This window comes from Tateyamaria sp. 7Alg 36 (assembly GCF_059882455.1).
The window spans coordinates 113328-170998 of record NZ_CM187613.1 but is presented as its reverse complement, the minus strand read 5'-3'; the positions used below and the strand labels follow the sequence as shown (position 1 = coordinate 170998).

Annotated in this window: 56 protein-coding genes (2 of these 56 cut by a window edge); 36 read left to right on the top strand and 20 right to left on the bottom strand. The window is 61.5% G+C overall.

The genetic code is table 11. The features are described 5' to 3' along the window. The 6 genes from AC6GQJ_RS00820 to AC6GQJ_RS00795 all read right to left on the bottom strand — a co-directional run. Positions 1–92, bottom strand: the beginning of a protein-coding gene (locus AC6GQJ_RS00820) for a holin-associated N-acetylmuramidase (protein WP_500770822.1). 520 nt of this gene lie to the left of the window's left edge; 92 of the gene's 612 nt are visible here — the first part of the coding sequence; it begins with the start codon at positions 90–92; its stop codon lies beyond the left edge, outside the window. 76 nt (positions 93–168) lie between these two features. Then, on the bottom strand, positions 169–612 hold the full coding sequence (ccmE, locus tag AC6GQJ_RS00815) for a cytochrome c maturation protein CcmE (RefSeq protein WP_500770820.1): 444 nt from the start codon (positions 610–612) through the stop codon (positions 169–171). 14 nt (positions 613–626) lie between these two features. Beyond that, positions 627–1655: an N-acetyl-gamma-glutamyl-phosphate reductase gene (argC, locus tag AC6GQJ_RS00810; RefSeq protein ID WP_500770818.1), complete on the bottom strand. Its 1029-nt coding sequence runs from the start codon at positions 1653–1655 to the stop codon at positions 627–629. 30 nt (positions 1656–1685) lie between these two features. Next, positions 1686–2495, bottom strand: coding sequence for a glutamate racemase (locus tag AC6GQJ_RS00805; protein ID WP_500770816.1), 810 nt, complete (start codon positions 2493–2495; stop codon positions 1686–1688). Positions 2496–2528: 33 nt separating this feature from the next. Continuing rightward, complete coding sequence (locus AC6GQJ_RS00800; RefSeq protein WP_500770814.1) at positions 2529–3419, bottom strand: lysophospholipid acyltransferase family protein; 891 nt, start codon at positions 3417–3419, stop codon at positions 2529–2531. A gap of 92 nt (positions 3420–3511) precedes the next feature. Beyond that, positions 3512–6913 (bottom strand): indolepyruvate ferredoxin oxidoreductase family protein, encoded by a 3402-nt coding sequence (locus tag AC6GQJ_RS00795; RefSeq protein ID WP_500770812.1) that lies wholly within the window; start codon positions 6911–6913, stop codon positions 3512–3514. Positions 6914–7085: 172 nt separating this feature from the next. Between AC6GQJ_RS00795 and AC6GQJ_RS00790 the strand changes: the two genes are divergently transcribed. The 4 genes from AC6GQJ_RS00790 (at position 7086) to purL (ending at position 13501) form a co-directional block, all read left to right on the top strand. Continuing rightward, positions 7086–8003, top strand: a complete 918-nt coding sequence (locus tag AC6GQJ_RS00790) for a LysR family transcriptional regulator (protein WP_500773982.1) — start codon at positions 7086–7088, stop codon at positions 8001–8003. A 275-nt stretch (positions 8004–8278) separates the two neighbouring features. After that, positions 8279–10570 carry an Orn/Lys/Arg family decarboxylase gene (locus tag AC6GQJ_RS00785; RefSeq protein ID WP_500770810.1) on the top strand — a complete coding sequence of 764 codons (2292 nt, stop codon included), beginning with the start codon at positions 8279–8281 and terminating at the stop codon, positions 10568–10570. 176 nt (positions 10571–10746) lie between these two features. Next, complete coding sequence (locus AC6GQJ_RS00780) at positions 10747–11154, top strand: hypothetical protein (RefSeq protein ID WP_500770808.1); 408 nt, start codon at positions 10747–10749, stop codon at positions 11152–11154. Between the two features lie 187 nt (positions 11155–11341). Then, positions 11342–13501, top strand: a complete 2160-nt coding sequence (gene purL / locus AC6GQJ_RS00775; RefSeq protein WP_500770806.1) for a phosphoribosylformylglycinamidine synthase subunit PurL — start codon at positions 11342–11344, stop codon at positions 13499–13501. Positions 13502–13625: 124 nt separating this feature from the next. On the opposite strand, the gene AC6GQJ_RS00770 is transcribed toward purL, so the two are convergent. Together AC6GQJ_RS00770 and AC6GQJ_RS00765 are read right to left on the bottom strand one after the other, a co-directional pair. Then, positions 13626–14876 (bottom strand): vWA domain-containing protein, encoded by a 1251-nt coding sequence (locus AC6GQJ_RS00770; protein WP_500770804.1) that lies wholly within the window; start codon positions 14874–14876, stop codon positions 13626–13628. A 59-nt stretch (positions 14877–14935) separates the two neighbouring features. Then, positions 14936–15844, bottom strand: a complete 909-nt coding sequence (locus AC6GQJ_RS00765) for an AAA family ATPase (RefSeq protein ID WP_500770802.1) — start codon at positions 15842–15844, stop codon at positions 14936–14938. A gap of 213 nt (positions 15845–16057) precedes the next feature. Between AC6GQJ_RS00765 and AC6GQJ_RS00760 the strand changes: the two genes are divergently transcribed. The 25 genes from AC6GQJ_RS00760 to AC6GQJ_RS00640 all read left to right on the top strand — a co-directional run bounded on the left by AC6GQJ_RS00760 (position 16058) and on the right by AC6GQJ_RS00640 (position 40954). Then, positions 16058–17086, top strand: coding sequence for a glycosyltransferase family 2 protein (locus AC6GQJ_RS00760; RefSeq protein WP_500770800.1), 1029 nt, complete (start codon positions 16058–16060; stop codon positions 17084–17086). Further along, a complete protein-coding gene (locus AC6GQJ_RS00755) occupies positions 17083–17709 on the top strand; it encodes a sulfotransferase (protein WP_500770798.1) in 627 nt (208 codons plus the stop codon). The genes AC6GQJ_RS00760 and AC6GQJ_RS00755 overlap by 4 nt, the downstream gene beginning before the upstream one ends. Then, complete coding sequence (locus AC6GQJ_RS00750) at positions 17709–20084, top strand: glycosyltransferase family 2 protein (protein ID WP_500770796.1); 2376 nt, start codon at positions 17709–17711, stop codon at positions 20082–20084. Before AC6GQJ_RS00755 ends, AC6GQJ_RS00750 begins: the two co-directional genes overlap by 1 nt. A 1-nt stretch (position 20085) precedes the next feature. Further along, positions 20086–20790 (top strand): FkbM family methyltransferase, encoded by a 705-nt coding sequence (locus AC6GQJ_RS00745; RefSeq protein WP_500770794.1) that lies wholly within the window; start codon positions 20086–20088, stop codon positions 20788–20790. Continuing rightward, entirely contained in the window at positions 20787–21833 is a 1047-nt protein-coding gene (locus AC6GQJ_RS00740; RefSeq protein ID WP_500770792.1) for a glycosyltransferase family 2 protein, read from the top strand. The genes AC6GQJ_RS00745 and AC6GQJ_RS00740 overlap by 4 nt, the downstream gene beginning before the upstream one ends. An 88-nt stretch (positions 21834–21921) precedes the next feature. Then, positions 21922–22899 carry a phosphoadenosine phosphosulfate reductase gene (locus AC6GQJ_RS00735; RefSeq protein ID WP_500770790.1) on the top strand — a complete coding sequence of 326 codons (978 nt, stop codon included), beginning with the start codon at positions 21922–21924 and terminating at the stop codon, positions 22897–22899. A gap of 33 nt (positions 22900–22932) precedes the next feature. After that, positions 22933–23964, top strand: a complete 1032-nt coding sequence (gene pyrC, locus AC6GQJ_RS00730) for a dihydroorotase (RefSeq protein WP_500770788.1) — start codon at positions 22933–22935, stop codon at positions 23962–23964. Positions 23965–24040: 76 nt separating this feature from the next. Next, the gene (locus AC6GQJ_RS00725; protein ID WP_500770786.1) at positions 24041–24715 is read left to right on the top strand and encodes an orotate phosphoribosyltransferase; all 675 of its coding nucleotides are present in this window, start codon (positions 24041–24043) and stop codon (positions 24713–24715) included. 282 nt (positions 24716–24997) lie between these two features. Continuing rightward, on the top strand, positions 24998–26494 hold the full coding sequence (locus AC6GQJ_RS00720) for a replicative DNA helicase (RefSeq protein WP_500770784.1): 1497 nt from the start codon (positions 24998–25000) through the stop codon (positions 26492–26494). 195 nt (positions 26495–26689) lie between these two features. Next, positions 26690–27724 carry an alanine racemase gene (gene alr / locus AC6GQJ_RS00715; protein WP_500770782.1) on the top strand — a complete coding sequence of 345 codons (1035 nt, stop codon included), beginning with the start codon at positions 26690–26692 and terminating at the stop codon, positions 27722–27724. After that, complete coding sequence (locus AC6GQJ_RS00710; protein ID WP_500770780.1) at positions 27721–28494, top strand: MlaE family ABC transporter permease; 774 nt, start codon at positions 27721–27723, stop codon at positions 28492–28494. The genes alr and AC6GQJ_RS00710 overlap by 4 nt, the downstream gene beginning before the upstream one ends. 73 nt (positions 28495–28567) lie before the next feature. Further along, the gene (locus AC6GQJ_RS00705; RefSeq protein ID WP_500770778.1) at positions 28568–29314 is read left to right on the top strand and encodes an ABC transporter ATP-binding protein; all 747 of its coding nucleotides are present in this window, start codon (positions 28568–28570) and stop codon (positions 29312–29314) included. A 65-nt stretch (positions 29315–29379) separates the two neighbouring features. Beyond that, positions 29380–29823: a paraquat-inducible protein A gene (locus tag AC6GQJ_RS00700; protein ID WP_500770776.1), complete on the top strand. Its 444-nt coding sequence runs from the start codon at positions 29380–29382 to the stop codon at positions 29821–29823. Between the two features lie 136 nt (positions 29824–29959). Further along, positions 29960–30730, top strand: coding sequence for a DNA repair protein (locus tag AC6GQJ_RS00695; RefSeq protein ID WP_500770774.1), 771 nt, complete (start codon positions 29960–29962; stop codon positions 30728–30730). A 38-nt stretch (positions 30731–30768) separates the two neighbouring features. Beyond that, the gene (gene radA, locus AC6GQJ_RS00690) at positions 30769–32136 is read left to right on the top strand and encodes a DNA repair protein RadA (RefSeq protein WP_500770772.1); all 1368 of its coding nucleotides are present in this window, start codon (positions 30769–30771) and stop codon (positions 32134–32136) included. A 30-nt stretch (positions 32137–32166) separates the two neighbouring features. After that, a complete protein-coding gene (locus AC6GQJ_RS00685; RefSeq protein ID WP_500770770.1) occupies positions 32167–32721 on the top strand; it encodes a CvpA family protein in 555 nt (184 codons plus the stop codon). Positions 32722–32887: 166 nt separating this feature from the next. Beyond that, complete coding sequence (gene purF, locus AC6GQJ_RS00680; RefSeq protein ID WP_500770768.1) at positions 32888–34384, top strand: amidophosphoribosyltransferase; 1497 nt, start codon at positions 32888–32890, stop codon at positions 34382–34384. Positions 34385–34441: 57 nt separating this feature from the next. Then, positions 34442–34870, top strand: a complete 429-nt coding sequence (locus AC6GQJ_RS00675; protein WP_500770766.1) for a hypothetical protein — start codon at positions 34442–34444, stop codon at positions 34868–34870. Between the two features lie 51 nt (positions 34871–34921). Then, positions 34922–35887, top strand: coding sequence for a mechanosensitive ion channel family protein (locus tag AC6GQJ_RS00670; RefSeq protein WP_500770764.1), 966 nt, complete (start codon positions 34922–34924; stop codon positions 35885–35887). A 122-nt stretch (positions 35888–36009) separates the two neighbouring features. After that, positions 36010–36258: a pilus assembly protein PilP gene (locus tag AC6GQJ_RS00665; RefSeq protein WP_500770762.1), complete on the top strand. Its 249-nt coding sequence runs from the start codon at positions 36010–36012 to the stop codon at positions 36256–36258. 52 nt (positions 36259–36310) lie between these two features. Further along, entirely contained in the window at positions 36311–36952 is a 642-nt protein-coding gene (locus tag AC6GQJ_RS00660; RefSeq protein ID WP_500770760.1) for an SDR family NAD(P)-dependent oxidoreductase, read from the top strand. Positions 36953–37059: 107 nt separating this feature from the next. Then, a complete protein-coding gene (gene surE, locus AC6GQJ_RS00655; RefSeq protein WP_500770758.1) occupies positions 37060–37842 on the top strand; it encodes a 5'/3'-nucleotidase SurE in 783 nt (260 codons plus the stop codon). After that, the gene (locus tag AC6GQJ_RS00650) at positions 37839–38498 is read left to right on the top strand and encodes a protein-L-isoaspartate(D-aspartate) O-methyltransferase (RefSeq protein WP_500770756.1); all 660 of its coding nucleotides are present in this window, start codon (positions 37839–37841) and stop codon (positions 38496–38498) included. The genes surE and AC6GQJ_RS00650 overlap by 4 nt, the downstream gene beginning before the upstream one ends. Before the next feature lie 99 nt (positions 38499–38597). Beyond that, positions 38598–39770 (top strand): peptidoglycan DD-metalloendopeptidase family protein, encoded by a 1173-nt coding sequence (locus tag AC6GQJ_RS00645; RefSeq protein ID WP_500770754.1) that lies wholly within the window; start codon positions 38598–38600, stop codon positions 39768–39770. Positions 39771–39928: 158 nt separating this feature from the next. Next, complete coding sequence (locus AC6GQJ_RS00640) at positions 39929–40954, top strand: Hint domain-containing protein (protein WP_500770751.1); 1026 nt, start codon at positions 39929–39931, stop codon at positions 40952–40954. A gap of 28 nt (positions 40955–40982) precedes the next feature. Here AC6GQJ_RS00640 and AC6GQJ_RS00635 read toward each other — a convergent pair whose 3' ends face one another. From AC6GQJ_RS00635 to AC6GQJ_RS00620, 4 genes are read right to left on the bottom strand one after another with little or no spacing between them, the layout of a single operon-like run. Continuing rightward, positions 40983–41831 (bottom strand): ATP-binding protein, encoded by an 849-nt coding sequence (locus tag AC6GQJ_RS00635; RefSeq protein ID WP_500770749.1) that lies wholly within the window; start codon positions 41829–41831, stop codon positions 40983–40985. Between the two features lie 9 nt (positions 41832–41840). Continuing rightward, entirely contained in the window at positions 41841–42767 is a 927-nt protein-coding gene (gene tatC, locus AC6GQJ_RS00630; protein WP_500770747.1) for a twin-arginine translocase subunit TatC, read from the bottom strand. Beyond that, the gene (tatB, locus tag AC6GQJ_RS00625; protein ID WP_500770745.1) at positions 42760–43233 is read right to left on the bottom strand and encodes a Sec-independent protein translocase protein TatB; all 474 of its coding nucleotides are present in this window, start codon (positions 43231–43233) and stop codon (positions 42760–42762) included. The genes tatC and tatB overlap by 8 nt, the downstream gene beginning before the upstream one ends. 3 nt (positions 43234–43236) lie before the next feature. Next, positions 43237–43506: a twin-arginine translocase TatA/TatE family subunit gene (locus AC6GQJ_RS00620; protein WP_500770742.1), complete on the bottom strand. Its 270-nt coding sequence runs from the start codon at positions 43504–43506 to the stop codon at positions 43237–43239. Positions 43507–43696: 190 nt separating this feature from the next. On the opposite strand from AC6GQJ_RS00620, the gene AC6GQJ_RS00615 reads away from it, so the two are divergent. Beyond that, positions 43697–44368: a helix-turn-helix transcriptional regulator gene (locus AC6GQJ_RS00615; protein ID WP_500770740.1), complete on the top strand. Its 672-nt coding sequence runs from the start codon at positions 43697–43699 to the stop codon at positions 44366–44368. A 54-nt stretch (positions 44369–44422) separates the two neighbouring features. Here AC6GQJ_RS00615 and AC6GQJ_RS00610 read toward each other — a convergent pair whose 3' ends face one another. The 5 genes from AC6GQJ_RS00610 to AC6GQJ_RS00590 all read right to left on the bottom strand — a co-directional run bounded on the left by AC6GQJ_RS00610 (position 44423) and on the right by AC6GQJ_RS00590 (position 49701). Further along, entirely contained in the window at positions 44423–45169 is a 747-nt protein-coding gene (locus AC6GQJ_RS00610; protein ID WP_500770738.1) for a Lin0512 family protein, read from the bottom strand. Then, positions 45166–46260 carry an ABC transporter ATP-binding protein gene (locus tag AC6GQJ_RS00605; protein ID WP_500770736.1) on the bottom strand — a complete coding sequence of 365 codons (1095 nt, stop codon included), beginning with the start codon at positions 46258–46260 and terminating at the stop codon, positions 45166–45168. Before AC6GQJ_RS00605 ends, AC6GQJ_RS00610 begins: the two co-directional genes overlap by 4 nt. Before the next feature lie 39 nt (positions 46261–46299). Further along, positions 46300–47655: an SLC5/6 family protein gene (locus AC6GQJ_RS00600; protein WP_500770734.1), complete on the bottom strand. Its 1356-nt coding sequence runs from the start codon at positions 47653–47655 to the stop codon at positions 46300–46302. A gap of 142 nt (positions 47656–47797) precedes the next feature. Next, complete coding sequence (locus AC6GQJ_RS00595; protein WP_500770732.1) at positions 47798–48922, bottom strand: YhaZ family DNA alkylation repair protein; 1125 nt, start codon at positions 48920–48922, stop codon at positions 47798–47800. Beyond that, complete coding sequence (locus tag AC6GQJ_RS00590; RefSeq protein WP_500770730.1) at positions 48922–49701, bottom strand: SDR family oxidoreductase; 780 nt, start codon at positions 49699–49701, stop codon at positions 48922–48924. The genes AC6GQJ_RS00595 and AC6GQJ_RS00590 overlap by 1 nt, the downstream gene beginning before the upstream one ends. 135 nt (positions 49702–49836) lie before the next feature. Between AC6GQJ_RS00590 and AC6GQJ_RS00585 the strand changes: the two genes are divergently transcribed. Continuing rightward, positions 49837–50853, top strand: a complete 1017-nt coding sequence (locus tag AC6GQJ_RS00585) for a Hint domain-containing protein (protein WP_500770728.1) — start codon at positions 49837–49839, stop codon at positions 50851–50853. Between the two features lie 38 nt (positions 50854–50891). Here the strand turns inward: AC6GQJ_RS00585 and AC6GQJ_RS00580 are convergent, their stop codons facing one another. Next, a complete protein-coding gene (locus tag AC6GQJ_RS00580) occupies positions 50892–51257 on the bottom strand; it encodes a SnoaL-like domain-containing protein (RefSeq protein ID WP_500770726.1) in 366 nt (121 codons plus the stop codon). 139 nt (positions 51258–51396) lie between these two features. On the opposite strand from AC6GQJ_RS00580, the gene AC6GQJ_RS00575 reads away from it, so the two are divergent. From AC6GQJ_RS00575 to AC6GQJ_RS00555, 5 genes are all read left to right on the top strand, one after another. Beyond that, positions 51397–53007: a peptide chain release factor 3 gene (locus AC6GQJ_RS00575; RefSeq protein WP_500770724.1), complete on the top strand. Its 1611-nt coding sequence runs from the start codon at positions 51397–51399 to the stop codon at positions 53005–53007. Between the two features lie 4 nt (positions 53008–53011). Beyond that, the gene (locus AC6GQJ_RS00570) at positions 53012–53755 is read left to right on the top strand and encodes a glycosyltransferase family 2 protein (RefSeq protein WP_500770722.1); all 744 of its coding nucleotides are present in this window, start codon (positions 53012–53014) and stop codon (positions 53753–53755) included. Next, positions 53721–53963 carry a hypothetical protein gene (locus AC6GQJ_RS00565; protein ID WP_500770720.1) on the top strand — a complete coding sequence of 81 codons (243 nt, stop codon included), beginning with the start codon at positions 53721–53723 and terminating at the stop codon, positions 53961–53963. Before AC6GQJ_RS00570 ends, AC6GQJ_RS00565 begins: the two co-directional genes overlap by 35 nt. A gap of 3 nt (positions 53964–53966) precedes the next feature. Continuing rightward, positions 53967–54911: a glycosyltransferase family 2 protein gene (locus tag AC6GQJ_RS00560; protein WP_500770718.1), complete on the top strand. Its 945-nt coding sequence runs from the start codon at positions 53967–53969 to the stop codon at positions 54909–54911. Between the two features lie 162 nt (positions 54912–55073). Then, positions 55074–56567, top strand: coding sequence for a DEAD/DEAH box helicase (locus AC6GQJ_RS00555; protein ID WP_500770716.1), 1494 nt, complete (start codon positions 55074–55076; stop codon positions 56565–56567). A gap of 22 nt (positions 56568–56589) precedes the next feature. Here AC6GQJ_RS00555 and AC6GQJ_RS00550 read toward each other — a convergent pair whose 3' ends face one another. Then, positions 56590–57015, bottom strand: a complete 426-nt coding sequence (locus tag AC6GQJ_RS00550) for an OsmC family protein (RefSeq protein WP_500770714.1) — start codon at positions 57013–57015, stop codon at positions 56590–56592. A 63-nt stretch (positions 57016–57078) separates the two neighbouring features. Next, positions 57079–57671: the end of a ribonuclease J gene (locus tag AC6GQJ_RS00545; protein ID WP_500770712.1), read on the bottom strand. It continues 1078 nt past the right edge of the window; only the last 593 of its 1671 coding nucleotides appear in the window; its start codon lies off the right edge, out of view — the gene reads right to left on this strand; it ends in the stop codon at positions 57079–57081.

Sequence of the window (57671 nt, the reverse complement as noted above, 5' to 3'; positions counted from 1 at the left end):
AAATTGGTCGCGCCCCCCGGATCGTCGGGGTCGTTCACGTAGCCGCCCTCGCGGTCCACTATCTCTTTCGCAATCTGTCTGACGGTTTGCATCATGCCCCCAAGGTTGAACTTGCTTGGGCGGAATCGTGATGCAAATGCGGTTAACGCCAGTTAACCTAAGCGCGCGCTAGCCGTTGGGGTCCTGATAAACGCCCTGATCCTTCAGCGCGTCCACCACTTCCTTGGGCATGTATGTCTCGTCATGTTTGGCAAGGATTTCAGAGGCTTCAAAGACGCCGTTCACATAACGCCCCGTGCCGACCATGCCTTGGTTTTCCTCAAACAGGTCCGGCAGCACGCCGGTAAAGACGACCGGCACGCTCGCCCCGCCATCCGTCACTTCAAAGCGGATCGATTCGCCCTGTCCCCGCACAAGCGACCCTTCGGCAACCAAGCCCCCGATGCGAAACGTCTCGCTGGGGCTTGGCGGGTCTGCCATCACCTGACTGGGCGCGCGGAAAAAGTTGATCCCGTCGCGCATCGCATAGCCGATCAGCACCGTCGACACGGTCAGCGCCACGGCTGCCATGGCGACGATCTGGATACGGCGTTGCTTTTTCAGGCTTTTCATCGCGGGTCAGAACCTCAGGGAAACAGCGGGGCCATCATCAGCCCCTCGGTCTCTGGTATACCTAACATCAGGTTGGCGTTTTGCAACGCTTGGCCCGATGACCCTTTGGTGAGGTTATCAAGTGCCGCAACCACCACCGCACGGCCCGGCAAACGGTCCGCCGCCACACCTATATGGCAGAAGTTCGATCCGCGAATGTGCCGCGTGCTGGGTGCCTCGCCGAAGGGCAGCACTTCGATAAACGGCTCGTTTTCGTAGGCAGCGGCCAGCGTATCGTGCACCGCCTGCGCATCGCCGCGCACATAGGCCGTGCCAAGGATGCCGCGGTTCGCCGGTATCAGATGTGGCTGGAACTGGATGCGCACGTCGCGCCCCGCCACTTTTGAAAACTCCTGATCGAACTCGCCCAGATGCCGGTGCGTCCCGCCAAGCGCATAGGCGTGATAACCCTCGCTCAACTCCGCATGCAGCAGGTTTTCTTTCAGCGCGCGCCCTGCCCCCGACACGGCCGCCTTCAGGTCCAGTACGATCTCGTCCAGATCAATGACACCGGCGGCGATCAACGGGCGCAGCGCAAACTGCCCCGTGGCCGCGTTGCAGCCCGTGCCGGCCACCAGCCGCGCATGCGCGATCTCATCACGATAGAACTCGGTCAGGCCATAGACCGCTTCGCCCTGCATCTCGACCGCGCTGTGGGCGTTGCCGTACCATTTCGCGTATTCTTCGGGGTCGCGCAGCCGGAAATCGGCGCTCAGGTCCACGATCTTCAGCGACTTGGGAAGGCCGCTGATAACCTCTTGGCTGGTCTTGTGCGGCAGCGCGCAAAAGCACAGGTCGATCCCGTCCCACGAGATGTCGTCAAACGGCACCATTTCGGGCAGGTCCAGATGGCGCAGATGCGGATACACCTCCGACACCTTCTGCCCCGCCTTCGAAAAGGCCCCCAAGGCACTGATTTCAATCTCGGAATGTCCGGCGATCAGCCGGATAAGTTCGGCACCCGTATAGCCGGAGGCGCCCAGAATTGCGATGTTATAGGTCATGTCGGTCTTTCAAGAAAACGGAGTTACAGATCAGGCAGCGTCAAACGTGATCTGTCGTCGCAAGAATTGCGTGGCGCGCTGGCTGACGCGCACAGGATCGCCCGTGGTCAGATAGGCGGCATTGCCAGTACCCATCTTGTCGGGGTGACGTTCCAGATAATCGGCCAGACTTTCGCCCACCAGCTCCGCCTGCGAATAGACGGAAACATCCGCGCCAAGCGCATCCTGAAACACGTCCTGCATCAACGGATAGTGGGTACAGCCCAGAATGGCCGCCTGCGGTTTGGGCATCTTGCGCTTCAACGCATCGACATGGCTGCGCACCAATGCATCGGCAAGGATCATATCACCCTCTTCGATCGCATCGACGACACCGCCACAGGCCTGCGCCTCGACATCCACTCCGATGGCGCGGAATGCCAGTTCACGCTGGAACGCACGGCTCGCTACAGTGGCGGGCGTGGCAAACAGGGCCACATGCTGCACCGCCACCTGACGCGGAGGAGAGTTGTCGCCCCACTGCCGTTCGGTCAGCGCCTCGATCATCGGCACAAAGACACCCAATACACGTTTGTCCGCAGGCACCCACGATTCCTGCATCCGGCGCAGCGCTGCGGCAGAGGCCGTGTTGCACGCCAGAATGACCAGATCGCAGCCCGCATCGAACAAACGCTGCACCGCTGCACAGGTCAGTTCAAAAATGTCATCTGCCGTGCGCACACCGTAAGGCGCATGGGCGCTGTCTGCGAGATAGACAAACTCCACCTCCGGCAAACGCTTTTGCACGGCGGACATCACAGTCAGCCCACCCAGTCCGGAATCAAAAATACCTATCGCCATGATGCGGGCCTCCGGCCCCAGTTATCACACCGCTCAGGCTGCTGGCCCGCGATGCTTGTTCTCGAATTCATAGCCCAGATCGAAAGACTTCACCGGACCTGGAGCAAGCTCATAGGTGCTTTTTCGGAGGAATTCCATCATGGCTTTGGACTCCTTGGCCAGCGGGTCGAGTCGTGCGCGGTCTATCGGCTCTCCGATCACAACTTTTACAGGCGTATCAACACGTTCGCGGAACTCGCGGATCAGCAAGCCCATGCGCAGCGTCGAATGCATATGGCTGGCAATCTGGAACAAGCGGCTGGTGTGCCCCTCGAAATAGACCGGCACGACCGTCGCGTTGGACTTGGCCACCATGCGCGCTGTGAACCCGCGCCAACCCGGATCCATGGGTTTGGAGAACGGCTTGACCGCCGTGCTGACCGTTCCACCCGGAAAGATGCCAATCGCCCCGCCCCCGGCCAGATAGTTCAGCGCCGTCTTGCGGGTTTCGATATTCAGCTGCACCGCTTCCTTGGTTTCATCAAAGGAAATGGGCAGGATGATCTTGTTCAGGTCTTCGGCCTTGCGGAAAATCCGGTGCGCCAGAATGCGGAAATCCCCGCGCGCCTGCGCAAGGATATGGCCCATCATCATCCCGTCCAAAATCCCATAGGGGTGGTTCGCGATCAGGATCAGCGGCCCGTCCTTGGGGATGTTGGACAGTGACCCGCCGATCACATCCAGCGTCAGGCCATAGCGTTCCACCATGACCTGCCAGAAGTCCCGCCCCGCGGCGACTTCGTTCTCGTACCCCGCCGCCCGCTTGATCAGCCGCAACCGTCCGGTGGAATTCTCCATCAACCGGATCAAGGCACGCCCGCCCTTCGTCTCTGCCGAATGGGCATAGGAGATTTCGCGGGCAATCTGGCGTTCGCTTCTGGTCATCTCGACTCGCGGTCCGGTTGGGCCAATTTGGGGCCTAGCTTTACTGCCGGTTGCGCCTTGTGCCAAGGATTTAAGACGTCTGCATGACAGCCCTATTCGGCGGCTTGCGCACTGTGGCTACCGCCCGACTGGATCACCGCCAGCAACTCCTCGCGCCGTTTGGCGGCCTTGGCTTCGGCGGCTTCTTTCACCGGACCATAGCCGCGAATGTCCAGCGGCAGTGCCGCCAGCGCCGTGATCGCCGCGCGCGTGTCATCACTCAGCAACGGCAGCACTTTCGCCATGTCGCGTTCGTACTGTTTGATCAACGCACGCTCCATGCGGCGCTCCTCCGTCCGTCCGAACGGATCAAGCGGCGTACCCCGCAACCCTTTTAGCCGCGCCAGAACCTTGAAGGCGCGCAACATGCCCTGCCCGTATTCCTTTTTCACGGGCCGCCCGTCTGCGCCGGTCTTGGACAGCAAAGGCGGTGCAAGGTGGAAGGTCATCGAAAAATCGCCGTCAAACTGGGCGCGCGCCTTGGCCTCGGTCTCAAGATGCAGGCGGGCCACCTCGTACTCGTCCTTGTAGGACAATAGCTTGTGATAGCCTTTTGCGACGGCCTCTTTCACCTCTGTATCGGTGATCTTGTCCAGCATCGTGCGATAGCGCTTGGCCAGCCGCTTGTTCTGGTAAGCAGTCAGATGGTCGGCGCGATAGGCGATCTTGTCGTCCAACGTCTTGGGCAGCGAAATCACCTTGGGTTCGATGATCCGCGCCGCTTCCTCGCTGTGCAGCACCGCCCAGCGCCCGATGTCAAAAGCGCGCTTGTTCTTGTCGACCGCCGCGCCGTTCAGATCAATCGCCTGCATGATCGCATCAAAGCTAAGCGGGACCAGCCCGCGCTGCCACGCCGCGCCAAAGATCATCATGTTGGAAAAGATAGAGTCGCCCAGCGTTGCCCGCGCCAGTTCCGATGCGTCGAACAGGTCCACACGCCCCTGCATACGCGCCTCAAGCGCGAGGGCCAGACGGTCGGTCGGCAGCGCAAATTCGGTGTTGCGGGTAAAATCACCCGTGATGATCTCGTGGCTATTCACCACCGCGCCCGTCCGCCCCGAGGCGGTCAGCCCCAGCGTCTTGGCCCCAGCGCTCACAACCAGATCGCCCCCGATCAGGGCGTCCGCCTCTCCGGTGGCGACGCGGATCGCGTTGATGTCTGCGGGATCGTTGGCCAGACGGCAGTGGATATGCACCGCGCCGCCCTTCTGGGCCAGTCCGGCCATCTCCATCATCCCAGCGCCCTTGCCGTCGATATGGGCTGCCTGCGCCATAACCGCGCCAATGGTGACAACACCTGTACCGCCGACGCCGGTGATAACCACGTTCCACGTGCCGCGAATGGCGGGCAGCAAGGGTTTGGGCAGGTCAGGCAGGTCCAGCGTGGTGGTCGCCTGTTTCTTCACCTGAGCGCCATTGAGCGTGACGAAGGAAGGACAGAACCCTTTGACGCAGGAAAAGTCCTTGTTGCAGCTTGATTGGTCAATCGCCCGCTTGCGCCCCAACTCCGTCTCTTTCGGGACGATGGACACACAGTTCGATTGCACCCCGCAGTCACCGCAGCCTTCGCAGACATCCGTATTGATGAACACGCGCTTGTCGATGTCGGGGAACGTGCCCCGCTTGCGACGACGACGTTTTTCCGCCGCGCAGGTCTGGATGTACACAATGATGCTAACGCCTTCGGTCTTTGCAAACTGCTCTTGCACGGTTTGCAAATTGGCGCGTTCGTGCACGGGAACCCCCGCTGGGAAGCGCGCGACATCGACGTCTTCCTTATCATCATAGACCACCGCAATATTCTCGCAGCCCATGGCGCGCACTTCGTTCACGATGCGATAGGGATCAAGACCGCCTTCGTTGTCCTGCCCCCCCGTCATCGCGACAGCGTCATTATAGAGGATCTTGTAGGTGATATTGGTGCCCGCCGCCAAAGCGGCACGAATGGCCTGCACACCCGAGTGGTTATAGGTGCCGTCCCCAAGGTTCTGGAACACATGCGGGCGCTTGGAAAACGGCGCTTCGCCGATCCAGTTCGCGCCTTCGGCCCCCATATGGGTAAAGCCCGAGGTTTCGCGGTCCATCCATTGCACCATGAAGTGACAGCCGATGCCCGCATAGGCGCGACTGCCCTCCGGCACCTTGGTGGAAGAGTTGTGCGGACAGCCCGAACAGAAATAGGGCAGCCGCGCGGCAATCTCCTCGGCATTGTCAGAGCGGCGCGCCTCGTCCAAAACCAGAATACCTGCCTTGATACCGTCGGTCTCGCGCCCCTCTTCCATTAGGACGTTGCCCAGCTTCTCTGCAATCTCGATCGGGTCGAGCGCCCATGTGGCAGGAAAGAACACCGCCCCGTCGCGGGTGCCACCATAGACACGTGGCGCATTGGGCGTGCCATAGAGTGCCTCTTTGATCTGCACCTCAAGCAACTTGCGCTTTTCCTCGACCACCACGACCAGATCCAGCCCTTCAGCCCAGTCGTTGAACCCCTTCATATCCAGCGGCCATGTCTGACCCACTTTATATGTCGTGATCCCCAGCCGCTCGGCCTCGGCCGCGTCGATGTTCAGCAGGGACATGGCGTGCACCAGATCAAGCCAGTTCTTGCCCGCCGCGACAAAGCCGATCTTGGCCCCGCGCTTGCCCCACATCCGCTTGTCCATCTTGTTGACGTTGGCAAACAGCTCTGCGGCGACCCGCTTGTGATCAATCAGACGAACCTCTTGCGCGATACGTTCGTCAATCAGGCGGATGTTCAGCCCACCTTCGGGCATCGGGTAGTCGGGCGTGACAAAGGACATGCGGTGCGGATCACCGTCCACCACGCTTGTTGCCTCGACCGTGTCCTTCATCGTCTTAAGGCCGACCCACACACCGGCAAAACGGCTAAGCGCGATACCATAAAGACCGTAGTCGAGGATTTCCTGCACACCGGCGGGCGACACCACGGGCATATAGGCATCGACCATCGCAAATTCGGACTGGTGCAGCACGGTCGAGGATTCGCCGGTATGGTCATCCCCCATTGCCATCAGCACACCGCCATGGCGCGACGATCCGGCCATATTGGCATGACGCATCACGTCACCGGAACGGTCCACCCCTGGCCCTTTGCCGTACCACAGGCCGAACACACCGTCATATTTCCCCTCACCGCGAACCTCGGCCTGCTGCGCGCCCCACAGGGCGGTGGCGGCCAGATCCTCGTTCAGTCCGGGTTGGAAGGTGATGTCAGACGCGGTCAATGTCTTGAGCGCACGCGTCATCTGCATATCGACCGCGCCCAAGGGCGACCCACGATACCCCGTCACCAGACCCGCCGTGTTCAGCCCCGCCGCTACATCGCGCGCCTTCTGCATCAGCATCAGCCGCACCAGCGCCTGCGTCCCGTTCAGCAAAACAGGGCTTTTTTCCAGATCATAACGGTCGTTCAGAGAAATCTTCTGCGTGCTCATGTGACAGCCTCCCCAGCAATCAGTAGTTTCGCATAAATTTACCGCGACGATAGGTCACAAAGGCTGACCTGTATACAACATTTTTTACATCTTTAACGTTCAAGGGTTTCCCAAGCTGTGAAAGCGCGGCAAATCGCGTAAAGTAAGGGTGACGCAAATGGGTATGGTACGGATGGACTGGGACAAGCTGCGAATTTTTCACGCCGTTGCCGATGCTGGCAGCCTAACACATGCGGGTGACAAACTGAACCTCAGCCAGTCTGCGGTATCGCGCCAGATACGCGGGCTTGAGGAATCGCTGAACGCCACGCTGTTCCACCGCCATGCACGCGGCCTGATCCTGACGGAACAGGGCGAACTGCTGTTTGACGCCACCAGCGCGATGAACAAACGGCTCGACACGGCCAGTGCGCGCATCCGCGACAGTGACGAAGAAGTCTATGGCGATCTGCGCGTGACCACCACGATTGGTTTCGGTACGCTCTGGCTCGCCCCGCGTCTGGTGAAGCTTTATGAACGCTACCCCGATCTGCGGGTCGATCTGATGCTCGAAGAACGCGTGCTCGACTTGCCCATGCGCGAGGCCGACGTAGCGATCCGCATGAAGGAACCAAGCCAAGCCGACCTGATCCGCAAACGTCTGATGACGGTGAAGATGCAGATGTTCGCCACCCAAGCCTATCTGGACAAGAACGGCACGCCGGAATCGCTGGATGATCTGCTGTACCACCGCCTGATCTGCCAAAGCGTCACCGCCACACAAGTGGGGGCCAGTTCATCGCTGGTCCAGCAACTGCTGACCTATGATGTCCGCAGCCTTCTGACCGTGAACAACTATTTCGGGGTGCTTCAGGCCGTGCTTCAGGATCTCGGCCTTGGGATTCTGCCCGACTATGTCAGCGTCGAGGATCCGCGCCTTGTGCAGGTGCTGCCGGACGTTGAGTCGGTCGATATTCCCGTTTTCCTCGCCTATCCCGAGGAGTTGCGGCAATCAAAACGCATCGCTGCCTTCCGTGATTTCGTTCAGGAAGAGATCATCGCATACCGTAAAGTATTGAGGGACAAGGATAATGCCGAAGCTATGCGCTAATTGCATATCAGCTTTGACATCGACCGTTCACAAACTGCCTTGATTGCGGGCAACCACGTCCCTATTTCGCCTCTTGAAGATGCACGGCGCATATGTGCCTGTCTTCACCTCCCTGTTGGACTTGGCCGAGCTTTATGCTCGGCCTTTTTTTTGCGCCCCCGAAAATATGCCCAATAGCGCAGCTCAAGCAGCGTCTGCTTGACAGGGCACGGACCTCTCTAAACAACTCGGTTGGCGCAAATAACAGACGCGCCCGACCAGCAAAGGCGAACAGCATGCAATTCAGGTTTCCGGTCATCATCATTGACGAGGATTTTCGCTCCGACAACTCGTCCGGCCTAGGCATCCGCGCCTTGGCCGAAGCGATCGAGGCCGAAGGCTTCGAGGTGGTCGGCGTCACGGGCTATAGCGACCTGTCCCAGTTCGCCCAGCAACAATCCCGCGCCAGCGCCTTTGTCCTGTCCATTGATGACGAGGAATTCACCCCCGGCGACGATCTGGATCAGGCGGTACTCGACCTGCGCAACTTTATCGAAGAGGTTCGCTGGAAGAACGAGGATGTGCCGATCTACATCTATGGCGAGACGAAGACCTCGCGCCACCTGCCCAACGACATCCTGCGCGAGTTGCACGGCTTTATCCATATGTTCGAGGATACGCCGGAATTCGTCGCCCGCCACATCCTGCGCGAGGCGAAGTCCTACCTCGAAAGCATCCAGCCGCCGTTCTTCAAGGCGCTGCTCGACTATGCAGAGGACGGATCCTATTCGTGGCACTGTCCGGGCCATTCGGGCGGCGTTGCCTTTCTGAAATCCCCTATCGGGCAGATGTATCACCAGTTCTATGGCGAAAACATGCTGCGCGCCGATGTGTGCAACTCGGTCGAGGAACTGGGCCAACTGCTGGACCACAACGGAGCCATCGGCGCGTCCGAGCGGAACGCCGCCCGCATCTTCAATGCCGATCACTGCTTTTTCGTGACCAACGGCACCTCGACCAGCAACAAGATGGTCTGGCACCATGCCGTCGCCCCCGGTGATGTGGTGGTGGTCGACCGGAACTGTCACAAGTCTATCCTGCACTCGATCATCATGATCGGCGCGATTCCCGTCTTCCTGAAACCGACGCGCAACCATTGGGGCATCATCGGCCCGATCCAGCAGTCAGAGTTCGAGCCCGAAACGATCCGCGCCAAGATCCGCGCCAACCCACTGCTGGCCCATATTGATGCGGACACGGTCAAACCCCGCGTTATCACGCTGACCCAATCCACCTATGACGGCGTCCTCTATAACACCGAAACGATCAAAGAGATGCTGGACGGTTACGTGGACAACCTTCATTTCGACGAGGCGTGGCTGCCCCATGCGGCCTTCCACCCATTCTATGGCGGTTATCATTCGATGGGGCGCAACCGTGCGCGTCCCAAACACAGCATTACCTACGCAACGCAGTCCATCCACAAACTGCTCGCCGGTATTTCGCAGGCAAGCCACGTTCTGGTGCAGGACAGCCAGTCCGAGAAGCTGGACCGCCACCTGTTCAACGAGGCGTACCTCATGCACACCTCGACCAGCCCGCAATATTCGATCATCGCCTCCTGCGATGTGGCGGCGGCGATGATGGAACCTCCGGGCGGTACGGCACTGGTCGAGGAAAGCATTGCCGAAGCCCTCGATTTCCGCCGCGCCATGCGCAAGGTGGACGAAGAATACGGCCCCGATGAATGGTGGTTCCAGGTTTGGGGGCCGGACGACCTTGGCACCGAAGGCGCGTTTGACGCCAAACCTTGGGTGCTGCGCCGCACCGACGCGGATGGCGTGCAGCAGGCCGATGGCGAAGACAGCTGGCACGGTTTTGGCGACATGTCCCCCGGTTTCAATATGCTGGACCCGATCAAGGCGACCGTGATTACCCCCGGTCTGAACCTTGACGGACGGTTCGAGGAAAACGGCATTCCCGCGTCCATCGTCACCAAATATCTGGCCGAACATGGCGTGGTGGTCGAGAAGACCGGCCTTTACAGTTTCTTCATCATGTTCACGATCGGCATCACCAAGGGACGGTGGAACACGCTGCTCTCTGCGCTTCAGCAGTTTAAGGATGACTACGCCAAGAACGTGCCGCTCTGGCGCTCCATGCCGGAATTCTGCGCCAAGCAGCGCCGGTACGAGGCGATGGGCCTGCGCGATCTGTGCCAACACGTACACACGCTTTATGCCAAATACGACGTGGCGATTCTGTCGACTGATATGTACCTGTCCGACCTGACACCGGCGATGAAGCCATCGGACGCCTATGCCCATATCGCACGGCGCGAAACGCAACGTGTGCCTATCGACGATCTGGTCGGGCGTATCACCACCAGCCTTATCACCCCCTACCCGCCCGGCATCCCGCTGCTGATCCCCGGCGAAGTATTCAACAGCCGAATTGTCGAATACCTCAAGTTCAACCGCGCCTTTGCCAAGGAATGCCCGGGTTTCGAGACGGACATCCACGGGTTGGTGCACGAAGAAGACGAGAATGGTGTGATGCAGTATTACGCCGATTGCGTGGCGATCTAGGCCCGCTTTTGCAGCATACCACACAGGGGCGCGCAGATGCGCCCGCGCGGCGCCGGAAACACTCCGGCGCCGCAAAAGTTCCATCAACACTTCGTTGATTTTAAATGCAATTTTCTTGGAACGCATGTGCCGGACGTCCGTTGTATCACCGTAGTCAAACACAAAGGAGTTTAGACATGAAACGTAAGACAGCACTTATCGCCTCGACCGTACTGGCACTCACAGCAGCACCTCTGTTGGCTGAGGGACACGCGGTCATGTACGACGCTGAAAACACGTTGGAAGGTAAAACGGCCGATGTAACGACAATGGAAGCAATGTCCGGCGGGTCGGTCTTTCTGACCTCGGGTATGGAATTCGGCAAGATTGAAGAATTTTCCATCGACAACCAAGACCGCGCAGAAATCATCATTGATGTGGATCCGGCCACCAAATTCGTTGCTGACCGCATCATTCTGACCGCGGATGCCAAAGACGTCACCGTCAAGGATGGCAGCATCGCGCTGAACGCCTCCGAAGACACACTGTTCGCACAGAAGACCTCGGCCGGTGAAGGTAACGAACCGGTACGTATCAACTTGTAAGTGGTACTGTCCGGCCTGACCGGACGCTTTATCGGGGCCGCTCTGCTTTTGCAGGGCGGCCTTTTTCGTTGCCTATTCAGTGGCCTGCGCGACACGGCTCGCCCCGCACGCAAACAGACAGGCGCGCGCCCCCTTTCCGTTCGGGCAAGCGTGCACTAATACACGCGCAAACGACCGCGGGGACGACATGACAGAACCAATGATCACCGACGAACTGATCGCCGCCCATGGCCTCAGCAAAGATGAATATGCCAGCATTTTGGACATTATCGGCCGCACGCCGACGTTCACCGAACTGGGCATCTTTTCGGCCATGTGGAACGAACACTGTTCGTACAAATCCTCCAAGAAATGGCTGCGCACCCTGCCCACCGAAGGCCCGCAAGTCATTTGCGGCCCGGGCGAGAACGCAGGCGTCGTGGATATCGGCGATGGTCAAGCCGTGGTTTTCAAGATGGAAAGCCACAACCACCCCTCCTACATCGAACCCTATCAGGGTGCGGCGACGGGCGTGGGCGGCATTCTGCGCGACGTTTTTACCATGGGCGCGCGCCCGATTGCGGCAATGAACGCGCTGTCCTTCGGCGAACCCGGACATCACAAGACGCGCCAGTTGGTGCACGGCGTGGTCGCCGGTGTCGGTGGTTACGGCAACGCATTCGGTGTGCCTTGCGTAGGCGGCGAAGTGCGCTTTGACCCTGCCTATAACGGCAACTGCCTTGTGAACGCCTTTGCCGCCGGTCTGGCCGACGCGGACAAAATTTTCTACTCTGCCGCTTCGGGCGTTGGTATGCCCGTTGTCTATTTGGGTGCCAAGACGGGCCGCGATGGTGTTGGCGGTGCGACGATGGCCTCGGCCGAATTCGACGACAGCATCGAAGAAAAACGGCCCACCGTGCAGGTTGGCGACCCGTTCACCGAAAAGCGCCTGATGGAAGCCACGCTTGAGCTGATGGCGACCGGTGCCGTGATCTCGATTCAGGATATGGGGGCCGCGGGCCTGACCTGTTCTGCGGTCGAAATGGGCGACAAGGGCGGGCTGGGCGTCCGCCTTGACCTCGAAAAAGTGCCGGTCCGCGAAACCGCGATGACCGCTTACGAGATGATGCTGTCGGAATCGCAGGAACGCATGTTAATGGTTCTGCGCCCCGAGCTTGAGGCAGAAGCCAAAGCCGTGTTCGAGAAATGGGACCTCGATTTCGCCATCGTCGGTGAAACCATCGCAGAAGACAGGTTCTTGATCCAGTTGAACGGCGAAACCATGGCCGACCTGCCGCTGTCCAAACTGGCCAGCACCGCGCCGGAATATGACCGCCCATGGGTGGAAACGCCCGCGGCCGAGCCGCTGGCCGATGTGGTCAGTGTCGATCCCATCGACGGGCTGCGCGCCTTGCTGGCCAGCCCGAACTACGCGTCCAAAGCGTGGGTTTTCGAACAATATGACACGATGGTGATGGCCGACAGCGCCCGGACACCCGGAATCGGGGCGGGCATCGTGCGCGTGCACGGCACCGACAAGGCGCTGGCGTTCACCTCTGACGTGACCCCGCGCTACGTCAAGGCGAACCCCGTCATGGGGGGCCGCCAAGCGGTGGCCGAGGCCTATCGCAACCTGACTGCCGTGGGGGCCACCCCGCTGGCCACCACCGACAACCTGAACTTCGGCAACCCCGAAAAGCCCGAGATCATGGGCCAGTTGGTCGGTGCGATCAAAGGCATCGGCGAGGCGGTTGCCGCGCTCGACATGCCAATCGTGTCAGGCAACGTGTCGCTGTATAACGAAACCGACGGCACCGCGATCCTGCCAACCCCCACCATCGGCGCGGTCGGCTTGATCGCCACGCCTGATGATATGATCGGCTGCGATGTGCGTGACGGCCACGTTGCCCTTCTGGTTGGGGAGACGACGGGCCACCTTGGCCAGTCCGCCCTTCTGTCCGAGGTATTCTCGCGGCAGGATGGCGACGCCCCTGCCGTCGATCTGGAGGCCGAAAAGCGCAATGGTGATTTCATCCGCGCCAACCGCGACATGATCACCGCCTGCACAGACCTCAGCGATGGCGGTCTGGCGCTGGCCGCTTTTGAACTGGCCGAAGCCAGCGGCGTTGGCGTCACCCTCGACAGCGGCGACACCGCCTTCCTGTTCGGCGAGGATCAGGCGCGCTATCTCGTGGCGTGCGGTTTTGATCGGGCAGAGGCGCTGATGGTCGCCGCCGCGCAAGCCGGTGTGCCCATCCAGACGGTCGGTAAATTCACCGGCGACACAGTCTGGATCGGCAGCGCGTCCGCCCCGCTGTCCGAGCTTGCCGCCACCTATCGCGACACGTTCGCCGCAACATTCGCCTGATCTTCAGGCCAAAGCATCCCCCGTCATCTGCACGCAGATCGCGGGGGGTGCATGCTAATCTTCCTATCAAATCAAAACTCTTACCTGCCTGCGCACCCTGAAACATGGCGTGCGCCGCAACCGCTCAGTCCGGCAGCATCGCCATCAGCCGATCGCGCTGGCCCACATCATCCGCTTGCGAGATGACCTGCGCCAGTTCCTCAAGCGAGGCGATGGAATGACCTGCGCGAAAGCTGTCCACATGCGGCAGCATGGCGGCAATCCCCCGCGCCTTGGGGGCGAATTCATCCCACCGCAGCAGCGGGTTAATCCAGATCAGCCGCCGTGCCGACAGGTGCAACCGGCGCATCTGGCGCGACAGGGCGTCGGGATCGTCACGGTCCAGACCATCCGTGATCAGCAGCACCACCGCCCCCTGCCCCAGCACGCGGCGCGACCAGTCGCGGTTGAATGCCTCAAGGCAACTGCCGATGCGCGTGCCGCCTTCCCAGTCCTGCGCCTCCGCCCCTGCGGCGCGCAAGGCGGCATCGACGTCGCGGGTGGCCAGATGGCGCGTGATATTGGTCAGCCGCGTGCCAAAGGTGAACGCATGCACCTTGGCCCAGCCCGCCCCCTTGGCGTTGGCGACCGCGTGCAGAAAATGCAGCACCGTACGGGAATACTGGCTCATAGAGCCGGAGATATCGCACAGCACCACGAGATTGGGATAGCGCAGCCGCTGCGCCTTCCACTTGAGATCACGCATCTCGCCACCAAAGCGCATGGCGGCGCGCAAGGTGCGCTGCGGGTCGATCCGCCCCCTTAGTGCGCCGTGGGCGCGGCGTGACCGCAGCGGGTCAACGGGCAGTTCCATACGGGCCAGCATCGCCTTGGCCTGCGCCATTTCCGCGGTGCTCATCTGTTCGAAATCTAGGGTTTTCAGCTTTTCTTCGCCAGAGGTGGTGAGGGACGCATCAACCTCGATCTCGGTGCCGTCCTCTTCGTCCTCGGGGATATCGGGTGCGCCTGCCCCGTCCAGCAACGCCTCGGCGGCGCGCTTTTCCGCCGCTTGCGCGCTGCGGTCTTCCTGCACCCCGCGCACCGCAGGCAGCATCGCCGCCATCATATGTTCCAGATACCGCGGGTCGCGCCAGTAAAGCCGGAATATTTGCGCGAAGACAGCGCGATGTTCGGGGCGCGAGACAAAGCAGGCGTGCAGCGTCCAGTAAAAGTCGCGCTTGTTCGTGAACCCCGCCGCGCAGACCGCACTTATCGCGTCGATCACACGGCCCGTGCCCACCGGCAGTCCCGCACGGCGCAAGGCGCGTGCGAAATGGGTGATATTGCCCGCGAGTTTCGGGTCGTCCGGCAGATCAAGCGGCGCGTATTCCGGCATGGATCACCCCCGGGGGTTCCACCCCCGGACCCCCGCAGTATTTATGGCCAAAAGAAACATCATGCCGGTTCAAGCGTGGCTTTGGCCTCGTCCAGAATGCGCTTGGCTTCGGAGCCGTGCAGTTTCTGGATATCGTCCTGATATTTGAGGATGGCACCGAGCGTGTCTGCGATCACCTCGGGGCTGAGGGTCAGCACGTCGAGCGCGAGCAGGCATTTGGCCCAGTCGATGGTTTCCGCCACGCCCGGTTTCTTGAACAGATCCTCGGTGCGCAGTTTCTGGACGAAGGCCACCACCTCGCGGCTGAGGGTTTCGGACGCTTCGGGCGCGCGGGCGTTGAGGATGTCCATCTCGCGGTCAAAATCGGGGTAGTCCACCCAGTGATAAAGGCAGCGGCGTTTCAGGGCATCGTGCACTTCGCGCGTGCGGTTCGAGGTGACGATCACGATGGGCGGTTCCGGGGCTTTGACGGTGCCGAGTTCGGGGATGGTGACCTGAAAATCCGAGAGCGCTTCGAGCAGGAACGCCTCGAACGGTTCATCGGTGCGGTCGAGTTCGTCGATCAACAGGACCGGCGCACCGTTTTCATCGGGCTGCATCGCATCCAGTAGCGGGCGCTTGATCAGGTATGCGTCGGAAAACAGTTCCGATTGCAGCGCCGTGCGGTCCGCCGCACCCGCCGCTTCGGCAGTGCGGATGGCGACCATCTGGGCCGGAAAGTTCCATTCATAGACCGCCGAGGATGCATCCAGCCCCTCGTAACATTGCAACCGGATCAGCCGCCGCCCCAAGGCAGCGCTGAGAGCTTTGGCGATTTCGGTCTTGCCCACGCCCGCCTCGCCCTCAAGAAACAGGGGCCGGCCCAGACGCAAGGAGAGGAACACCACCGTACCCAAGGCGCGGTCACATACATACCCTTGATCGCCCAGCATTTTCTGAACCGCATCAATCGAAGCCATCTGTGGCATGTACCGCCCCCCTCTTTGCACCCAAACTGCACCAAGGCGGGCGCGCGTCAAGGGGCACGGGCGCTTATCGTTGACGTGATTCGCGTGTAATGGCATGATGCAGCAGCATGTGGAGACACGTGTTAACCACAGAAAAAGAGGTTTGGGGCATCACTGCACCCGAGCCCGACAGAGGCGGCGGGCGTTTGACCCCAACATAGAGGCGGAGAGCGCATGCGCGTAACGGCTGTGACTTGCGTGAAGAACGAAGGCCCGTTCCTGTTGGAGTGGATCGCCTTCAATCGGCTGATCGGTGTCACCGACCATCTGTTCTATTCCAACGACTGCACGGACGGCACCGACAAGTTGCTGGATGCGCTGGCCGACCGTGGGCTGTGCCAGCACCTGCCCAACCCCGCCGAGGGGCGCAATTACCAGATGGAGGCGCTGAAAGACGCGCGCAAGCAGGACATCGTAATCAATGCCGATTGGGTCTGGGTCGCGGATGTGGACGAATTTCTGAACATCCATGTGGGCGATCACACCATCCCCGCTCTGGTCGAGGCCTGTGGTGATCCGCAGGCGATCTCGGTCAATTTCCAGTTCTTTGCCAATGACGGTGTGGATGCGTTCGAGGACAGTCCGGTGATTGGGCAATTCACACGCTCGCACAATCCCGACCTGTGGTGTGGCGAGGCCGCGATCGAGGTCAAGTCGCTGGTACGCCACAATTTTCCGCTGCAATATTACGGCGCGCACCGCCCCTTCCAGAAAGGCAAGGCGCGGCCCGAATGGACCGACGCGTCGGGGCGCAAGGTACCGCACAAGTTTCTGGTCGCCGCCAATCCGCGCCGCATCCGGCGTTTTCCTGCGCAAGGCGCGCGGGAGTTTGCGACGCTGAACCATTACGCGCTGCGCAGTCTCGACAGCTATCTGGTCAAGAATGACCGTGGTGATGTGAACCGCGAGAACCGCGTGTTCGACGACACCTATTGGCGCGAGCGTAACGATCCCGCATGGGAAGACCGGTCGATTGAGCGCTACCTGCCCGATCTGAAAAAGGCGTTGGCCGAGCTGAAGAAAGACAAAGAGATCAACACCCTGCACAAAGAGGCCGTGAAAGCGCATATCGCCAAGCGCGACGAACTTCTGGCGCAACCCGAATATCAGGACATGCAAAAGCACTTGCGCGCCGCCTCGACCCTGCCCCCGCAGGAAGAGGCGATGCTGATTGATCTGGGCCTGCTGGAAGCCGCCGAATGACCTTGCGTGTGGTCAATCTGGGCCTGCCGAAAACGGGCACGACCACCCTTGCGCGCGCGTTGCGCCGCGCGGGCTGTCACGTGGCCGACCATCGCATCCGCACCAAGCAAACCGAGAACGAGGCGCTGCACGGGGCCTTTGTCGCGGACCTGCTGTATCGCGGCTATTACGAAACCGGCGATCCCGCGGCGTTCCTTACCGAATTCGACGCGATCAGCGAGATGAGCGTGCTGCGCGAAGGCCGCTCGATCTGGCCGCAGATGGATTACGGGTTGATCATGGCGATCCGTGCGCACCATCCGGGGGTCAAGTTCCTTGCCTCGAACAGGGACACATTTGCCACGTCGCAATCCATGCTGGCATGGTCCGACCTTGGCACGGCGCGCCTGCCCACCGCCCCTGTTCCGGGGATGCCCGAAGGCTATGGCGATATCACAAGCGAACGTATGCAGTGGATCGAATCCCATTACGCACATCTGCGCGCGATCTTCCGCGATGACGACGATTTTCTGGAATATGACGTGGCCGACCCCGCCGCACGCGATCTGATCAGTGGATTTCTGGAAATCCCCGTGACCTGGTGGGGCCGGACCAATGTTAACAAGTTGAACGAGGTTGTGTGATGAAAATCCACCTGCATATCGGGCTCGAACAGGTTGGGGCGGATCGCCTGCAATCGGTGCTGGCCTCCAAACGGGACCAACTTATTTCCAAGGGCGTGCTCTATGCGCGCAGCCCCGGAAACAAGAACCACACGCGGCTTTATATGGCGGTGACGGACCCTGCGCATATCGATCCGCTGCGCTATAACCGCGGCTATATCACGGCGGACAAACAGAAGGTGCTGCGTGACACGCTGGCAACCGATCTGACCCGCGAAGTGGCACAGCACTCCCCCGACCACCTGATCCTGTCAGCCTCGCAACTGGGGGTCAGCCTTGCCGCCCGGTCCGAGCTTGAGACGCTGAAGGCGCTGCTGTCGCCGCTGTCGGATGACATTCGCATCATCGCCCATGTGGACGAGCCTGCGCGCCTTCTGACCCGCCACTATGCTGAGCAGGTGATGGAAGGGCGCGGCGTGTCGCTGGAACAGGAACTGGCGCTGGCGGGCACCGATGCATGGTGGGCCGACGCGCTGGCCGAAGCGCCCAAGATCAACCCGCAGGCCGGTGTGTTCCTTGAAAATCAGGCCGCACCATTCTGGCTGGATTATGCAGCGTTGGAACGGCACTGGACAGCAGTCTTTGGCGAAGGATCTGTGCAGTTCCGCGCCTATGATGCCGACGCTTTTGCCGCCGAAACCGTCACGGATGAACTGCGCGCCGCGTTCGAGATTGACGGTGCCATCGGCAAGGCCACGGCGGTGACGCCACCGGCGGCACCCTCGGCGGCATGGATGGCACGGGGGCGGTTGTTGAACGCGCTGATCCTTGATGTACTCAAGGGGGAAAAGCGTATTCTTCCGCGCCAGCTCTGGCGCTCTTTCATCAACGAAATCAAGGTCGACGGCGACGCAATTGATCCTGCGTCTCTTTCCGCCATCTCGAAAACCTTTGCCACGCAGAACGCCGCGCTGGCCAAGGCACACAACCTGCCTGCCAACCTGTTCAAGGCCCCGCGCGCCAAGAAAGAATGGACCGAGGCCGACCCAACACTCGGCTTCCGCGCCTCGCAATATCTGCTGGGTTTCATGTGGCGCATCAACAAGGCGACGCAGGAAGAACGCAAAACCAAAGCGGCCGATCTTGCGCGCCTCAACGGTACAAAAGCGCCCGCCCCTGCGGCTGCCGCTGAAGAGACGCCAAAGGACGGGCTGACCGATCAGGCACGCGCGCTGATGCCGCCGCTGGCTGTGCAGAACTTTGAGAAACTGCGCGCGTCCTCCTTCGCGCCGCACAACAAGCTGGGCGCGGTGAACGAGGAAGAATTGGCCGCCGCCTACACCGAAATCCCGCCGCGCAAACTGCCCGAAGGGTCCAGCGGCAATGTGATCGTCGGCTGCATGAAAAACGAGGCCCCCTATATCGTTGAATGGGTCGCCTATCACCGCGCCATGGGCGTGGACAATTTCCTGATCTACACCAACGGGTGCGAGGACGGGACCAGCGAAATCCTTGACCGCCTGCAAGAGATGGGCGTGCTGCAACACCGCAACAACGACGAATGGAAGGGCAACTCGCCCCAGCAATACGCGCTGAACCAGTCATTGAAGGAACCGGTGATCAAGAACGCCGACTGGATCATCCATATCGACGTGGACGAGTTCATGAATGTGCGCACCGGCAACGGCACCTTGCAGGATTTCTTTGACGCGGTGCCCAATGCCACCAACGTCGCGATGACATGGCGGCTGTTCGGGCATAACGGCGTGACCGATCTGGCCGATGAGTTCGTGATCGACCAGTTCGACCACTGCGCCCCGAAATACTGCCCCAAACCGCACACGGTCTGGGGGTTCAAAACCATGTTCAAGAACATCGGTGCCTATGAAAAGATCAGTTGCCACCGCCCTAATAAGCTGAAGCCCGAAAAGAAGGGCAAAGTGACGTGGGTGAATGGATCTGGCAAGGATATGACCAAAGAAGTGGCCGAGAACGGCTGGAGAAGTTCGAAAAAGTCAATCGGCTATGACCTGCTTCAACTCAATCACTACGCTTTGCGCAGCGCCGAAAGCTTCCTGATCAAGCGCCAGAGGGGCCGCGCTCTGCACGTCGACCGGTCCATCGGGATCAACTACTGGATCCGCATGGACTGGTCCGATTTCCGCGACATTACGATCAAGCGGAACCTGCCCCGCCTGCGCGCCGAATACGACCGTCTGATGCAGGATGACAACCTGCACGGCTGGCACGAAAAGGGCCTTGCATGGCACCGCGCCAAGGCGGACAAATTGCACGCAAACCCCGAATTCAAGGACCTGTACGAACAGGCACTCAAGGTCAAACTGACCGAGACCGAGCGGGTGGCCTATGCGCTCGCCCTAGATATGGAGAGCTAGGATGGACGGCGGCAAAACCATCGACCCAGAAGGGTTCATCAAGTCCCGCGCGCTAAAATTCCCCAAGGACGGCAACTATCTCACCGGCAAGGTGCGCGGATTGCTGCGCGAGGGGAATTACGAACGCGACCTGACGACCGCTGCGCTCAAGGTGGTGCGGGCCGATGACCGCGTGCTGGATCTGGGCTGCGGCCTTGGCTTTGTCGCCGGTATGATCGCGAAACGCCGCAAGGTTGCGGAAATCCACGGCTACGACGGCAACCCCGCCCTGCTAACCTATGCCGAGGCGATGCTGGCAACCAACGGCATTTCCAACGTCACTTTGACCCATGCTGTGCTGGGCAAGCGCAAATCGACCGTTCCCTTCTATGTTCGCGCGCCCTTTGCGGCCTCGTCCCTCAAGGGCGACGAAGACGACGGCAGCACGGAAACAACGGTCGATATGCTGAACGCGAAAACGGTAATGTCCTCCGTCAAACCCACGGTCGTCCTGTGCGACATCGAAGGGGGCGAGGCCGACCTGCTGGACGATCTGCCCCTCAAGGGCGTGCGCCAATTGGTAGTCAAACTGCACCCGTCCCTGATCGGCCATGACGGAACGCTGCGCGTCTTTGCCGCCGCGACCAAGGCCGGACTGGCATATAACCCCCGCGTCAGTGCGGGCCGCATCGTGTGTTTCATGGCCGACGAGTCCGAAGGCGCATGAGCCACCTCGCCATCCTGTGCGTGCGCAACGAGGCGGCATTCCTTCTGGAATGGCTGGCCCATCACCGCGCCGTGGGATTTGATCATTTCCTCGTCTTTTCAAATGATTGCGACGATGGCACCGATGACATGCTGGACCATCTGGCCAGTTTGGGCGGCCTGACCCATGTGCGCAACGAAGGCCCCTATGATCAGGGCGGCATCCAGTTCACCGCGCTGAAGCAGGCCGCCAAGATGGACATCGTCAAGCAGGCCGACTGGATCCTGCCGCTGGACGTGGACGAGTTTGTGAACATCCACGCAGGCGACGGCACGCTGAGTGCCCTGCACGCCGCCCTGCCCGAGGCAACGGCGATCACCCTGACATGGCGGTTGTTCGGCTGTAACGATCAGGTCCGCTATCAGGACCGGCCCGTGACAGAGGTGTTCACCAAGGGCGCGCCGGAAATCCTGTACTGGCCATGGCGCGCGTCGATGTTCAAAACGCTTTACCGCAACGACGGCACCTACAAAAAACCCGGCGTGCACCGCCCGCGCAGCCCCGAACAGGACCGCCTTGCGGACGCGCGCTGGTTCGATGGCCATGGCCGCGCACTGGACGACCAGTTCAAGACCAAGCGCATTTTCTCGAATTACGGACGCCCCAACTACGGCCTCGCGCAGATCAACCACTACCCTCTTGGTGCCATGGAAAGCTATGTACTCAAGGCGGATCGCGGGCGCGCTGTGCATTCCGACGACATCTTGGGTGCCGATTACTGGGTCGAACGCAATTTCTCGACAGATACCGACGACACCATCCGCCGCTATGACGCCGCCCGGGATGGCGAACTGGCGCGCTTGCACGCCGATCCAACCCTCGCCACCCTGCACAGCAATGCCGTCGCATGGCGCAAGGCGCGTTTCGAGGCGCTGATGCTACAGGAACCGTTCCGCGCCCTGTTCGGGCGATTGCTGATGACGCCGCCCACCCGCCCCGTGCCGGAAAACGGGGCGAAATTCATGGTAAAATTTGCCAATGCCGCCCGCGCGTCGGCAAAATAGTCGCGCAATCTTTACTTAATTCTGCCTCATTGCCGCACTAGCTATCGCCAAACCCGCTCGGGAATCGGCGGGACTGTGAGGTACTGTTATGCAAGATGAAAACACCGCATTCGATCCTGATCTCGGCGATCTGTCCAAGGGCGAATGGCTATCGCAACTGGCGGAAACCGCCAAAAACCACGGTTTTTTCCGCCCCTTGGGCCGCAAACATTTTGCGGCCTATGTCCGCGGGGCGTCGACCCTTGTCGTAACATTCGAAACCATCCAAGGCATCCGCGCCCTGTCCCAAGGGGCCGAACCGCTGGGTTGGAACCTCGTGCGCGATCAAGGCTGGGCACATCTGTGCGTGGCCTCGGATGGCGACACATGGTTCCGCGACCGCAATGTGATCGCCCTGTTCGACCGACTGATTGATGACGGGTTCTTTGACGAATTCGAAACCGTGCTGTTCTATGGCGCGGGTCCGGGCGGCTATGCGGCGGCGGCTTTCTCTGTCGCGGCACCGGGTGCACGCGTGCTGGCGATCCAGCCGCAGGCGACGCTGGACCCCCGCGTGACCGAATGGGACGAACGGTTCTTCGAAATGCGGCGCACCGACTTTACCTCGCGCTACGGGTTCGCGCCCGACATGCTGGATGCCTGCGATGCGGCCTTTGTCCTCTATGACCCCGAGGAACAGCTTGACGCGATGCATGCCGCTCTGTTCACCCGCCCCCGCGTGCAGCAGTACCGCCTGCGCAATATGGGCGATGCGCTGCAAAGCGATCTGATCGAGATGCAGGTGCTACTACCGCTGCTGGTGCACGCTGCCGAGGGGACGCTGAACGATGTCACCTTTGCCAAGCTCTACCGCGCACGCCGCACCTATCCGGCCTATCTGCGCCGCGTGCTGGCGACGCTTGATGCAAACGAACGCACCGACCTTACCTATATGATGGTGCGCAATGTCACATCGCGCATGAAAAAGGCCCCCCGCTTCAAACGCCGCCTCGCCGAAATTGAGGCGCAGCGCAAACAAGAAGCGCAGAGCGCACAAAACCCGTCCGAGGATGCGCAGGAGGGCTAGAAACGGACCAAGCCCCCATGCTACGCGCCCTGCATGGATAGTTTGACGATCACCCGCCCCGACGACTGGCACCTGCATCTGCGCGATGGCGCCATGATGCGGGCCGTTGTGCCCCACAGCGCCCGCCACTTTGGCCGCGCCATCATCATGCCCAATCTGGTGCCCCCCGTCGTTACCGGCGCGCAGGCGCTGGCCTATCGCGACCGCATCCTCGCGGCCCTGCCCGAAGGGGCCGATTTCGCGCCGCTGATGACCCTGTACCTGACCGAAGACACAGATCCCGACGACGTCGCTGCCGCCCATGCCAGCGGTCTGGTCAAAGCCGTCAAACTCTACCCCGCAGGGGCGACAACCAATTCGGCGTCCGGCGTGGCGAATTTCGACAACATCCGCGCCACGCTCGACCGCATGGCCGAGATCGGCCTGCCGCTCTGCGTGCACGGTGAAGTCACGGATGCAGACATCGACATTTTCGACCGCGAGGCCGTGTTCATCGACCGGGTGCTCGACCCTGTCCGCCGCGCCACCCCCGGCCTGCGCGTGGTCATGGAACATATCACCACGTCCAACGCGGTCGATTATGCCCGCGCTCAGGATGACTCGCTGGGTGCGACGATCACCACGCACCACCTCGTGATCAACCGCAACCACATCCTCGCGGGGGGCATCAAACCGCATTACTACTGCCTGCCTGTCGCCAAACGTGAAAGCCATCGACTGGCCCTGCGCGCCGCCGCCACCTCGGGCGAGGCACGGTTCTTCCTAGGCACCGACAGCGCGCCGCACACGGATGCGAACAAACTGCTGCCTTGCGGCTGCGCGGGCTGCTTCACCGCCCCCAACACCATGGCGATCCTCGCCCATGTGTTCGAAGAAGACGGCGCACTCGACAAGCTCGAAGGGTTCACATCGCTCAACGGTCCGGCCTTCTATGGGCTGCCGAAAAACGACGCGACCCTGACCCTTGTGAAAACCCCTGCCCCGCAGCCAAGCCACGTCGATACAGAAGACGGCCCCGTCACTGTCTTCGACCCCGGCTTCGAGGTTGCGTGGTCCGTCCGTTAACTTCTCTGTTCCAAAAAATCCCCGCCGGAGGCTCCCGCCACCGGCCACACGCCCAACCAGTCGAAAGTCTTGCCCCATGATCCCCACCAGCTATCCCACCCAAGAAGAAATGGCGCGTCTGACAGCGCGCATGCTGCTGGAAATCAAGGCCGTGCACTTCAACGCGGCAGAGCCGTTCACGCTGGCCTCCGGCCTGCCCTCGCCCACCTATATCGACTGCCGTAAACTGATCAGCCACCCGCGCATCCGCGCCACGCTGATGGACTTCCTCACAGTGACCGTGATGCGCAACGCGGGTTTCGAGGCGTTTGACAACATCGCAGGCGGCGAGACCGCGGGCATCCCCTTTGCGGCGCTGGTGGCCGAACGCATGGCCCTGCCCATGACCTATGTGCGCAAGAAACCCAAAGGCTACGGGCGCAATGCACGTATCGAAGGCGACATGAGCGAAGGCCAGCGCGTGCTGCTGGTCGAAGATCTGACCACCGATGGCGGCTCCAAGCTCAGCTTTGTGGACGCGATCCGCGACACCGGCGCCACCTGTGCGCATACGGCGGTGATCTTCTATTACGGCATCTTCCCCGAAACGGAAAAGACACTGGGCGATCACGGGGTTGCGCTGCACCACCTGTGCACATGGTGGGACGTTCTGGCCGAGGCGCGCGCCTCGAACGCCTTTGACGAAGACACCCTTGCAGGGGTCGAGGCGTTCCTGAACGATCCCCGCGCGTGGCAGGCCGCTCGCTCCTGACCGCAGCTGCTGTGCAAGCCTCGCCGCGCCAAGAAATCTGTGGATAAAAAATGTGCATCGCCTGTGTGTAACTGCGATTCCCATTCCACCGATTTTCTGCATGTGGTAGGTTAGGCGAAACACACCGCAACATCTGCGCGCCCCTTGGGGTACTATCAATTACCCACAGGTTTGCGCACAGGCTTGCAAACAGGGTTACGCCCTGTTTGCAGCTACCGGAAAATATGTCATCTGCTCCCCTTCGGTGGTGGACAAGAAAATACAAAACCAGAGGTATCGGCCATGAACGAGATCGCAGCGATCAATCCGACCGGCGTCGCAGTGCAAGATGCCGAAACCATGCCCCATTCCACAGAGGCCGAACAGCAACTGCTGGGCGCGATCCTGACCAATAACGATATCTACGACCGTGTCGCTGCCATCATCGGGCCCGGTCACTTCTATGACCCCGTGCACGCGCGCATTTTCGAAATTGCCGCCGCGCGGATTGCCAAGAACAATCTGGCCAGCCCCGTCACGCTCAAAGCCTTTATGGAAGATGACGAGGGCCTGAAGGAACTGGGCGGTCCGGCCTATCTTGCGCGTCTGGCTGGGGCCGCGATCAGTGCCTACGCGGTCAGGGACTATGCGCAGATCATCTATGACCTCGCCGTGCGCCGCGACCTGATCCAGCTGGGCCGCGACATCAGCGCCAAAGCGGCCAAGGTCGATGTGGCCTCCGAACCAAAAGAACAGATCGTCGAGGCCGAACAGGCGCTTTATAAACTGGCCGAACAGGGCAGTTCCGAAGGCGGCTTTCAAAGCTTCCTCAAGGCCGTCACCGACGCGGTCAACGTAGCCAACGCCGCCTATCAACGCGAAGGCGGGCTTGCAGGCATTTCCACCGGCCTCAACGACATGGACAAAAAGCTCGGCGGTCTGCACCCGTCCGACCTTCTGATCCTTGCGGGCCGTCCGTCGATGGGGAAAACCTCGCTCGCCACCAACATCGCCTTTAACATCGCCAAGGCCTATAAACACGGGGTCAAACCCGATGGCACCGAAGGCGCGATTGAGGGCGGCGTGGTCGGGTTCTTCTCTCTTGAGATGAGCGCCGAACAGCTTGCCGCGCGTATCCTGTCCGAAGCCGCCGAAGTGCCCAGCGAACAGATCCGGCGCGGTGACATGACCGAGACCGAATTCCGCCGCTTTGTCGATGCGGCCAAGGCGCTGGAAGCCTGCCCGTTGTTCATCGACGACACGCCCGCGATTCCCATCGCCCAGCTTGCCGCCCGCGCCCGCCGCCTGAAACGGACGCACGGGCTGAACGTGCTGATCATCGACTATCTGCAACTGGTGCGCGGCACCGCCGATAACCGCGTGCAAGAGATCGCGGAAATCTCCATGGGTTTGAAAGCCATCGCAAAAGAGCTGAACATCCCCGTGATCGCATTGTCCCAGTTGAGCCGTCAGGTAGAAAACCGCGAAGACAAACGCCCGCAACTGTCGGACCTGCGTGAATCCGGTTCGATCGAGCAGGACGCCGACGTGGTTATGTTCGTGTTCCGCGAAGAGTACTACAAAGAACGCGAAAAACCCGGTGATCACGATCTGGAAGCCATGGCAAAATGGCAGGAAGAGATGGAGCGCCTGCACGGCCGCGCCGAGGTCATCATCGGCAAACAGCGTCACGGCCCCATCGGCACGGTCGATCTGTCCTTCGAAGGTCGCTTTACCCGCTTTGGCAACCTCGTGCAGCCTTGGCAGCAGGGCAGCGGCGACAGCGACGTCGGGTTCTGATCGCCAGCGCTCGCGACGGTTGGTTGAAGTTGTACCGTTGGGGGCTCTGCCCCCGGCTACGCCTCCCCCGGGATATTTTGGAACAGAGAATTCGGGCGCAGAGAGTGGCACGTTTGGTGCGACGCATCAGGCTATGGCCAGCCTATGCGGTAATAAAGGGTTGACGCGGGACGGGCGCGTGCCAAGAAGGCGATTATGAGTTCAGGAACCCTTACCATTGATCTTGGCGCGCTTGTGCGCAACTGGCAGGCGCTTGACCGGCAGAGCACGGGCGATACCGGCGCTGTGGTCAAAGCCGACGGCTATGGCCTTGGCGCGGCAGTTGTTGGGCAGGCGCTGCAACGGGCCGGTGTGCGCACGTTCTTTGTTGCCACAGCTGCCGAAGGGGCAACCCTGCGCGCGAGCATCGGACAGGGCGCGGATATCTTTGTGTTCTCCGGTCATATGGTGGGCGACACGCAAGCGATCCGCGAGGCGCGCCTTACCCCGCTGTTGAACTCGGTTGACCAGATGCTGCGCCATGTCGAAGCTATGCCCGGCGCGCCCTTTGGTATTCAGTTGGACAGCGGGATGAACCGCCTTGGCATGGAAGCGGCCGAATGGTCCGCCGTGCGTGATCTGGCCATTGCGCAGGGCCCTGCGCTGATCATGTCGCATCTGGCCTGTGCAGACGAACCCGACCACCCGATGAATGCGCAACAACTGTCGGCCTTTCGTGGCATGACTGATGGGCTTGACGTACCACGTTCCCTGGCGGCGACGGGCGGAACCTTGCTGGGCCCCGACTACCATTTCGACATGACGCGTCCCGGGATCGGCCTCTATGGCGGGCTGCCTTTTATTGATGCAGAGCCTGTGGTGACGCTGGACCTGCCGGTCATTCAGGTACGCGATGTAATGCAGGGCGAAACGGTAGGCTATGGCAACACGTGGACCGCCCCGCGCGACAGCCGGATCGCGACCGTCTCGGGCGGCTATGCCGACGGGCTGATCCGCGCCATGGGGCCGCGTGCCACGCTTTATGCCGACGATATGCCCTGCCCCGTGGTCGGACGCGTGTCCATGGACCTGATCACCGCCGATGTCACCACGCTGGGCCGCGATCCCGCGCATCTGCAACTGATGGGGCCGCACCAGTCCGTCGATACGGTGGCCGAGGCCGCAGGCACTATCGGCTACGAAATCCTGACCCAACTCGGTCAACGCTACGAGCGGAGCTTCATCTCGTGAGCCTGCTCGCCGCCATTGGCCGCCTTGTCTTGGGCATCCTCGCCGCAATCGGCAGGGTCAGCGGCTATGCTTGGTCGACCCTCACACATATGGTGCGCCCGCCCTTCTACCCGCGTGAATTCGCCATCGCGCTGCTGAACATCGGCTGGCTGTCCCTGCCCGTGGTCGGCCTGACCGCGATCTTCACCGGCGGCGCACTCGCACTGCAAATCTACGCGGGCGGCGCACGTTTCAATGCCGAAGCGGTCGTGCCCCAAATCGTCGCCATCGGCATGGTGCGCGAACTTGGCCCCGTCCTCGTCGGCCTGATGATCGCCGCACGGGTCACCTCCTCCATCGCCGCCGAAATCGCGACCATGAAAGTGACCGAGCAAATCGACGCATTGGTCACCCTTTCTACCCACCCGATGAAATACCTCACCGCCCCACGCGTGCTGGCCGCCACACTCGTTGTTCCCCTGCTGGTCGGTGTCGGCGACATCATCGGCATTTTCGGCGGCTACGCCGTGGCCACAGGTACGCTGGGCTTCAACGCCGCCGCCTATATCCAGAACACGGTCGACTTCCTGCAACTGCGCGACATCACGTCCTCTCTCGCCAAGGGCGCAGTCTTCGGATGCATCGCCGCGCTGATGGGCTGCTATTTCGGCATGAACTCGGGCCGCGGTGCCCAAGGTGTCGGACGCGCCACCAAAAGCTCGGTCGAAGCCGCCGCCGTCCTGATCCTTGCCGCCAACTTCGTGCTCACAGGGGTCTTCTTCTCCATATGACGCGCCCCTTCCCCTTCTTTTCGTCCCAAATACTCCCGCCGGAGGCATCCGCGCCCACAACACGAGGCACGCGATGATCACGCTGAACGACGTGTACAAATCTTTTGGCAGCAACCACGTCCTGCGCGGCGTGAACCTGCACGTGGCCAAAGGCACCTCAATGGTCATCATCGGCGGCTCCGGCACGGGAAAATCGGTGGCCATAAAATCGGTCCTAGGCCTCGTCACCGCCGACAGCGGCACAATCACCGTGGACGGCACGGATATTACCAAAGCCGACCGTGACGCTTTCCTCGCGCGCTTTGGCATGTTGTTTCAGGGCGGCGCGCTGTTTGACTCCCTGCCCGTCTGGCAGAACGTGGCCTTCCGCCTGCTGCGCGGCTCGCTTGCCAAACCGCGCGAGGAGGCCCGCGAGATCGCCATCGACAAACTGCGCCGCGTTGGCCTGACGCCGGATGTGGCTGACAGGCTACCGGCCGAACTTTCCGGCGGCATGCAGAAACGCGTCGGACTGGCCCGCGCCATCGCCGCCGATCCCGAGATCATCTTTTTCGACGAACCGACCACCGGCCTTGATCCGATCATGGCGGGCGTCATCAACGACCTCATCCGCGAGATCGTGACCGAGATGGGCGCAACCACGATGACCATCACCCACGACATGTCGAGCGTGCGCACCATTGCCGACAATGTGGCGATGCTGCACGCAGGAAAAATCCGCTGGACCGGCCCCGTTGCCGACATGGACGCGGCGGGCGATCCCTATGTCGACCAGTTCATCCACGGACGCGCCACCGGACCGATCGAAGCGGTCAGATAAAGGGGTGGCGGGTGGGCGCCTTTGCGCAGCAAACAGAGCCATCCGCCACATACGCAAGGGCACCGATGCATCGCTGGATCAACCTGTCACTGCTATTTCTGTTTCCGCTGTCATGGTGGGCCCCGTTGATGCGCGCAGGCCTGTTGCCGCTGTTCAACCTCACGGAAATTTCGGTCCTGACGGGGCTGCAATCGCTGTGGTCCACGGACGTATTTCTGGCCCTCGTGGTCGCCTTCTTCGCGCTGCTTGCCCCCTTTGCCAAAACCGTGGCGCTGGCGCTTGTGCATTGGGGCTACCTCGGGCCAAAGGTGACGCCCCTGCTGGCGGTACTGGGCAAGCTCGCCATGGCGGATATCTTTTTGATCGCGCTCTATATTACGCTGTCCAAAGGCATCGGTGTGGGCCGGATTGAGACTGCATGGGGTCTCTATCTGTTCACCGCCTGCATCCTCGCCTCCCTCTGGGTCAGTTGGCGCACGGAACAATTGCACCGCACCGCCACGGACTGATCCCAAAGGCGAAACAATCGGCGCGCCAAATCCCCTCAATTTAGCGAAAATCACCGCGCCCCTCCAATTTTCGTTGCTGTTCAGCATCTTGCCCCTGTATCATTAACCTTATTTCGCGTCTTCTGGGGGAAGACTGGTGGCTCATTTCAATCTTGCGGCGCAGATATTCGTCGCTCTGATGCAGCGCGCGGCGCTGGTACTGTTCGGCGTTCTTGCAGTGGCGCTTATCGGTTTCACCCTGCTGGCAACCTTTGGCGTGGTGCCGTGGGTGACACTGCCGCTGGAATGGAACGGGGCCGCCATCCCTGATGCCGGTATTTACGCCCAAGTCGGACTTACCATCTTTGCCCTCGCGCTGTGCTTCTTCCTACCGACGAACTGGCGGATGATGCGGCTGGAAAATTCGCACCGGTCTTTTGAAATCGGCGTCGATGACATCACCCGCGCCTATCACGCAGCTCATGCTGCCGACCGCGAGGGCGTGTTCAAATCCATGGACGCGTTCGAAAACACCCGCGACCGGCTGATGTATATGCGCGACCACCCCGACCTTGATAAGCTTGAGCCCGAAATCCTCGAACTGGCGGCCAAGATGTCCCATATCAGCCGCGATCTGGCACAGGCCTATTCCGAGGAGCGCATCCAGCGCGCGCGCTCGTTCCTCAAGGAACGCCAGTTCGAGATCGACCGCTTCAACGAACGCCTCGCCCATGCCAAAGCCGTGCAATCCGAATTCGCCAACTGGATCACCCGCATGGAACTGGACGAGAACGTCGCCCGCACCCAGATGGAACGCCTGCTGGACGAACTGGAAACCATGCTGCCGGAATTCAACGCGCCCAAACCTGCGATGAAAACCCTGCCCGACACGTCCAAGGTGACCCAACTGCCCAAGCGCGCGGAATAGGGCTTTACCCCGTCAAGGCGGGCTGGCACATCTTCGCCATGGCGAAATCCCAAGTCTCATACACCTGCACGGCGTGCGGTGCGTCCCATACCAAGTGGTCGGGGCGTTGCGATGCCTGCGGCGAATGGAACACCATTGTCGAAGACGCGGGCCTGTCTGTGGGCGCGGGGTCCAAATCCCTCGGGGCCAAGCGTGGCACCGGCATCATCCTCAGCGACCTGCGCACCGAAGAAGCGCCCCCGCCCCGCACCCCCTCGGCCATGCCCGAACTCGACCGCGTTCTTGGTGGTGGGCTTGTCCCCGCCTCGGCCATTCTTGTCGGCGGCGATCCGGGCATCGGGAAATCAACCCTGTTGTTGCAGGCAGCGGCGCAATTTGCGCGTCAGGGCCTCAAGACCATCTATGTGAGCGGCGAAGAAGCCAGCGCGCAGGTGCGGATGCGTGCCCAACGGCTGGGCCTTGGCGATGCGGCGGTGCAACTGGCCGCCGACACCAACCTGCGCAACATCCTCACCACGCTGGAAACCGAAGCACCGGGCCTTGTGATCATCGATTCGATCCAGACCATGTGGCTTGATACCGTGGACAGCGCCCCCGGTTCGGTCAGTCAGGTGCGCGCGGCGGCGCATGAATTGACCACCTTTGCCAAGCGCAAGGGCGTCAGCGTTGTGCTGGTCGGCCACGTCACCAAGGAAGGCCAGATCGCAGGCCCCCGTGTCGTCGAACATATGGTCGACACCGTTCTGTATTTCGAGGGCGAACGCGGCCACCAGTTCCGCATCCTGCGCGCCGTCAAAAACCGCTTTGGCCCCGCCGAAGAAATCGGCGTGTTCGAGATGACAGGCGCGGGACTGGCCGAGGTCACGAACCCTTCGGCCCTGTTCCTGTCCGAACGCGGCACCCCGTCGCCCGGATCGGTGGTCTTTGCAGGGATCGAGGGCACCCGCCCCGTGTTGTGCGAATTGCAGGCCCTTGTCGCCCCCACCCCGCACAGCCAGCCTCGCCGCACCGTGGTCGGTTGGGATGGCGCGCGACTGGCAATGATTCTCGCCGTGCTCGAGGCACGCTGCGGCATTCCTTTTGCGGGGCTTGATGTGTACCTGAACGTGGCCGGTGGAATGAAAATCTCGGAACCTGCTGCCGATCTGGCTGTGGCGGCGGCGCTTTTGTCTGCACGCGAAGATAGTGCGCTGCCCGCAGACACGGTTGTTTTCGGGGAAATCAGCCTCTCGGGGGCATTGCGACCGGCACCGCAGACCGAAAACAGGTTGAAAGAAGCGCAAAAACTTGGTTTTGCATCTGCGATTGCTCCGAAAGGGGGCAAGACCCATGGCAAAAACGGAATGACGCTGAATTTGATGAGCGATCTGACCGGCTTTGTGGGTGAAGTATTCGGCGCTGGCTAGGCAAACAGCGCAGCAAAAAGGATCAGGACCATGGACGGGTTCACAATCATTGACGGCATTGTGGCCGTGGTCATCATTCTGTCGGCACTTCTGGCATATGGGCGCGGGATCGTGCGCGAGATCATGGCCATCGCGGCATGGATCGCGGCGGCCATTCTGGCCTTTCTGTTCGCGCCCCGCGTTGAACCGCTGGTCAGTGAGATCCCTGTCATCGGTGATTTTCTCGCCGACAGCTGCGAACTCAGCGTCATCGGTGCCTTCGCCCTTGTTTTCGCCCTTGCGCTTATTGTCGTGTCGCTATTCACGCCGCTGTTTTCCTCGCTGGTCCAACGCTCGGCCCTTGGCGGGGTGGATCAGGGGCTCGGCTTCCTCTTTGGCGTGGCGCGCGGTGTCCTGCTGGTGGCGATTGCCTTCTTTGTCTACGACACCGTGATCACCGGTCAGGAATACACCATCGTGGACGAAAGCCGCTCGGCTGCCGTGTTCGGTCGCTTCACCGGCCAGATCGAAGAACAGAACCCCGAAGAGGCACTTGGCTGGATCACCCGCCAATACGAGTCGCTCGTGGGAAGCTGCGACGCCTGATCCGCACGCGGAAAACGGCTGAAGACCCCAGTAAACAGACGGTTTGGGCGGCACAGCTGCCCAGCCGGTGGAATAACGCCCAGAAAATCAATCTGCGGGCGTGACTCCGATAGACCACCGCAGTATCAGACCGTAACGCCCCCACAGTTTCGAAAGGTTGCCACCCTTGTCCGACGCACCTTATTGGCCATCCCACCCTTTCGACTTTGACGCCGCCGGTGCCCTTGGCGACAGCGACAAGTTGAAAGAAGAATGCGGCGTCTTTGGCGTGCTTGGCACCATGGACGCGGCCAATTTCGTCGCCCTTGGCCTTCACGCCCTGCAACACCGCGGGCAAGAGGCTGGCGGCATCGTCTCCTACGACGCCGAACACGGTTTCAACTCGGCCCGCCGCTTTGGCTATGTACGCGACAACTTCACCTCGCAAAAAGTGATGGAAACCCTGCCCGGCCAGTTGGCAATCGGGCATGTGCGCTATTCCACCACTGGATCGAAAGGGCAGACCGCGATCCGCGATGTGCAGCCCTTCTTTGGCGAATTTGCCATGGGTGGCGCGGCGATTGCGCATAACGGCAACATCACCAATGCCAACGCCCTGCGCCGCGAGTTGATCGAACGCGGGTCGATCTTCCAGTCGTCGTCGGACAGCGAATGCATCATCCACCTGATGGCGCGATCCCTGCAACGCAATATCCCCGAACGCATGGAAGACGCCCTGCGCCGCGTCGAAGGCGCGTTTTCCGTTGTCGCCATGACCCGCACCAAGCTGATCGGTGTGCGTGACGCCTTGGGTGTGCGCCCGCTGGTGCTTGGCAAGCTGGAAACCGGCTATGTACTCAGCTCGGAAACCTGCGCGCTGGACATCATCGGCGCCGAATTCGTGCGCGAGATCGAACCGGGCGAGATGGTGGTCATCACCGAAAAGGGCATCGAAAGCCGCTTTCCCTTCCGGTCGAAAAAGTCGCGTTTCTGCATCTTCGAACACGTCTATTTCAGCCGCCCCGACAGTATTCTGGGCGGGCGCTCGGTCTATGAAACCCGTGAAAACATCGGCCGCGAACTGGCCAAGGAAGCCCCCGTTGAGGCCGACCTTGTCTGCCCGGTACCAGATTCGGGCACGCCTGCGGCCATCGGTTTCTCGCTTCAATCGGGCATTCCCTATGCGATGGGCATCATCCGCAACCAGTATATGGGCCGCACCTTCATCGAGCCGACGGAAAGCATCCGAAACATGGGTGTGCGTCTGAAGCTGAACGTGAACCGCGCCCTGATCCGTGGCAAACGGGTCATTCTGGTCGATGACAGCGTGGTGCGCGGCACGACCTCGCGCAAGATCAAGGAAATGATCCTTGATGCCGGCGCGGCCGAGGTCCACTTCCGCATCGCCTCCCCGCCTACCGCTTGGCCCTGTTTCTACGGTGTCGACACGCCGCAGCGCGAAAAACTGCTCGCCGCGACGATGAGCGAAGAGGAAATGACCGAACACCTTGGCGTGGACAGCCTCAAGTTCATCTCGCTGGACGGTCTGTATCGCGCCGTGGGCGAGGCCGATGGCCGCGACAGCACCCAGCCGCAATATTGCGACGCGTGTTTCTCGGGCGAATACCCTGTCGAACCTGTGGACCAGATCGAAAAAGGGTTCGAGATGAAGGCGGCGGAGTAATCCCCGCCGATGGGCTGTGGTCACGCAGTGTCAGCAGACAGTGCTAGGCCGTAGCCTATGACATCCCGCATCCCGATCCCCGCCCTGCCGCCAGAGGTACAAGTGGTTCTGTCCACTTGGCCCGATACCGCGCAGCACGGTCTGTTGGCCATCCGTGACATCCTGTTCGACGTGGCCGCGCAATCAGACGTCGGCGCGTTAGACGAATCCCTGAAATGGGGCCAACCCGCGTGGCGCCCTCGCGCACCGCGCACCGGATCGACCCTGCGTTTCGGGTGGAGCGCGCAAAACCCCACCGCCCTCATGGCTTTCGTCAACTGCCGCACCGATCTGGCGGGGCAAATGTCCACGCGCTTTCCAGATGCTTTTGACAATGACGGGCGGCGCAGTCTGACCTTCGATCTGGCGACGCCCCTGCCCGATCCCGCGATCCGCACGCTGGCGCACCTGACCTTCACCTACCTACGCCCCCGCACGGAACCATAGGCGCGGCCTGCGCGTTGTCGTCCCGATAGAGGCGACAAAGGACAGCTGCGCATGGAAGACGTCGAAGCAAACCCCGGACTGATTTTTGACAAACTGGACGCGTGGCTCGACGGGCTGTTCAAACTGTTACCGAATATTGCTGTGGCGCTTGTGGTGCTGGTGCTGTTCTGGTTCGCGGGCAAAGGCGTCGCGGCCCTGATCCGGCGCGCTGCGCAGAACCGCGACCGCCCCAGCCTTGCCGAAGTGGGCGGCAGCCTTGTACGCTGGACCATCACGATCATCGGCCTGATGCTGGCCGTCGCCATCGTCGCGCCCTCCCTCACCCCCGGTGATCTGATCGCGGGGCTTGGCGTCAGTTCCGTCGCCATCGGCTTTGCCTTCAAGGACATTTTGCAGAACATGCTGGCCGGCATCCTGATCCTGCTGCGCCAACCGTTCGAAGTGGGCGATCAGATCGTCTCAGGCGGGCACGAGGGCACGGTCGAGCGGATCGAAACCCGCGCCACCCTGATCAAAACCTATGATGGCCGCCGTGTGGTGATCCCCAACGCGGACATCTACACCGACAGCGTTGTAGTCAACACCGCCTACAAAGTGCGCCGCAGCGAATATGACATCGGCATCGGATGCAATGACGACTGGGACCGCGCCCGCGCCCTCATGGTCGAGGCTTGCGGCGAGGTAGAGGGCGTGAAACCCGACCCTGCCCCCGAAACCATCCCGATTGCCCTTGGCGATTTTGCCAATATCGTGCGTCTGCGCTGGTGGACCGACAGCGACCGCGCCAGCCAGATCCACGTTTTTGGCGAGGTGCTGCAAGCGGTCTACAAAAAGCTCGACGAGAACGGCATCGACATGCCCTATCCAACGCAAGTGCACCTGTTCCACGACCAGACCGAGGAAACAGATGGCGACCGCGCCAGCCAACGCGAAGGCTGGCCTGCCACCGGCAAAGACCCCAAACCGCGCCGCATCGCGGACGCGCTGGACAAGAAGAGCGCGGAAAAACCCGCCTGACAGCAAGTTCCGGCTGATCGCCACGCACCAAATGAGCCACTTCCAGCGCAGGGGAAAATCACGCATTTTTCTCTGCGCTGTCCCATGCTAGCGCCGCCTCTCATCCCAATGGCAGAGGCACCATGTCCGAAACAACCAACCCCGAAATTGCCAACCTCGCGACCCAGAAATCGGCACTGCCCTTGCGCCAGTTGCAACTGATCGGCGTGGCTGGCACCGAACAGGCCCGCCGCGCTCTGCTGCGCCTGCCCAATGGCAAGATCACCACCGTGCAAGTGGGCGATCATTTGCGCCAAGGCACCGTTCAGGCGATTGCGCCGGATGCGATTATACTGCTATCGCCGCAGGGAACCCGCACCCTCCATATGTGATCAACGCGCGACGCCGCTTGACGCCGCAAACCGAGACAGGCACACCCGCCCTATGAACAAAACAGCCCTCATCACCGGTGCCTCTCGCGGGCTTGGCGCGGCTCTGGCCCGCGCCCTTGCCCCCACGCACCACATCATCGCCGTGGCCAAGACCACCGGCGCGCTCGAAGAACTGGATGACCAGATCAAGGCCCTTGGCGGCGACGCCACACTTGCGCCGATGGACATCACGGTCGAGGCTGCAATGCAGACCCTGTGCCGCGGTATCCACGACCGCTGGGGCAGTCTCGATTTCTGGGCGCACACGGCAGTACATGCCGCCCCTCTGGCACCGGCCTCCATGATCGACGCCAAGGATATGGCAAAATCCGTCGCCGCAAACGTGACCGCCACCTCGACGCTAATTACCTATGTCGCCCCGCTGCTGGGCGCGGATGGCACGGCGCTGTTCTTTGACGACCCGCAAGCCGGTGCGCCGTTCTATGGCAGCTATGGCGCAACCAAGGCCGCCCAGATCGCACTGGCGCGCAGCTGGCAAAGCGAATGCGCGAAAACCGGCCCCCGTGTACACATCGCGACACCCGCGCCCATGCCCACCGCGACCCGCGCCCGCTTTCACCCCGGCGAAGACCGCAGCCCCCTGCACGATCCCGCAAACGAGGCCGCGCGCATTCTTTCCGAACTCGATCCGTAACCTGCACGCAACGCCCCACTCATTGTTCTACAAATATGCCCGCGCGGAGCGCTCCGACAGTTGCCCCCGTTCCCCCCTGCCCATACTAAGGCACAAAGGGGCAACACATGCGCATTCTCATCACAAATGACGACGGTATCTCGGCCCCCGGGCTGAGTGTTCTTGAAACCATTGCCAACGACCTCGCCGGGCCATCGGGCGAAGTCTGGACTGTGGCTCCGGCCTTTGAACAATCCGGCGTCGGTCACTGCATCAGCTATGCCCGCCCCTTCATGATCCAAAAAATCGCCCCCCGCCGCGTCGCCGTCGAAGGTAGTCCCGCCGATTGCGTTCTGGCCGGACTGTTCGACGTGATGGACGACCGCCCCGACCTGATCCTGTCGGGCGTGAACCGTGGCAACAACTCGGCTGAAAACGCGCTCTATTCCGGCACGCTCGGCGGTGCCATCGAAGGGGCGCTGCAAGGCGTGCTCTCCATTGCCCTGTCGCAATATTTCGGCCTCGGAAACCGTGACCTCGACGACCCGTTCGAGGCGGCGCTGACCCATGGCAAACAGGTGATCGAACGGATCATCGCCCACACGCCCACGGTGCAGCCGAACTACCAGCTGTTTTACAACGTCAACATCCCCCCCGTCGCCGCTGCCGAGGTGAAGGGCATCAAGCTCGCCCCCCAAGGCCTGCGCCCCGGCGTCGGCTTCCATACCGAGGCGACGACCTCCCCCTCGGGGCGGCAGTTCCTGTGGATCAAGGGTGGCAACCAGCAGGTGCACACGGCCCCCGACACGGATGCGGCAGTGAACCTTGACGGCTATATTTCGGTCACGCCGATGCGGGCGGACCTTACGGCACATGACATGCTCGACCAACTCGGGGCCATCGCCACATGAGCGCAGACGACAATACGGACGACCTTGCAACGCGCAAAATGCAGTTCCTTTATGCGCTGCGCTCGCGCGGGGTGACGGACAAGCGCGTGCTGGGCGCGATGGAGGCGATTGACCGTGGCCCCTTCGTGCGCGGCCTGTTTGCCGAACGCGCTTACGAGGACATGCCCCTGCCTATCGCCTGCGGGCAGACGATCAGCCAGCCTTCGGTTGTGGGTCTGATGACACAGGCGCTGAACATCAGCCCGCGTGACAAGGTGCTCGAAATCGGCACGGGCTCCGGCTATCAGGCGGCGATCCTCGCCAAGCTGGCGCGCCGCGTCTACACGATCGACCGCCACCGCCGTCTGGTGGTCGAGGCGCGCAAGGTCTTTGACGAACTCGACCTGCACACAATCACGGCCATCACCGGCGACGGATCGCACGGCCTGCCCGATCAGGCCCCCTTTGACCGGATCATCGTGACCGCCGCCGCCGAAGACCCGCCTGGCCCATTGCTTGCGCAGCTCAAGATGGGCGGCATCATGGTGCTGCCTGTAGGCCAGTCGGACGCCGTGCAAAGCCTGATCAAGGTGCACAAGACGCCAAATGGCCTTGAATATGACGAAATGCGCGATGTGCGCTTCGTTCCGCTGCTCGAGGGCTTGGGCAAAGACTGAAATTGGTGTATGACGCACCGCAACGAACCGGTCCCGTTTTGCGGGTGCCGACACCGGCAACGCCCCCACTTCAGAGGGGTCCGGCAGAGGACGATGCAGATGAGTTTTTCCCTTTCGGCCCGTCGCGGGCGCATGACATGTGCAGGTATGGCCTTGCTGGCCCTTGTGGCCTGTGACGAACCGCTGGATTTTGACCTGCGCGGCCCCGAAGGCGGGTTCAACACCCGCGCCGCTGCACGCAACGCCACAACCGACCGGCCAAAGGCCGATGCGCGCGGGGTTATCTCTTATCCCAACTATCAGGTTGCTGTGGCCCGCCGTGGCGACACGCTGACCGACGTGGCCAACCGCGTGGGCTTGCCGCCCGCGGAACTGGCCAGCTTTAACGGGATCGCTGCCGATGTACCGCTGCGCAAGGACGAGGTCATCGCCCTGCCCCGCCGTGTCGCCGAACCTGCCACCACGATCAGCGCCCCGCAAGGCGTCGATGTGAGCACACTGGCAGGTTCTGCCATCGAACGCTCGGCCCCGACGCCTGCCGCTTCTACCGTGACCAGTGCACCGCTGGCACCTGCAGGTCAGGAACCTGTGCGACACAAGGTTGAACGGGGCGAAACCGCCTTTACCATTGCGCGGCTTTATCAGGTGCCGGTGAAATCGTTGGCCGAATGGAACGGGCTGAACACCGAATATACCGTGCGCGAAGGCCAGTACCTGCTGATCCCCGTCGCCCGCGTCGCCCCGCCCAAGCGCCAGACCGAGGTTGATACCACCCCGCCCGGATCGGGGTCGGCCACACCTGTGCCGCCCAGTGCCGCCAAGCCGTTGCCGACCGAGGATACCAGCGCCGTGCCTGCCGCCACGCCCGCGCCTGACAAACCCGTGGCCGATGTGGGCAAAACCACGGCCAAACCCGCCGCCACGGCGATGACCATGCCGGTACAGGGCAGCATCATCCGCACCTATGCGAAGGGTCGCAACGAAGGTATCGACGTCAAGGGCGCGCCCTCGGCCCCCGTCAAAGCCGCCGCCGCCGGCACTGTTGCCGCCATTACAAAAAGCGCCGAAGGCATTCCGATTGTGGTGATCCGTCACCCCGACAACCTGCTAACCGTCTATGCCAACGTCGATGCAGTGGCCGTGGCCAAAGGGGATTCGGTTCAGCGGGGCCAGTCCATCGCCGCATTGCGCGCCACGGACGATCAGGCCTTTGTGCACTTCGAAGTACGCGACGGTTTTGACAGCGTGGACCCCTCCCCCTACTTCAATTAGGGCAGGATCACGGCAATCTGGGCGCGCCGTTCTGCTGCGCGCCCCATTCGTCTAAAAATCACCTATAAATTAACTTAAACGACCGGCTATCGCCCAACCCGCGCCCCTTTGGGGGGGCACTAAGTTGTTAACGCAACGACTTTGATCGGGATTCGTCCATGCCAGTCTTTTACGCCTATACGTTCGCCCTGCGCGGCACGCAAAGCACCCTCAACGGCCAACCCGTGGACTATGCTTACGCGCCCAATGGCACGTGGAGCTATACGGGTGACACCACCTATTTCGTGGTCGAGGAAAACGACGGCGCGACCGTGTTCAACGGCGATGGCGACGCCAACGAATTCGTGGACACGCAAGAACGCTTTGGCGGCGCGTGGGAACAGACAGCAATGGTCGATGGCGTCGAACGCCAGTTGATCTGGGACTATACGTTCACCGTCACCGACGGCACGACCACATGGCGCATCGGTGTCATCGACGTTGACCTCAACAACGACAACGACGTTCAGGACGCAGGCGAGAACGGGTATTTCCTTGTCTTCCCCGACGGGATGCCCCCACCCAATACCAACCTGACCACTGGCGGCATTGTCGAGAATGACGACAGCACGCCCCATTTGGATCTTGGCGCGCAGGTGGTCTGCTTTACCAGCGGCACGATGGTCGGAACCCCAACTGGCGAACGCCGGATCGAAGACCTTGAGGTGGGTGACGAAGTGATCACTGCCGATCACGGCGCGCAGCCGATCCGATGGGTCGGTGCCACGACGGTCGCCGCGAAAGACGACCTTGCCCCGATTGTGATCAGCGCGGGCACCTTGGGCAATAGCCGCGATCTGATCGTCTCCCCCCAACACGCTGTCATGCTCAGCGATTGGCGGGCCGAGCTGTTCTTTGGACAGGAAGCGGTACTGGTTCGGGCGCAGGATCTTCTGTGCCTTGATGGCGTCTATCGCAAGACTGGCGGCGTCGTCACCTATTGCCACATCCTGCTGGACGCGCACCAACTGGTGGAAACCTACGGCATCTGGAGCGAGACACTGTATCCCGGTTCGGTCGCGATGGGCGCGGTGCCCGAAGCGGCACAGGAAGAAATCCGGCAGTTGTTTCCCGACCTCGACGCCTATGGCCAAATGGCCGCGCCTTGTCTGCGCAGCTATGAATCGCGGCTTCTGGCTGCCTGACGAGATGAGGACGAGCGGCGCGCTGCCCTTAACGGGTCAGCGATACGCCGCGCCGCCCTGCCAGATCGCAGAAATACTGCCACGCGACACGGCCCGACCGTGACCCACGCGTGGCCTGCCATTCAATCGCCTCGGCCCACAATGTGTCAGCGTCGATCTCGACCCCGTAGGCGTCACAATAGCCACGGATCATCGCCAGATACTGGTCCTGATCGCAGGCATGGAACCCCAGCCAAAGCCCGAACCGGTCGGAAAGAGAGACTTTCTCCTCCACCGCTTCGGACGGGTTGATGGCGCTGCCCCGTTCGTTTTCGATCATGTCACGCGGCATCAGATGGCGACGGTTGGACGTGGCATAGAGGATCACATTATCAGGCCGCCCCTCGATCCCGCCGTCCAGCACCGCCTTGAGCGATTTGTAATGCTGGTCATCGTGGCTAAAGCTCAGGTCGTCGCAATAAAGCACAAAGCGCGACTCGTCGGCTTGGCGCAACAGGGTCAGCAGACGCCCGACCGAGGGCAGATCCTCGCGGTGCAGTTCCACGATCTTGAGATGCGGAAATTCCTGTTCAAGCGCGCCATGTATCGCCTTGACCAGACTGGATTTCCCCATGCCCCGCGCGCCCCACAACAGGGCGTTGTTGGCTGGCAGCCCTTGCGCGAACTGGCGCGTGTTGGCCAGCAGCGTATCGCGTGAGCGTTCAACGCCAAGCAGCAGGTCCAGCGGCACCCGCGACACGGCGTGCACAGGTTCCAGCCGGTCCGGCCCTGTCTGCCACGCAAAGGCACTGGCAGCATCGAAATTGGGCACATCCATCGGCGCGGGTGACATACGCTCAAGCGCGGCGGCGATGCGGTCCATCGGGTCGTTAATCATGGCGTGGGCTCACTTGGTCTCGTCTTCGGGCAGGTCGCCCAGATCATCTTCGTCCTCATCGTCGAAATAGCCCTCTTCGCGCAGGCGCGCATCGCGCTTTTTCTCGACACGGCGCACAAGGAAGATCGAAATCTCGTAGAGGCCGTAGACAACTGTGAACAGGATTCCTTGGGTGATGACGTCTGGCGGTGTGACCAGCGCGGCCAGTACCAGAATGCCCACCATCGCGTATTTGCGCACATTGGCCAGCCCTTCGGCACTGACCAAACCGGCCTTGCCCATCAGGGTCAGCAAGACGGGCAACTGGAAGCACAGACCAAAGGCCATGATGAATTTCAAAGTGATATCAAGGCTTTCGTTCACCTTACCAAAGAAGGTGATGCGGATGCCTTGGGCCGTTTCAGGCACCACGGCGATCTCTTCCCCCGTGACCGGCACGTCAGAGGCAAAGCTGCTCATCAGATCGGCAATGATCGACGGCACATCGGCAAAGCCAAGGAAAAACGCCATGGCCAGCGGTGTGACCACGAAATGGGCAAAGGACGCGCCCAGCAGGAACATCAGCGGCGAGGCGATCAGGAAGGGCAGAAACGCGTCCTTTTCCTGACGGTACAACCCCGGCGCCACAAAGCGCCACAGCTGCATACCGATCACCGGAAAGGCGAGCGCAAAGCCGAACACCATAGAGATACGGAACAACGTGAACAGGTATTCCTGCGGGCTGGTATATTGCATCGTGGGCGACGGATCACCCAGTTCCCGCAGCGTCGATTCAATCGGCTCAAGCAGGAATTGCAGGATCGGTTCGGCCACCGTAAAGGCCAGCACGATCCCGATGATAAAGGCCACCACAGAGCGGATCAGCCGCGTGCGCAGCTCGGCCAGATGCTCGATCAGGGGGGCGGTGCTGTCGTCCATATCGGGCGCGTCAGCCATCTTTGGTCTCTTTTGCTGCTGGTGGGGCCGCGGCTTCAAGCTCTTCGGCCTTTTTCAGGGCGTCTGCCGCTTCCTTGGCCTTGCGCTCGGCTTGGGCGCGGGCGGTAGCGGCCTGTATTTTGCGGGCGTTTTCAGCGCGCTCTGCCTTCTCGGCGGCCATCTTTCCAGTCTCGCTATCCTTGTCGAGATTGCTGAGCGATGATGTCACATCACGCGCCGCATCCTTCACCCCATCCATGGCAGAACCGACCGGATTGGTCGCTGTCTTGATGGTTTTCTGGATGTCGCGCACGCCCGCCTCATCGGCGGCCTGATTCATCGCCGAGGAAAACTCGCGTGCCATGCCCTTGGCCTTGCCGATCCAGCGACCGACATTGCGAAACAGCACGGGCAGGTCCTTGGGACCGATCACGATCAACGCGACGATCCCGACCACGAGCATCTCGGTCCAGCCGAGGTCGAACATGGATCAGACCTTGTTTTTTTCGACGTCGACGTCGGTTTTTGGGTGCGTACCGGCGTCCGTCGGCTGCGGTGTCACGTCCTTGGCGCTGGTGGCCACGTCGTCATGGGCGCCGTCTTCGATCTCTTTCTGGCCTTCGCTGATGCCTTTTTTGAAGCTCGTGATGCCCTTGCCCACTTCGCCCATCAGACCGGAAATCTTGCCCCGTCCAAACAGGACAAGCACCACAACTGCGATCAAAAGGAGCCCCGGCAAACCAATATTGTTGAGTGGCATAATTCATATATCTCCCATTGGGGTGGCATGTGCCACCAGTTCGGACATCGGTGTATTAGCCACAAGCGCAGCACGCCAGCATTTGGCACAGTTTTCCGCCGACTAGATCGTGCAAAACGAACGAAGAAACGGCTGTTACATCAACACCTGACAGGTTAATGTCAGGTGTTGACCTATTGAAAGTCCAACCATGGCACGCAGCGACCGCCTGTTTGATCTGATGCAGCACCTGCGCACTGGCGGCGTGCACCGTGCCGAGGATCTGGCGCAGGCGCTGGAGGTCTCGGTGCGTACCATCTACCGCGATATGGACACGCTGGTGTCCTCGGGCGTGCCGGTACAGGGCACGCGCGGCACCGGATACACCATCGCGCCCGTCACCACCCTGCCCCCCTTGTCGCTGACGGCGGACGAGCTTGAGGCGCTGAACCTCGGCATTGCGATCGTGGCCGAAGCCGCCGACAGCGATCTGAAATCCGCCGCGCAATCCCTTGCGGACAAGATCGACGCCGCCCTGCCCGAACGCGGCATTGCACAGGCCGAGGCATGGAAGTTCGCCACCTACCCGTTTGCCGATGCGGTGCGCGGCTTTGCCCAGATGCCCACCTTGCGCGCCGCGATCCGTGCGCGTCAAAAGCTGCGCCTGACCTATCATTCCAAGGGCGACCGCATCACCACCCGCACGATCAGGCCGCTGCATCTGGACTATTGGGGGCGGGTCTGGACGCTGACCGCATGGTGCGAAAAACGCGAAGACTTCCGCGCCTTTCGCGTCGACCTGATCCAAAGCGCCGAGGCGCTGCCGGAGATGTTCGTTGATGAGGTCGGCAAGCGGTTACAGGATTATCAGGCCCGCGAATGACGGGGGCTGGGTGGGCGCGTTAGCGCGGCAAAGACTGCACGCAGCGCCCCGCGCCTACTTCCTTACCGGCAGGAAAACTTCCAACGCGCAGACGGCCATCACATGGACCTCCCCCGCCACAGGCACGTCCAGCCCACCGGCTTCGCAGCGCACCTCAATCCGGCCATAGGGCAACAGGGCAGCGATCGCGTCCTGATCCACCGCCTCGGGGCGCGGCACTGCAATATGCACAACCACCCGCATCGCGTCGCGCGCAAGGTCCAGCGTGCCAAAGATCGGCAGGGACACGCCCTGCAAGGCTTGCTCAACCGCGCGGCGCGCTGCCTTTGTGTCGTCCTGCCCGTGCAAATCGACCCCTTGGGCCATTTCGATGATCAGGCGTTGTTCTTTCTTGTCGCTCCCAAGGGGCGCGTAGGGGGTATTCACCGAAGGGCGCGTAGGGGTATCCACCGAAGGGCGCGTAGAGGTATTCACCGACACGATCAGGGCCGCCTGCGCCATCACGGTCGCATGGCCATCGCCATCAGGGCGCGCCACATCTAACCCGCCCTTTTCCACCACAAACGACGTGCGGCCATAGGGGAACACCTCTGCCAGCACGTCGGTATCCACCGCTTCGGGCTTGGCGCAGCCGATGCGCACCTCGATGCACATGTCCTCTTTGCCGACGCCCATATATTCGGCCAGATTGATCGAATTGCGCCACAAGGCCGCGCGCACCGCCCGCGCCGCCGCTTCGGTATAGTCGCCGCGCCGCAAGGATGTGCCAAAGCCGAATTCGACGATCATCGGTCCCGTCATGTGCTGCCCTCCACCGGAAAGATAAAGCATTTGTCGCGCCGGATGCGCAGCCACATCACCGTCTCGGGCTGGGGCAGGAACACACCGGGCACGGTGGCCTTGATCATGGGGCCGTCATCATCCAACCGGAATTCCACAAGGCTTTCGTTGCCCATAAACCGCGCGCGCACCACATAGGCACGCGCCGCCGTGCCTTCGGTTGCTGTCGGGCCAGGGCCGACGCCTGCGCGGTCAAAGTCGATCTTCACATGCTGGGGGCGGAACACGATGTCCACCTCGGTGCCATCCGGCACACCGGGGGCAAGGAACCGCCCGAACGGGGTCATCGCCAGCGCCCCTTCGACCGTTGCGCCCAAGCGGTTGGCATCGCTGAAAAACGCGACCGAGGCGCGATCGGCAGGACGGGTGTAGACGTTATAGGGTGCGCCGCGCTGCACAATCTGGCCGTCGCGCATCAGGGCGATCTCGTCCGCCATGCGCATCGCCTCGTCCGGTTCATGCGTGACCAGCAGGACGCCGGTGTCTTCCTCTTTCAGAATGGCGAGGGTCTCGTCACGGATGCCGTCGCGCAGGCGGTTATCCAGCCCCGAAAACGGTTCATCCATCAGCATGATGCGCGGGCGCGGTGCAAGGGCGCGGGCCAGCGCGATCCGTTGCTGTTCGCCCCCCGAAAGCTGGTGCGGGAACTTGTCGATAAACGCGCCCATGCGCACACGGTCCAGCATCTCGACCACGCGCGCGCGCTTTTCCTCGCGCGATCCGCTCAGCCCATAGGCAACGTTGCCCTCAACGCTTAGATGCGGGAAAAGCGCAAAGTCCTGAAACATCAGGCCGATGGCGCGTCGTTCGGGCGGGATGCGGAACCGCGTGTCACAGATCAGCGCCCCATCCACATAGATTTCGCCCGAATCCTGCATCTCGACCCCTGCGATCATACGCAAGGTCGTGGACTTGCCACAGCCCGATGGCCCCAGCAGGCAGGTCACCTGCCCCGGCTGGATACTAAGCGACACGCCATCCACGACGCGGCGCCCGCCGAAGGTGCGCACCAGATTGCGGATTTCCAGCCGAGGGGTCGGTATATCGTTCACGTGATCCGGTCCATTCCCGATAAAAACAGTCGGGAGGTATCAGTCCCGTCGCGCGCCCGCAAGCACTGCACCGAAGCCCAAAAGCAGAACTGCGACACAAATGACCAGCAGTTGTGTGTACTTGTGCGCCTCGGGCAGCAGCGTGGTAATCAGCGGCCAGTCGCGGGCGAAGTAGGCGAATGCCCCCACCGCTGCCGCGCCAAAGGCGACCAGATAGGACCAGCGCGCAATCCGCCGCGCCCCCACCAGCCCGACCAGCAGAACCGGCGTCAGGAACATGGACGCCGTGCCACTGACTGCAACCGCATCAAACAGCGTCGCGTTGCCCCAAAGGGTGAGCGCCGCGCCCACCGCCATGAACGCCACCATAACAGCGCGCCCACCGGCAAGACTGCGCGGCGCGGCGCGCAATTCCTCAACCACCAGCCGCGCCGCCGAGGACAGCGCGGAATCCAGCGTCGAGAGGGCCGACACCAGCAGCGACACCATCAACAGCACAAAGACCCATGGTGGGAACATCAGTCCCCATGTGCCGATCAACTCGCCCTCGTATTCCGCGCCGACCAGCCCCGCCTGAATGCCGAAAAACCCAAACGCGATGATGCACAGCGTCGAAATCCAGAACGCATGAAGGAAGGACGCCCGCGTTGTCGCCGGATCGGCCAGAAAACCGCGATCCATCATGACCGGATCATGGGCGGGATAGGAAAACACCTGCAACGCCGCCACGGCCAGCAGGATCCAGCCATTCCATGCCCCGCTTGTCCCTTGGGCCGTCAGTACCGCACCCAAGGAAAAACCGGGGCTGAGGACCAGATAGAAAAAAGCGATGCCGAAAACAGCCAGAAATACCAGCATTTGCGCCACATCCGTGCGCAAGGCCGCGCTCAGCCCTCCCCATGCCGAATAGGCCAGCCCGACCACTGCCACGATCCCGATGGCCCAGACCGCGCTGCCCTCGACCAGGGCACCAGCGATGAGGCCCACGACCAGCAGGTTGGCAAACACCTCGGACAGCAGGCGCAGCGCGATGACCAGATTGTAGCTGACTGTGCCGACGGAACCGAATTGCGCGCCCAACCAGTCCTGCACCGATCCGGCCCCCGCCCCGCGCAAACGTGCCACGATGAAACCGCCGCTCAGGAAGCTCGCATAATAGGCCGCATAGGCCAGCGTGCCCGCGATGCCGTAGAAATAGCCCAAGATGGCCGCGTTCATCAGGCTGCGCGCAAAAATCCACGTGGTCACTTGGCTGAGCACCAGTACCCAAAGGGACGGCGCGCGCCCGCCCAAGCTACCGGCAAAGAAGCCCTCGACCGAACTCTGGCGCGGGGCCACGGCAAGCGTCAGAAGGATCACAGCGCCAAACAGGCCAATCAGTAAAGGTGCGGTCATGCGGGGAAACTTTCATTAGTTTCCATACGGGTTAGCACGGTGGAAAATGCAAAACCATCACCGCCACATGATTGTGAACGCACGTGTCAGGGCCGGTGGGCGGGCGGCTTTTGCGCCAGCAAAACAGACCCGACGGGCGGCCCTAGACCACCGTGAACGGGGCGCGGCAGCGGTCCTTGCCGTTGATCTGTACCACCACCTCGTGATGGCCACGGTAGATTTCGAACGTCGTCGCATTCGCCTTCAGCCCATGGCGTTTTGAGAGGATTAGGGGGCAGTCCGGCCTCACCTCGCCTGTTTTCAGCTTGAACACTTTCTGCGCCGTTTTGCCTTTCGGGCGGGCAAAGATAATGCGGTAATCCACCAATACGGGGCACGTGGCCGTGGCATGCACGAAAACCTCGAAATTGAGCGGTGCTCCAAGTGGCACCTCGGGCGTCAGCATCCGCATCTCGGCACGCAGCGGTGCGTCGGCGGCATAGCCCAGCATCGCCATCGCGCCCGCATGCCCCGCCTTGATACAGGTGCGCAGCGCGTGTCGGCGCATCCATGCGCGTTCCGTAGGGCGTTGGGTACCTGCCTGCTCCCACTTCTCCAGCCTTTCCAGCACCGCGTCGGGGTCAGTTTTCGAGATATCATTCAGATGGTTAGCGACCGAACGCGTCACAAAGCGCGTCGGGTCCGCCTGCACACGGTCCAGCAGCGGAAGCGTCTGCGCGGTGGTCAGATCAATCCTGCGCGCCCAAGGCAGTTTGGGCCGCGTGCCCTCGCTCACCAATCGGCGCACATGGTAGTGCGGATCGTCGGCCCAGATCGCCAAACGCGCTAGTGTCTCATCCGGCCAGCGGTTGAGGAAGGGGCGGATATAGAACTCCATCGAAAACCGTTGCGTGGCGGCGTGCAGCAGGTCCAGCGCGCGGGCGGGTTGCGCCATCCCGTGCCGCACCGCCAGCACCCCGTGCACCGCGTGGATGAACCGCCCGAAATCATTGTCGCCCAAACTCGGATCAAGCGGCGGCGGCAAGGCCGCCTCAAGCTGGTCCGCCATCGTGTCAAAATCGGGCGCGAGATAGGGTTCCAGACAATCCGCGAACCAGTCAAGGCATTCCAGCAAGGACCGCGCCGCGATGCCGGACAGGGCCGCGCGGTGGAACCCGTCGCGGTCAAACCCGTCCACAGCGGCTGCGACCTCATCCGCCAAGGTACCCAGACTGTCCGCATTGAACAGTTGGTCCTTCAGCGAAAACGTCGCAGCCGCCCGTGCCATCAGATCGTCGCGTTTGTGGCCCCGCCATCCAGCAGGATGTTCTGGCCCACGATAAAGCCCGCATGTTGCGAACACAGGAAGGCACAAGTCGCACCGAATTCCTGCCGCGTGCCATAGCGGCCCGCCGGAATGGTCGCGGCGCGGCGGTCGCGTGCTTCGTCCAGCGTGATGCCTTCGGCCTTGACCACACCGCCATCCAGCGCGTCGGCGCGGTCGGTCGCATGGATACCCGGCAACAGGTTGTTGATGGTCACGCCCGACGCAGCCACCTGACGCGACGTACCCGCCACATAGCCGGTCAGCCCCGTGCGTGCCGCATTGGACAGGCCCAGAACGGGGATCGGTGCCTTGACCGATTGCGAGGTGATGTTGACCACACGGCCCCAGCCGCGCGTCATCATATCCGGCACCAGCGCCTTGATCAGCGCAATCGGCGTCAGCATGTTCGCATCCAGCGCGGCGATGAAATCATCGCGGTCCCAGTCGTGCCACATCCCCGGAGGGGGGCCGCCCGCGTTGTTGACCAGAATATCGACCGCGCCCGCCGCGTCGATCAGCGCCGCCTGCCCCTCTGGTGTGGTCACATCGGCAGCCACGGTTGTCACCTCAACGCCGTGCGCGCTGCGAATGGCCTCGGCCGCGGCCTCAAGCGCGTCGGACCCGCGCGCGTTCATCACCAGATGCACGCCCGCAGCGGCCAGCGCCTCGGCACAGCCCAGTCCCAGCCCCTTGGAGGACGCGCACACAACCGCACGTTTTCCCGCGATTCCCAAATCCATGATAAATCTCCCTTATCTTTCGGTTGCGACGCTACCCGTGTCACGACACAAGTGCCAGCAAAAGGCCGAACCGTTGACCAAGGGTCGCCACAATTCTAGGTTATCTGTCGCCCATCCAGAAAGCGCACCAATTCCATGCAAGACGATGTGAACATCCCCCCCGATCTGGGCCCGATCCAAAGCCTGCCTGTCTATCGGGCCGAGGATGTGCTGGTCAGCCAAGGGGCGAATCTGGGCGATGCGCTGTCCCATCACGACGAACTGGTGCTGGATGATGTCTATACGCTTGTGCCCGACGCGGTGTCGCAACGACTGACAATGCACACATCCGACGCGATCCACCTGACCGTGGCCAGCGATAGTGCGCTTGGTGCCGAAGGGGCCGATATTCATCTGGATTGCGCTCTGACCCTCATGTCGCCGGACGGGCAGATCACCGACGCCATCGTGCTGGTCGAAACGGACCAAAGCGGCGATATCGCCCATATCTACCTGCTGCCCCTCGCCCCGTTGATGCCGCGCACGCCCTATGCGCTGGTCGGGACGGACACGACGGATGTGCACAAGAAATTCGCCCATCTGGCCTGCGCCCGCTTTACCCGTGGCACGCAGATCACCCTCGCCTCGGGCGCACAGCGTTTGATCGAGGATATCGCCGTCGGTGACCGGTTGCTGACCCGCAACAACGGCCCGCAAGAGGTCCGCTGGATCGGGCAAAGCACTGTGCGCGCCGTAGGGGATTTTGCGCCGATCTGCATCACTGCAGGCACGTTGAACAATGACCGCGACCTGATCGTATCGCCCGACCACCGCCTGTTCATCTACCAGCGCGAGGACCGTCTGGGCGTGGGCCGTTCGGAGCTGCTGGTCAAGGCGCGCCATCTGGTCAACGGCGACTCGGTCTATGTGCAGGATGGCGGGTTCGTGGACTATTTCGAACTGCTGTTTGACAGCCACCAGATCATCTATGCCGAAGGAATTGCAGCGGAATCCCTGTTGATCGACAGTCGCACCAAGGCGGGTGTACCGGACGAGGTCGGCGCGTTGCTCAGCGAGCATAGCGCGGCGGGCCTTTCGGGTCTTGATGTGACCGAATCCCTGCTGGACCGGCCCGACGCCGCCGAAATCCTGCGGCGCGCGTCGCTGCGGTAAATGTCCGGGCGCTGTGATGCGCCCGAACGCGTCAAGTCTCAGGGGGCGAAGTAGAACTCCTCGCGGGTAATCTTGCCATCGGCCACGTGGTAAATCCCCACTTCTTTCATATCCTCGATTGCGCCGGTTTCCTTGTTCTTGGTCTGCAACTCGAAAATCACGGCAAAGCGGTCGTCGCCATGGGGCATCGGGTCCGAAATCTCGCCGCCCAGCACCTCGAACGCGCTGTCCCACCAATCATGCTTTCCCTTGATCGCGTCGAGCCCTTGTGCCGCGCGCCCCTCTCCGAAATCGACGGGTTCGACCGACACCGCATCGGCAGCATAAAGACGGTCGAGGTTGGGCTTGGTGTCGCCACTGCGACAGCCGGCGACGAGGGCGTTTGCGATTTCCATCAATTTCATTTTCGGTATCCTTTGTGGTTGATGACCACAGACCTACGCCGCCACCCTGTCAGTTTCTGTCAGTAGCCCATCAGGGCGATCCACAGCCGCGATTGCAGGACCGCTTGCCCCGTCCCAGCCCCGTCGCTATACGGCGCTCATGTTGGATAATCGCCCTGAACTGCCCCCCGAAATCGCGCGTCGCCGGACGTTTGCGATCATCTCGCACCCTGATGCGGGCAAAACCACTCTGACGGAAAAGTTCCTGCTGTTTGGCGGGGCGATCCAGATGGCCGGACAGGTCCGCGCCAAGGGCGAGGCACGCCGCACGCGGTCGGACTTTATGGCGATGGAGAAGGATCGCGGCATCTCGGTCTCGGCCTCGGCAATGTCGTTCGATTTTATCAATAAAAACGGGGCGTTCCGGTTCAATCTTGTCGACACCCCCGGCCACTCGGACTTTTCCGAGGATACCTATCGCACGCTGACGGCGGTGGACGCCGCGATCATGGTGATCGACGGGGCCAAGGGCGTTGAAAGCCAGACGCAGAAACTGTTCGAAGTCTGCCGGATGCGCGACCTGCCGATCCTGACCTTCTGTAACAAGATGGACCGCGAAAGCCGCGATACATTTGAGATCATTGACGAAATTCAGGAAAATCTGGCCATCGACGTCACACCTGCCAGCTGGCCCATCGGGGTCGGGCGCGACTTTATTGGCTGCTATGACATCCTGCGCGACCGTCTGGAACTGATGGACCGTGCCGATCGCAACAAGGTCGCCGAAAGCATCGAGATCAACGGGCTGGATGATCCGAAACTGGCCGAATACGTGCCAGAGGACCAGTTGAACAAGCTGCGAGAAGAGCTTGAAATGGCACGCGAATTGCTGCCCCCGCTGGATCACGCCGCGATGCTGGAAGGGTCTTTGACGCCAATCTGGTTCGGCTCTGCCATCAACTCGTTCGGGGTCAAGGAACTGATGGACGGGATTGCTACCTATGGCCCCCAGCCGCAAATCCAGTCCGCGCAGCCACGCCAGATTTTGCCAGAAGAACCAAAGGTTTCCGGCTTTGTCTTCAAAGTGCAGGCGAATATGGACCCCAAGCACCGCGACCGCGTCGCCTTTGTGCGCATGGCCTCGGGCCATTTCAAACGCGGCATGAAGCTGACCCATGTGCGCACCAAGAAACCGATGGCGATCACCAATCCGGTCATGTTCCTCGCCTCGGACCGCGAACTGGCCGAAGAGGCATGGGCCGGCGACATCATGGGCATTCCGAACCACGGGCAGTTGCGCATTGGCGACACACTGACCGAGGGCGAGGCGCTGCGCGTCACCGGCATTCCGTCCTTCGCGCCCGAACTTCTGCAAGGGGTGCGCGCGGGCGATCCGATGAAGTCTAAGCATCTCGAAAAGGCGCTCATGCAATTCGCCGAAGAAGGTGCCGCCAAAGTGTTCAAACCCTCCATCGGGTCGGGGTTCATCGTGGGCGTCGTCGGCGCGCTGCAATTCGAGGTTCTGGCCAGCCGGATCGAACTGGAATACGGCCTGCCCGTCCGCTTCGAGCCGTCGCAATTCACCTCGGCCCGCTGGGTCAGCGGTGACAAGCAAGCGGTCGAGAAATTCGCCGACAGCAACAAACAGCACATCGCGCATGACCATGATGGCGACATCGTCTACCTGACGCGCCTGCAATGGGACATCGACCGCGTCGCGCGCGACTATCCGGATGTGAACCTGACCGCGACCAAGGAAATGATGGTCTGACCCCATGCCGCCGCTGTTGATCCCCGTCCCGCAACCAGTGCAGACCGATCCTGCGCAGTTGCGATGGGGGATTGTTTCGACGCAAAAGGGATCGCTGAGGCAGATTGCCCGCTTTGTGGCCTATCACCTCGATCTGGGCGCGCATCGCATCCATATCCATCTTGACGTGCCCGACGCGGCCCTTGCCGAACGGCTGGCCCATCCGCGTGTGCGGTTCACCCAATGCGACGAGGCCTATTGGGCGGGCAAACCGCAGCGCGCCCGCGCCACGCATCAGATGCGGCAGGTGTTCAACGCCACACGCGCCTACCGGATGACCAAGCTTGACTGGCTGGCACATATCGATGTGGACGAATTCCTGCTGCCCCCCGCCCCGCTGACCGAGTTGCTGGCGCAGGTGGACCCGAACGCGCCGTTCGTGTCGATCCTGCCCAGCGAGATGATGGACAGCGACGGCCCTGTGCACCATTTCAAGCGCCCCTGCCACGGCACGGTGAAACGCGCCATCTACCCGACTTATGGCGAACATGTGCCCGGCGGATTTATCAGTACACAAAGCCCCAAGCTGATTGCGCGCACGGGGCTGGCGGATGTGCGTCAGGGCATCCATGCGCTGCGCGTGCAGGGACAGATCGTGCGCGGCGGGGCCAGCATCGACGGGCTGGACCTTGGGCCATGCCCACGCGCCCGATTTTGCCACGTTTCAACGCCACATGGCCTATCGCCTCGACAAGGGCAGCTATCATGACCGCAAGGGCCACCTGAACCCGCTGGGACATTTGATCCGCGCCCTGATGGACGACCCCGACCCTGACGCCCTGCGCGCCTTTTACAGCGAAATGTGCGTCGCCACGCCCGAACGGCTTGACCTCTTGGCCGCCCATGACATGCTGCTGACGCGCGACCTTGGATTGGACGAAAAGGTGGCGCGTTTCTTTGGCACGTTGGAGGGCTGATCCGTGACCACTTGGGGCCTTGCCGCCACCATCCTTGCCCCTGCGCCCGACATCCTGCGTTTCGCCGCCTATCACCTCGAACAGGGCGCGCACCGTTTGTACCTTTACCTTGATGCCGACACGCCCGACGCCTACGGCCCGCTCAAGGCGCATCCCAAAATACGGGTGCAGACCTGCAATGCCGCGCATTGGAAAAAACTGGCCGGTAAACGCCCTGACAAGCATCAGGCGCGCCAGACCGTGAATGCCACCCACGCCTATCAGCGCAAGGCCGAGGTCGACTGGCTGATCCATATGGACGTGGACGAATTTCTGGTGCCCCAACGCCCTGTGGCCGAGGTGCTTGGCGCGGTGCCGCCACACGTCACCTCAGCACGGGTGCGCCCGATGGAACTGCTTGGCGGCAGTGATCGCATGTTCAAGGCGTTCATCCCGCCGACAGGCAACAGGCGCGCACTGGTCGACAGGATTTATCCCACTTTCGGGATGCACCTGCGCGGCGGGTTCCTGAGCCATCTGGCCGGAAAACTCTTTGTGCGCACGGGGATGGACGATATCTCGGTCCAGATCCACAACGCCTTTCAAGGGGGCGAGATGCTGCCCGATGCGGCCGAACTGGTGCAGATCGACCTTGCCCATTGCCATGCCAAATCATGGGAGGCTTGGCAGGCCTCTTACGGGTATCGCCGCGAAAAAGGATCCTATCGCGCCGAGTTGAAGGCCGCGACCAAACCCGAACACGGGGGCATGTCGCTGCATGACCTGTTCGGCTGGCTTGAAGCCGAACAGGGAACGGACGGATTGCGCGCCTTTTATGACGAAGTGGTGGGTGACAGCGCCGACTTGCGCGCGCGCCTTGATGCACACGGATTGCTGCGGCAGGTCGATCTGGACCTCGACGGGGCGCTTGCACGGCAATTCCCGAACCAAGCATTTGACGATACATGACTTTTATAACCGCCTTCCAAACCGCGCTGGCGTTTGACGCGGTGCACGCGCTTTGCTATGGACGCGCAGCATGTCGGGGTCTGTGACCTCCTCTTTGGGCCGTGTGGGCCGACATCAATAGATGCCGCGGGCCAAGTCAGTGTCCGCAACCAACGGACATACATGACAAAATTCTCTGATCTAAAACTCAATTCCAAGGTTCTCAAAGCTATCGAAGAGGCCGGATACGAAAGCCCCACCCCTATTCAGGCGGGCGCGATTCCTCCTGCTTTGGAGGGGCGCGATGTTCTGGGGATCGCCCAGACAGGTACCGGCAAGACCGCCAGCTTTACCCTGCCGCTGATCACACAGCTTGCCCGTGGGCGCGCGCGTGCGCGTATGCCGCGCAGCCTTGTGCTGTGCCCGACCCGCGAACTGGCTGCGCAGGTTGCCGAAAACTTCGACACCTATGCCAAATACGTTAAACTGACGAAGGCGCTGCTGATCGGTGGCGTATCGTTCAAGGAACAGGACACTGCCATCGACAAGGGCGTTGACGTTCTGATCGCCACGCCTGGCCGTCTGCTGGACCATTTCGAACGTGGCAAGCTGATCCTGAACGACGTCAAGGTGATGGTCGTGGACGAAGCCGACCGGATGCTCGACATGGGGTTCATTCCCGACATCGAACGCATTTTCGGCCTCACGCCCTTTACCCGTCAGACGCTGTTCTTCTCGGCCACCATGGCGCCCGAGATCGAGCGGATTACAAACACCTTCCTCTCCAACCCCGAGCGGATCGAAGTGGCGCGTCAGGCGACCGCATCAGAAACGATCGAACAGGGTGTGGTGATGTTCAAAGGCTCGCGCCGCGACCGCGAGGCATCCGAAAAACGCAAAGTGCTGCGGATGCTGATCGACGCCGAAGGCGAGAAATGCACAAACGCCATCATCTTCTGCAACCGTAAGACGGATGTGGATATCGTGGCTAAGTCGTTGAAAAAGTACGGCTATGACGCCGCGCCGATCCATGGCGATCTGGACCAGTCGCAGCGCACGCGCACCCTTGAAGGGTTCCGTAACGGTGAATTGCGCTTCCTTGTGGCATCGGACGTGGCCGCACGCGGTCTGGACGTGCCATCGGTCAGCCACGTGTTCAACTTTGACGTCCCAAGCCACGCCGAAGATTACGTTCACCGCATCGGCCGGACGGGCCGCGCCGGACGTGACGGCAAGGCCGTGATGATCTGCACAGGTCGCGACGACAAGAATTTCGATGCCATCGAAGCGTTGATCCAGAAAGAAATCCCGCGCATCGACAACCCGCTTGGCACCAAGGCCACGCCAGAAGCGGAAACGTCCGAGGACGCCCCTGCCGCCGCGGAAAAACCAAAGCCCAAGCGCACCCGTGCGCCGCGCAAGCCCAAGTCGGAAGAGGCCAAGCCTGTCGAAGTGACAGAGGCCAAAGCAGACGCGCCAGCAGAGGCCGATACCGCACCTCAGGCCGAAGAGGCCGAGGCCAAGCAATCTTCCTCCAGCCGCAGCCGTGGCGGGTCGTCGAACAGCCGCAGCCGGTCGTCGTCTTCGAATGATCGTGGGGGAAACAAGGTTGTCGGACTGGGCGATCACACGCCCACATTCATCCAACTAAGCTTTGAGGAACGCCGCGCCAGCTAAGGCGCGGCGGTCTTCGCCAATGTCAGGCCAGTTTGGCCGACATTGTGATTTCTGCATTCAACAGTTTGGAAATGGGGCAATTCTTCTTTGCCTCATTTGCTGCTGTTTCAAACGCCGCATCGTCCGCGCCCGGAACCTTGGCGGTGACATCCAGATGAACCGCTGTCACCGCGAACCCGCCATCCTGCTTTTCAAGCGATACGGTAGCCGTGGTTTCAATGCTGTCGGGGGTCAGGTCGTGTTCACCCAAGATCATCGACAGCGCCATGGAAAAGCAGCTCGCATGGGCCGCGCCGATCAGTTCTTCGGGGTTGGTGCCGGGTTCACCGTCAAAACGCTTGGCAAAGCCATAAGGCTGGTCATCCAGCGCGCCTGAACCGGTCGAGATATAGCCGGTGCCGTCCTTGACGGCGCCGGACCATTTTGCGGAACCTGTATTCTTGATCATCTGCGTGTCCTTTCAATTCTGTTCTGGAAACAAACGCGCAGATAGATCAATTGGTTGCATTCATCAGTGCATACGACTGATGACCACCGTCACTTCGGGTTTCTTGCCGATTTCATCCTGAGCGGACTTGCGCACTACGCGGCGCAGCGCATCCTCAAGCGATTTGTCATCGCGCAGCGTCTTGGCGTCTGCGCGGCCCAAGAACTGGCTCAGGTCCGCCTCAAGCACCTCGACCAGCGCGGCATTACTGCGCCCTGTTTCGGCCACGCCCATGGTTTCGCACCACGGATCGCCCAAGGGTTCGTCATGCTCGTCAAGGATCTGCGTGACCAGAACATGCCCGTTCAGCGCCATGCGGATACGGTCGCGCACGACACCGTCCATCGCGCCGATTTGCACGGAACCATCCAGATAGGTGCGGCCCGTTTCGATATATTCGGCAACGCGGGGCTTGTTGCCCGACAGTTCGATCATCATCCCGTTGACGGCCAGAACGCCTGTGCGCCCCTTTTCTTCGGTCAGTTTCACATGTTCGCGCAGGTGACGGTGTTCGCCGTGCATCGGCACCACGATCTGCGGGTTCACGATGTCCTGCAACCGTTCCAGATCGGGGCGGTTGGCGTGGCCCGATACGTGGTAGAGGCCCGAGGAATCGT

Bases quoted from the DNA above. Each gene is read 5' to 3' on its own strand.
- AC6GQJ_RS00565 (WP_500770720.1), top strand. From the start codon at position 53,721: ATGGCCTATCGCCTCGACAAGGGCAGCTATCATGACCGCAAGGGCCAC.
- AC6GQJ_RS00705 (WP_500770778.1), top strand. From the start codon at position 28,568: ATGATCACGCTGAACGACGTGTACAAATCTTTTGGCAGCAACCACGTC.
- AC6GQJ_RS00665 (WP_500770762.1), top strand. From the start codon at position 36,010: ATGTCCGAAACAACCAACCCCGAAATTGCCAACCTCGCGACCCAGAAA.
- AC6GQJ_RS00720 (WP_500770784.1), top strand. From the start codon at position 24,998: ATGAACGAGATCGCAGCGATCAATCCGACCGGCGTCGCAGTGCAAGAT.
- AC6GQJ_RS00550 (WP_500770714.1), bottom strand. From the start codon at position 57,015: ATGATCAAGAATACAGGTTCCGCAAAATGGTCCGGCGCCGTCAAGGAC.
- AC6GQJ_RS00800 (WP_500770814.1), bottom strand. From the start codon at position 3,419: ATGACCAGAAGCGAACGCCAGATTGCCCGCGAAATCTCCTATGCCCAT.
- argC (WP_500770818.1), bottom strand. From the start codon at position 1,655: ATGACCTATAACATCGCAATTCTGGGCGCCTCCGGCTATACGGGTGCC.
- AC6GQJ_RS00750 (WP_500770796.1), top strand. From the start codon at position 17,709: ATGAAAATCCACCTGCATATCGGGCTCGAACAGGTTGGGGCGGATCGC.
- AC6GQJ_RS00725 (WP_500770786.1), top strand. From the start codon at position 24,041: ATGATCCCCACCAGCTATCCCACCCAAGAAGAAATGGCGCGTCTGACA.
- AC6GQJ_RS00745 (WP_500770794.1), top strand. From the start codon at position 20,086: ATGGACGGCGGCAAAACCATCGACCCAGAAGGGTTCATCAAGTCCCGC.
- AC6GQJ_RS00610 (WP_500770738.1), bottom strand. From the start codon at position 45,169: ATGACGGGACCGATGATCGTCGAATTCGGCTTTGGCACATCCTTGCGG.
- ccmE (WP_500770820.1), bottom strand. From the start codon at position 612: ATGAAAAGCCTGAAAAAGCAACGCCGTATCCAGATCGTCGCCATGGCA.
- AC6GQJ_RS00700 (WP_500770776.1), top strand. From the start codon at position 29,380: ATGCATCGCTGGATCAACCTGTCACTGCTATTTCTGTTTCCGCTGTCA.
- pyrC (WP_500770788.1), top strand. From the start codon at position 22,933: ATGGATAGTTTGACGATCACCCGCCCCGACGACTGGCACCTGCATCTG.
- AC6GQJ_RS00790 (WP_500773982.1), top strand. From the start codon at position 7,086: ATGGACTGGGACAAGCTGCGAATTTTTCACGCCGTTGCCGATGCTGGC.
- AC6GQJ_RS00580 (WP_500770726.1), bottom strand. From the start codon at position 51,257: ATGAAATTGATGGAAATCGCAAACGCCCTCGTCGCCGGCTGTCGCAGT.
- AC6GQJ_RS00585 (WP_500770728.1), top strand. From the start codon at position 49,837: ATGCAAGACGATGTGAACATCCCCCCCGATCTGGGCCCGATCCAAAGC.
- AC6GQJ_RS00765 (WP_500770802.1), bottom strand. From the start codon at position 15,844: ATGCCACAGATGGCTTCGATTGATGCGGTTCAGAAAATGCTGGGCGAT.
- alr (WP_500770782.1), top strand. From the start codon at position 26,690: ATGAGTTCAGGAACCCTTACCATTGATCTTGGCGCGCTTGTGCGCAAC.
- tatC (WP_500770747.1), bottom strand. From the start codon at position 42,767: ATGGCTGACGCGCCCGATATGGACGACAGCACCGCCCCCCTGATCGAG.
- AC6GQJ_RS00795 (WP_500770812.1), bottom strand. From the start codon at position 6,913: ATGAGCACGCAGAAGATTTCTCTGAACGACCGTTATGATCTGGAAAAA.
- AC6GQJ_RS00570 (WP_500770722.1), top strand. From the start codon at position 53,012: ATGCCGCCGCTGTTGATCCCCGTCCCGCAACCAGTGCAGACCGATCCT.
- AC6GQJ_RS00600 (WP_500770734.1), bottom strand. From the start codon at position 47,655: ATGACCGCACCTTTACTGATTGGCCTGTTTGGCGCTGTGATCCTTCTG.
- surE (WP_500770758.1), top strand. From the start codon at position 37,060: ATGCGCATTCTCATCACAAATGACGACGGTATCTCGGCCCCCGGGCTG.
- AC6GQJ_RS00555 (WP_500770716.1), top strand. From the start codon at position 55,074: ATGACAAAATTCTCTGATCTAAAACTCAATTCCAAGGTTCTCAAAGCT.
- AC6GQJ_RS00735 (WP_500770790.1), top strand. From the start codon at position 21,922: ATGCAAGATGAAAACACCGCATTCGATCCTGATCTCGGCGATCTGTCC.
- AC6GQJ_RS00675 (WP_500770766.1), top strand. From the start codon at position 34,442: ATGACATCCCGCATCCCGATCCCCGCCCTGCCGCCAGAGGTACAAGTG.
- purL (WP_500770806.1), top strand. From the start codon at position 11,342: ATGACAGAACCAATGATCACCGACGAACTGATCGCCGCCCATGGCCTC.
- AC6GQJ_RS00740 (WP_500770792.1), top strand. From the start codon at position 20,787: ATGAGCCACCTCGCCATCCTGTGCGTGCGCAACGAGGCGGCATTCCTT.
- AC6GQJ_RS00785 (WP_500770810.1), top strand. From the start codon at position 8,279: ATGCAATTCAGGTTTCCGGTCATCATCATTGACGAGGATTTTCGCTCC.
- tatB (WP_500770745.1), bottom strand. From the start codon at position 43,233: ATGTTCGACCTCGGCTGGACCGAGATGCTCGTGGTCGGGATCGTCGCG.
- AC6GQJ_RS00685 (WP_500770770.1), top strand. From the start codon at position 32,167: ATGGACGGGTTCACAATCATTGACGGCATTGTGGCCGTGGTCATCATT.
- AC6GQJ_RS00650 (WP_500770756.1), top strand. From the start codon at position 37,839: ATGAGCGCAGACGACAATACGGACGACCTTGCAACGCGCAAAATGCAG.
- AC6GQJ_RS00670 (WP_500770764.1), top strand. From the start codon at position 34,922: ATGGAAGACGTCGAAGCAAACCCCGGACTGATTTTTGACAAACTGGAC.
- AC6GQJ_RS00770 (WP_500770804.1), bottom strand. From the start codon at position 14,876: ATGCCGGAATACGCGCCGCTTGATCTGCCGGACGACCCGAAACTCGCG.
- AC6GQJ_RS00595 (WP_500770732.1), bottom strand. From the start codon at position 48,922: ATGGCACGGGCGGCTGCGACGTTTTCGCTGAAGGACCAACTGTTCAAT.
- AC6GQJ_RS00645 (WP_500770754.1), top strand. From the start codon at position 38,598: ATGAGTTTTTCCCTTTCGGCCCGTCGCGGGCGCATGACATGTGCAGGT.
- AC6GQJ_RS00640 (WP_500770751.1), top strand. From the start codon at position 39,929: ATGCCAGTCTTTTACGCCTATACGTTCGCCCTGCGCGGCACGCAAAGC.
- radA (WP_500770772.1), top strand. From the start codon at position 30,769: ATGGCGAAATCCCAAGTCTCATACACCTGCACGGCGTGCGGTGCGTCC.
- AC6GQJ_RS00635 (WP_500770749.1), bottom strand. From the start codon at position 41,831: ATGATTAACGACCCGATGGACCGCATCGCCGCCGCGCTTGAGCGTATG.
- AC6GQJ_RS00660 (WP_500770760.1), top strand. From the start codon at position 36,311: ATGAACAAAACAGCCCTCATCACCGGTGCCTCTCGCGGGCTTGGCGCG.
- AC6GQJ_RS00805 (WP_500770816.1), bottom strand. From the start codon at position 2,495: ATGGCGATAGGTATTTTTGATTCCGGACTGGGTGGGCTGACTGTGATG.
- AC6GQJ_RS00780 (WP_500770808.1), top strand. From the start codon at position 10,747: ATGAAACGTAAGACAGCACTTATCGCCTCGACCGTACTGGCACTCACA.
- AC6GQJ_RS00590 (WP_500770730.1), bottom strand. From the start codon at position 49,701: ATGGATTTGGGAATCGCGGGAAAACGTGCGGTTGTGTGCGCGTCCTCC.
- AC6GQJ_RS00755 (WP_500770798.1), top strand. From the start codon at position 17,083: ATGACCTTGCGTGTGGTCAATCTGGGCCTGCCGAAAACGGGCACGACC.
- AC6GQJ_RS00615 (WP_500770740.1), top strand. From the start codon at position 43,697: ATGGCACGCAGCGACCGCCTGTTTGATCTGATGCAGCACCTGCGCACT.
- AC6GQJ_RS00575 (WP_500770724.1), top strand. From the start codon at position 51,397: ATGTTGGATAATCGCCCTGAACTGCCCCCCGAAATCGCGCGTCGCCGG.
- AC6GQJ_RS00760 (WP_500770800.1), top strand. From the start codon at position 16,058: ATGCGCGTAACGGCTGTGACTTGCGTGAAGAACGAAGGCCCGTTCCTG.
- AC6GQJ_RS00620 (WP_500770742.1), bottom strand. From the start codon at position 43,506: ATGCCACTCAACAATATTGGTTTGCCGGGGCTCCTTTTGATCGCAGTT.